Here is a 51,683-nt window from a genome sequence, read left to right as displayed (position 1 = left end):
CGCCACCACCGAGCCTCAGACCGCCGCCCTCCTGTTCCATGAAGTCGGTCTGCTCTGGGAGGAGCCACTCAAGAACCCTCGCAACGCCGCTGTCGCATTCCAGAACGCGTACAAGCTGGCGCCGCGCTTCCTCGCCAACATCCGCGCCGCTCGCCGCCTCTTCGCCGACGTCGGCAACTGGCAGATGGTCGTGCAGCTCATCGACGCGGAGCTCTCCGCCTCCGAGGATCCTCGCCAGCAGGCGTCGCTCCTCTTCGAGAAGGGGCAGATCCTCGAGGAGCGCCTGTCCCGTGACAACGACGCCGCGGATGCCCTTCGCCAGGCCCTGGACCGCAAGCCCACCGACGTCACCCTCCTCACCCAGCTGGAGTCCGTCTACGCGGCTCGCAACGACGCGGGCGCGCTGGTGGAGATCTACCGGCTGCTCGCCACCGCCGTCGTCCCGCCGTCCCTTCGCGCCCACTATCTCACGTCCGCGGGCATGATCCTGGAGGAGCGCCTCAAGCAGAAGGAGGCCGCCGCCGCGGCCTTCCGTGAGGCGTTCGCGCTCGACCGCTCCGACCCGCTGCTCCAGGCCGCCGTCAAGCGCGTCGCCGAGCGCGAGGGCCGCACCGACGAACTCCTCTCCGCCCTCCTCTCCGAGGCCGAAGGCCAGGGCTCCCAGGGCGCTCCCGCGTACCTGCACATCGCCAAGGTCCATGACCGCCTGGGCCGCAAGGACGACGCACTCTCCGCGCTGCTTGCTGCTCGCCGCGTGAGCCCTCATGAGCCGCTGGTCCTCAGCGCGCTCGCCGGCATCTACGAGACGCAGGGGCGCTTCGAGGAGCTGGCCGACGTGCTGCTCGCGTGGGTGGGCTCCATCAACGACGAGAGCGAGCTCGTCGCCATCAACCTGCGCCTCGCCGCGCTGTACGAGGACGACCTCAAGCGCGACCAGGAGGCCGCTGCCCGCTACCAGGCCATCCTCGCCCGCATCCCCAGCCATGCCGCCGCGCTCGCGGGCCTGGGCAAGCTGTCGTACCGGATGCAGAACTGGGAAGGCCTCGTCGCCGTCTTCGACGCGGAGGTCACCGCCGCCGAGGACGCCAAGGGCAAGGCCGCTCGCATGTACAAGGCGGCCGAGATCCTGGAGGAGCGCCTGGGCCGCCAGGAGGACGCCATCTCGCGCTACAACGCGTGCCTCCAGCTGCAGCCGGGCTACCTCCCCGCGCAGAAGGCCCTCACCCGCCTCTACGAGCGCCAGGGCCGCTTCGCGGAGCTCGTCGGGATGTTCGAGCAGGACCTGCTCCAGACGTCCGACCGCGACCAGGTCATCACCACGCTCAACAAGATGGCGGTCATCTACGAGGACCGCCTGGGCGACCTGGACCACGCCATCGAGTGCATGAAGCGCATCCTCGACCTGGCGTCGGATCACCTGCCCACGCTGCGCAACCTGGCCCGCCTCTACGAGCGCGCCGGGCGCTTCCGTGAGCTGCTGGAGACCAACGACCTGGAGGCGTCCTTCGCCGGCGACACCAAGCAGGTGCTGTCGCTGCTCCACCGCAACGCGGAGATCCTCGACGAGAACCTGAAGGACCGCGTGGGCGCCATCACCGCGTATGAGCGCGTGCTCGCGCTGTCGCCGTCGTACCTGCCCGCGCTCAAGGCCCTGGGCCGGCTGTACGCGCAGGACGGCCGGTGGGAGAAGCTCATCGACATGTACCGCGCGGAGTCCGAGATCTCGGCCTCCACCGACGCGGCCGCCGCGCTCATCTACAAGATTGGCGAGCTGTACGAGCACCGCCTCAAGCAGGAGAACGAGGCGCTGGCGTCGTACCAGGAGGCGCTGATGCTGGCGCCCAGCTACTTCCCGGCGCTGCGCGCGCTGGCTCGCATCCACCGGGCCCACGGTGCTTGGGAAAGCCTGGTCGAAGTCCTTCGCGCGGACGCCGCCAACCGCACGGATCCGCTCGAGCGTGCCAACGCGCTCTACCAGGCCGCCGCCATCTGGGAGGACCAGCTGGGCCGCCCGGAGCTGGCCATCGACGGCTACCAGGAAGTGCTGCGCCTTACGCCGGGCCACGCCGCCACGCTGCGCGCGCTGGAGCGCCTGTACGTCGCGCAGGACAACGTGAAGGAGCTGGTCTCCATCCTCGACCGCGAGACGCAGGTGGGCCAGACGCCCGCGGCCAAGGTGACCGCGTACCTCAAGCTCGCGCGGCTGTACCTGGACCGCTTCCAGGAGCCGTCCCGCGCCGCGCAGTGCTGCGAGTCCGTGCTGGGCCTGGAGCCCGGCAACCTCACCGCCCTCATGCTGCTGGAGCGCATCCGCGTGTCGGACCGCGTCCGCCGCGCGGAGCTGCGCGCCCGCATCGCCGAGCGCGTCACCGACACGCGCCTGTCCAGCGCGCTGCGCCTGCTGGCCGCCGCGGATCAGGAGAAGGGCCCGCCCTCCGAGCGCACCCTGGAGGTCTACCAGCGCGCCTTCGACGCCGACCCCTCCGACGCGCGCCTCGCCTTCGGCCTGGAGCGCGTGCTGCGCCAGACCGGTGACACCGCCGCCCTGTCGCGCATGTACGGCATGCGGCTGGCCGTCACCACCGACGCCACGGAGGCGCTGGAGCTGCTCTTGCGCGCCGCCGAGCTGGCCGAGAAGAACCCCGACCTGGAGCAGGCCGCCGCGCTGTACCGGCAGGCGCTGGAGCTCCAGTCGCAGTGCCTCCCCGCGCTCCAGGGCGCCCGCCGCGTGGCCCTGCGCCGGGGCGACTTCGCCACCGCTCGCGCCATGATGGAGACCGAGGCCCGCGCGAGCCGCGACACCAAGAGCGCCATCGAGGGCTTCGTCGCCGCCGCGAAGCTCGCGGCCCAGAAGCTCAACGACCCCGACGGCGCCGCGGCCCTCTACCGCCTGGCGCTGGAGCGCGACCCGCTGCACCCGGGCGCGGCCACCGGCCTGGAGGAGCTGCTCGCGCAGCGCGGTGGCTCCTCCGACCTCGCGGCCCTGCACGAGCGGCGCGCGGAGGCCCGGCTCGCGCAGCGTGACGTGGAAGCGGCGGCTGCTGCGTACGTCACCGCGGCCCGCCTCCACAACGTGGCCCTGGGTGACCGGGCCCGTGCGCTCGCGGTGCTGGAGAAGGCCCTGGCCGCCCGGCCCGGCTTCCCCGATGCGCTGGAGACGCGCGGCCTGCTCCTCCTGGAGGCGCAGCAGTACGCGGAGGCCGCGCAGATGCTGGGGCAGCGCGTGCAGCAGGGCGGCGATCCTCGCGTGCTCGCGCAGCATCACCTGACGCTGGGCGCGCTCTACCAGCAGCACCTGAACGACCCGGGCCGCGCGGCCGCGCACCTCCAGACGGCGCTGGCCACCCTGCCCCGCCACCCGGAGGCGCTGGAGCGTCTGGCCACGGTGTACGCGCAGGGCCGCAACTTCGGCGGCGCGGTGGACTGCCTGCGTCGGCTGTTGGATCAGGACCTGCCCAACGACGCCCGCGCTCGCTTCACCGTGGAGCTGGCGCGCATCCACGACGAGGGCCTGGGCGACGTCGCCTCCGCCACGGCGCTCTACAAGAAGGCGCTGGAGCTGACGCCGGGCGAGCCCGCGCTGGTGGACCGGCTGGTGGTCCTCTATGAGCGCCAGCGCAACCTGCCGGAGCTGGCGCAGATGCTGGAGGCCCAGGCGGCCGCCACCGCGTCCACGGACGTCAAGCGCGCGGCGTCCCTGCGCATGCGCGTGGCGAGCTTCTACGCGGGCCCGCTGGCGGAGCCGGCTCGCGCCACGGTCATCTACCGGCAGCTGGTGGAGCAGGATCCGCAGAACCTCCAGGCGCGCGCCGCGCTGGCGGACCTGTATGGCCGCGACATGGCCAGCTACCCGCTCGCCATCGAGGAGCACCGGCAGATTCTTCGCCTGGACCCCGCTCGCGTGGACAGCCTGCATGCGTTGTTCAAGCTGTGGGAGTCCCAGAAGCAGCAGGACAAGGCGTTCGCTGTCTCCGCGGTGCTGACGTTCATGCGCGCCACCAACGAGGTGGAGCAGGCCTTCTACTCGGAGGCCCGCGCCCGCCAGCCGCAGGAGCCTCGGGAAGCGCTGCCCGCCACGGACGTGGACACCGTGCTCATGCACCCGTCCGCGCGCGGCCCGCTGACGGAGCTGTTGCGCGCCATGGGCGAGCACCTGGGCAAGGTGTACCCGCCGCAGTTCGAGATGCTCGGCGTCAACCCGAAGCAGGACAAGCTCAAGCCGGACTCGGCCGTGTTCAAGGCCGTGCGCGCGGTGGCGCAGACGTTCGGCGTGGAGGAGTTCGAGGTCTACCTCGCCCGGCGCGGCATGCTGCAGCTGGAGACGACGGAGCCCCTGTCCCTGTGCGTGGGCCAGGACGTGGTGCGCCGCTTCAACGCCCGCGAGCAGAAGTTCCTCATCGGCAAGGCGGTGCTGGGCCTGCTCAACAAGACGGCCGTCCTCTCCAAGACGTCCCAAGGGGAGACGGTGGACCTGTTCGGCAACGCCATCCGCGTCCACGTGCCGCAGTTCAACGGCCTGGGCCGGCGCAACGACGAGACGACGAAGCTGCTCAAGAAGGCCTTCAACCGCAAGGCGATGAAGGCCTCGGAGGGCCCCGCGCAGACGCTGTCCACGCAGCCGAAGATCGACGTGGCGGCGGTGGTGGACGCGCTCGGCTTCTCCGCGGACCGCGCGGGCCTGCTCGTCTGCGGTGACCCGTCCGTGGGCCTCACCATGGTGCTGCGCGAGGATCCGAACATCGTGGCCAACCGCCAGGACGGCAGCACCGACGCCATCCTCCAGGCGGTGCGCGAGCGCGCCGACCTCAAGGCCCTGCTGTCGTGGCTGCTGACGGACGACTTCTTCCGCCTGCGCCAGCGCATCGGCCTGGCGCTGTAGGCGTCCTTTCGAGCCTCGGGCTACTCCCGGCGGACCAGCGCGTCCGCCGGGACTCCCCCGAGCAGACGGCCCACGGCGTCGTCCACGTAGGCCCGCTCCGGGGCCTCCACCGTCACCTTCACGCGGTAGTCCATGGCCGCGTCGAAGACGGGATACGAGCCGATGGCCACGTGGGGCATGTCCAGCGCCACGCGATCCAACACGGACGCCAGGGCGCTCTCGCCCAGGTTGAAGTACAGGTTGACCAGGTGCACCGGCGTGCCGCTCAGCCGTGCGAGCACCGTCTCCAGCTGCAGCCGGAAGAGCTGCGGCACCCCCGGCAACAGGAACATGTCGCCCACCGTCAGCACGGGGAACCACATGCCCGGCTGGGCCAGGAGCACCGCGCCTTCGGGGGCGTCCGCCAGCCGCAGGGACTCCGGCGTCACCGGGGACGTGCCCGCGCGGGCCTGGATGGCCGACACCATCTCCGGCAGGCGCACCACGGGCCGGCCCAGCGCGAGCGCCACCGCGCGCACCGTGACGTCGTCGTGGGTGGGGCCGATGCCTCCGCTGGTGAAGACGTAGCGGGCCTTGCGCCGGGCGCGGGACACCGCGTCCACGATGGCGTCCACGTCGTCCAGGATGGTCTCCACCGAGACGAGCGGAATGCCCAGCTCCCGCAGCCGCTGGATGAGGTGGGGGCCGTTCTCGTCCTTCACCTTCGCGGTGAGGACTTCATTGCCAATGATGATCGCCGCCGCGCCGTTGCGCTCCATGGGGCCGCCGACTCTACCCCAACGGACCCCGGGGGTGGACCCGCGCGGTGCCGGGGCGCGGACCCGCCCTGTCCTGGAGTCAGCATGAGGGGACGGACATCCTTCGCGCATGGACTCCCATGAGACCCGGGACGCGATCCGCGCGTCCGTGCGTGCCCTGTGCGGGCGCTTCCCCCCGAAGTACTGGCGGACCCTCGACGCGGAGCGTGAATACCCTCACGACTTCGTCCAGGCCCTCACGGAAGCCGGCCTGCTGGCGGCCCTGATTCCCACCGAGTACGGCGGCGCCGGGCTGGGCCTGCGCGAGGCGGCCGTGGTGCTGGGGGAGATCAACCACTTCGGCGGGAACGCGTCCGCGTGTCATGCGCAGATGTATGTGATGAACGTGCTGCTGCGGCATGGCTCCGCGGAGCAGAAGCAGCGCTACCTCCCGGAGATTGCAGCCGGCCGGCTGCGGCTCCAGGCGTTCGCGGTGACGGAGCCGAACTCGGGCTCGGACACGACGGCCATCGAGACGACGGCGGTCCGGCAGGGCGACCGCTACGTCGTGAACGGGCAGAAGATCTTCATCTCGCGCGTGCTCCAGTCGGACCTGATGCTGCTGTTGGCCCGGACGACGCCTCGCGCGGAGGGGCGCAAGAAGACGGATGGGATGAGCGTGTTCCTGCTGGACCTGCGCAAGACACAGGGGCTGGAGGCGCGGCCCATCCGGACCATGCTCAACCACGCGACGAACGCGCTGTTCTTCGAGAACGTCGAAGTGCCCGTCGAGGGGCTGATTGGCGAAGAGGGCAAGGGCTTCTCGTACATCCTGGACGGCATGAACGCGGAGCGGGTGCTGGTGGCCTCGGAGGCGATTGGCGATGGCCGCTGGTTCATCGAGAAGGCCGTCACGTACGCGCAGGAGCGCGTCGTGTTCGGCAAGCCCATCGGGAGCAATCAGGGCGTGCAGTTCCCCATCGCGAAGGCGCACACGGCGCTGACGGCCGCGTCCCTGCTGACGGAGCAGGCCGCGACGCTCTTCGACAGCCACCAGCCCTGCGGAGCCGAGGCGAACATGGCGAAGTACCTGGCCGCCGAAGCCGCCTGGGAGGCCGCCAACGCCTGCATGGACACGTACGGCGGCTACGGCTTCGCGGAGGAGTACGACGTGGAGCGCAAGTTCCGCGAGGTGCGCCTGTTCATCAACGCGCCCGTGAGCCGGAACATGGCCCTGTCGTACATCAGCCAGCACGTGCTGGGACTGCCCCGGTCGTTCACGTAGCGCCTGACACGACTGGTGGTGGCAGTCCCAGGATAAATTCTCCCTCTGGCAGGCCTTCACGCCGTTCGTATCCTGAGCGCCATGAGAAGGCTGACCGGCCCTTCCGGCAGCCTGCGTTCAGGAGCATTTCGCATGCGCTATCGGCTGTTCGGCCGCACGGGCCTTTACGTCTCGGAACTCTGTTTCGGAGCGATGACCTTCGGCGGGAAGGGCTTCTACGAGCCCATTGGCAGGACGGCCCAGGCCGAGGCTGACGAGCTCGTGTCAATCTCGCTCGAGAACGGCATCAATTTCTTCGACACCGCGGACGTCTACTCCGAGGGCGAGTCCGAGAAGATCCTCGGCAAGGCCCTCGGCGCGCGCCGCAAGGACGTCGTGCTCGCCACGAAGGTGCGCGGCAAGGCCGGCCCGGGTCCGAACCAGCAGGGCCTCTCTCGCGCTCACATCATGAGCTCCATCGAGGGCAGCCTGAAGCGCCTCGGGACCGACTGGGTCGACCTCTACCAGATTCACGGCTTCGACCCGGTGACCCCCTTCGACGAGACCCTGCGCGCCCTCGACGACGTGGTCCGTTCCGGCAAGGTGCGTTACGTCGGCTGCTCGAATCTCGCGGCATGGCAGCTCGCCAAGGCCAACGGCATCGCGGCGCACCGGGGTTGGGCTCGCTTCGAGTCATTGCAAGCCCACTACACGATCGCCACCCGCGATCTCGAACGCGAACTCGTGCCGCTCCTGAACGACTCGCAAATGGGGCTCATGGTCTGGAGCCCTCTCTCCGGGGGCCTCTTGTCCGGAAAGCAGGGGCGTGACGGCAAAGGCCCTGACGGCTCGCGCCGGGCCAGCTTCGACTTCCCTCCCGTCAACAAGGACCGCGCCTTCGACTGCATCGACGCGATGCGGAAGATTGGCGATGCCAGGGGCGCGAGCGTCGCATGCGTCGCGCTTGCGTGGCTGCTCGCAAAGCCCCACGTCTCCGCGATCATCGTCGGCGCGAAGAACGAGGCGCAGCTCAGGGACAACCTGAAGGCCAGCGACTTCGTGCTCGACCCCGCCGAGATCGCCGAGCTCGACAAGGTGAGCGCACTGCCCGCCGAATACCCGGGCTGGATGATCGAGTTCCTGGGCAACCTGGGCAGAGCGCCGAAGAACGCTCGCTAGCGAGGATGACAATGCAAAAGCGCAAGCTTGGACAGGGACTGGAAGTCTCGGCGCTCGGCCTCGGCTGTATGGGCATGAGCTTCTTCTACGGTCCGCCCAAGGACACCGCGGAGATGACGAAGCTGCTGCGCGCGTCGGTTGACCGCGGCGTCACGTTCTTCGACACCGCGGAAGTCTACGGGCCTTTTCTCAACGAGGAGTTGCTCGGTGCGGCACTCGCGCCCGTGCGCGACCAGGTGGTGATCGCCACCAAGTTCGGCATCAAGCACGGCGAGAACGGGCCGAGTCCGCTGTCAGGGGTCGACAGCCGGCCCGAGCAGATACGTCGAGTGACGGAGGCATCCCTGAAGCGCCTGCGGACCGACCGCATCGACCTGCTCTACCAGCACCGTGTCGACCCGGAGGTGCCCATCGAGGATGTCGCCGGCGCCGTGAAGGACCTCATCGCCGAAGGGAAGGTCAAGCACTTTGGCCTGTCGGAGGCTGGCGCGGCGACCATCCGCCGCGCGCACGCCGTGCAGCCCGTGACGGCGTTGCAGAGCGAATACTCGCTCTGGATGCGAGAGCATGAGACCGAGATCATTCCGACGCTCGAAGAACTGGGCATCGGACTGGTGCCCTTCAGCCCCCTTGGGAAGGGCTTCCTGACCGGCAAGATGGACGCCAGCACGCCATTGGCCGACGACGACCTGCGCCGGCTCCTGCCGCGCTTCTCCCAGGACGCCATGGAGGCGAACCAGGCGCTGGTCCGCCTGCTCCAGCAAATCGCCGGCGACAAGCGAGCCACGCCCGCCCAGATTGCGCTTGCCTGGGTGCTGGCCCAGAAGCCTTGGTTCATTCCAATCCCTGGCACGACGAAGTTGCACCGGTTGGAAGAGAACCTGGGCGCGCTCGACGTCGAGCTGACGCAGGGCGACCTGCGGCGCATCGAGGAGGCCTCCGCCAAGATTCATATCCAGGGCGCGCGCGTGCCTGAACGGCTCCAGGCCCGGTTTGGACGATGACTCCCTATATTGCGGGCCATGACCGCCGCGTCCCTGTCGTCTCCGCGCTCCGAGCTGGCGCACTTTCTCCGGACCCGCCGGGCGCGGCTGCGGCCGTCCGAGGTGGGGCTGCCCGAGGGTGGGCGGCGGCGCACGCCGGGGCTGCGGCGCGAGGAGGTCGCGCAGCTCGCTGTCGTGGGGGCGAGCTGGTACACGTGGCTCGAGCAGGGACGCGACATCCAGGTTTCGGAGGCGGTGCTCGAGCGGCTTTCGAGCGCGCTGCGCCTCGATGCCGCGGAACGTTCGTACCTGTTCGAGCTTGCCCAGGGTCGCTCGCCCCGTCCGATTGCCGCAACGCCGCCGATCGTGAGCCCCCTGCTCGCGCTCACGATCGAGGCGCATCGTCATCCGGCGATTGTCTCGACCCTGCGCTGGGACGTCGTCGCAATGAACGGACCCGCGCTGAAGCTCTGGGGTGATCTGCGTGGCACGAATGCCCTGCGCAACCTCTTCCTTGGAAAGGGACCGCCGCTCGTCACGGTGGAGCGCGAGGCACACGCACGAAACCTCGTCGCGCGCTTTCGCTCGGAAGCAGCACGCGCGAGTGCCCACGAGCAGTTCCAGGAGCTCGCGGACGAGCTGAAGGCGAGGAGCCCCGAGTTCCGCCGGCTCTGGACGCAGCATGACCTGGCTGCCGAGCCCGAGGGCACGAAGGTCGTCGACATCCCCGGAACCGGACACATCGAGCTCGCGCACGTGACGCTGATGCACATCGAGCCGGACGCACGCACGCTCCGAGTCCTCTTCTATTCTCCCGTCGGCCCCGAGAGCGCGCAGCGAATGGCGCGTGCTCTCGCGGAACGTTGAAAGCACGAGGACCGTCAGGCGCTCTCGCGGACGTGGACCACCACCTTGCCGATGGCTCGCCGCTCCGCGAGCGTGCGCAGTCCATCGGCGGTCGCCTCCAGCGGGAGCCGGAGCGTGATGCGCGGCGAGATGTGGCCCTGCGCGTACCAGGCGAAGAGCTGGTCCATGGTTTCGCGCAGCGCGGCCGGGTCGTGGTGGCGGAAGTAGCGCAGCGACGAGCCCAGCACCGCGCGATGCTTCACGAGCAGCCGGTGGGCGGGAATGCTGGGAACCTGTCCCGCGGCGAAGCCCACGAGCACGTAGCGGCCTCCCCAGCCCAGCGTGGAGAGCGCTGGGTCGAAGAGCGGGCCGCCGACCGGATCGAAGCAGACGTTCACGCCTCCTGAGCCCGTGGCAGCGAGGACCTGCTCCTTCCAGTCTCCATGACCCAAGACATGGTCAGCGCCCGCTTCACGCGCGATGGCAAGTTTCTCCGGAGTGCTCGCCACCGCGATGACCTTGGCGCCCAAGGCCTTGCCCAGCTGTACCGCCGCAAGCCCCACGCCTCCGCTCGCTCCAAGAACAAGGAGCACCTCTGAAGCCTTCAGATTGGCGACGCGGACCAGCGCCAGCGCGGTGCTCACGTAGGCGCTGGTCAACGCGGCGGCGACGTCGAACGAGACTCCCGGCGGCAGCAGGAACGTCTCCTGGACGGAGGCCACGGCCTGCTCGGCGTAGCCTCCGTGCCAGAGGATGGCCACGACGCGGTCCCCGGGTTTGAAGCCCGAGCCCTCCGGAGCGCTGACGATGGATCCCGCGGCCTCCAGGCCCGGGACGAAGGGCAGCTCGGGCCGGGTCTGGTAGGTCCCGGCGATCATGAGGAGGTCGGCGAAGTTCACGCTGCAGGCGTGCACGTCGATGCGCACCTCGCCGGGTTTCGGAACAGGCTCGGGGACGTTCGTGAGGGTGAGCTGCTCGGGCCCACCCCATTTCCCGCAGACCATCGCTCGCACGTCATTGCTCCTGGGTGGAAGTGAGGCTTCGCCAGAGGTCTTCGTTCGTGGGCAGGTTCAACGCCTCGGTGACCAACTGCTCGAGCTGCTCCGGGCTGCGGGCGCCGACGAGGATGGAGGTCACGAAGGGGCAGTGCACCAGCCACCAGGTGGCCAGGCCGGATGGAGACAGTGCATGCGCGGCGGCCATCGACTTGAGCTGTTCGACGCGGGCTGCGTTCTCCGGGGTCCAGGCCTTCGCGTAGAGGTCCCGGCGCTGGCCGATGCGCGTGCCCTCCGGAATCCCACCTGTGATGGCGTACCGGCCGCTCAGCAGGCCGCCGGCCAGCGGTGAATAGGGCGTGTACTGGAGCCCCAGCTTCGCGCAGGCCTCCAGCACACCGTTGTGCACGTCATCCTGTTCCAGGAGGTTGAAGCGGTTCTGGACCCAGCCGAACCCCACCGGGCCTCCGGAGCGCGGCGCGGCGCAGCGCCAGAGGTCGCTCGCGGCCACGTTCGACAGACCGAAGCGGCGGACCTTCCCTGCCCTCACGAGCGCCTGGAACGTGTCCAGGACCTCCTCCCACGGAGCGGCAGGGTCCGGCACATGCGCCAGATAGAAGTCGAGCGTGTCGATGCCAAGCCGCGCGAGCGAGCGGTCTACCTCCGCGAACACATGCTGCCGACCGAGCCCGCCGCGCAGGCCCACCTTGGACGAGATGAGCACCCGGTCCCGCATCGCGGCGCCACGCGAGGCGAGCCATGTGCCGATGATGGCCTCGCTGGCTCCGTCCGCGTAGGTGCCCGCCGTGTCGATGAGGTTGATGCCCAGCGCCACCGCGCGGTCCAGGAGCGCATGGGCTTCGGCTTCGGTCTCGCCCTGCCCCAGCAGCTTCCGGGAGCTTCCGATGCCCCCGAAGTTGGCCGCGCCCAGAGCGAAGACCGACACGTCGATGCCGCCCAGCTTGCGGTAGATCACGTCCGCCACGCCTCCGGAAAGGGGAGCGCCAGGTCCCCCTCCCCCGCCCCGGCCAGCAACGTGAAGTGCGCCGTGTAGGTCGCGGCGGGCTCGCCCTCGTCAATGAAGACCTGCGACGTCGCCGTGAGCCGTACCTTGCCTCCCTGACGAAGGGTGTCGGCTTCCAGCTCGGGCAACGTGTTACAGCGGGCCCGGTAGTCGCAGGTGATGGGCCGGTGGATGGCGAACTCACAGCGGCGCAGCAGGATCTGCACGGCAAGCCGCTCCGCCCAAGCTGCCCGCACGAGCAACAGCCACGGGGCAAGCCCGGCCGCGGTGAACACTCCAGGACCGAAGGCCGTGCCCCGGTGGTTGAGCGAAGGCCCCAACGGCGCCCCGAGCACGATGCGCCCGGGCTCGAACTCCACGAAGTGGATCCCCAGGAACTTCGTCATCGGGATCCGCTCATGAAGGTCTGTCGCCAGAAGAGCGAAGACGTCGTCGCGCACCTCAACTGGAAGGCTCATGCGTCAGACACCTGGAGGTCGGGACCTGCTTCGAGGACGACGTGGTAGTGGGTGCCGCCGCTTCCCGCCGCGTTGACTCCCGCGAAGCGCGCTTCCTTCAATGCCTGTGGCTCCGTGACGACTCGGAGATTGTCGGTCTCAGTGCTCGCCCCCAGGGTCGCCGGAATCCGCTTCGCGGCCAGTGTGAACAACGCCTTGAGCAGGCTCGCGGCGCCTGCGGCTGCTCCGGCGTGGCCAATGTTCGGTGTGATTGCTCCCACGGGCAGCGGTCTGGCTCGCGCGGTCCCGAGTGTCCGTCCCAGCGCGGCCAGCTCCGCGCGATCGCTCGCGGGATGCCCGCTGCCGAAGCACTCCACGAAGGCGAGCGCGTCCGCTGACACGTCACACCGTGACCAGGCACGCCGGATGGCGAGGCTCATCGCGGGTTCGGAGACGAGCCCGTGGTCGTCGGGCGTTCCGAACGCGCTCCCCACCGCGCGGATGATCCCGAGCACGGGCTCACCCCGCTCCCGAGCATCCGACAACCGTCGCAGCACGCACACCGTGGCGCCTTCGCCGGGCAGATATCCATCGGAGGCCGCGTCGAACACGGTCGGTGCGTCCCGGTGGGACAGGAGTCCCTGCGCGCCTTCATCCACCAGCCGCGTGCCACCGAGGCGCATGTCCGCGGTGGCCCAGAAGACCGCGTCCGCTTCACGTGACGTCAACCGGCCGCAGGCGACCTCCAGGCCTCCCAGGGACGCCGCCGCGCCTCCGGCCTCGATGGCGCAGGTCGGTCCGGTCAGGTCGAACGCTCGGGCGATCCTCGCCGCCATGAAGCTGGGCGACAGGTTGAACAGGCTGCCGGCCCACAGCTCCGGCAGATCGTTCGACAGTCGCTTCATCGCCGCTCGCACGGTGCGGGCCACGCCCTTGAGGTCCTTGCCCGTCTCGCGCAGCACGCGCTGAAGGTGTTCTTCAATCTCCGGCAGACGTGCCGCCGCGACCTGGCGCAGGCCGTACTCGCTGCAGTGCTCCGCGGAGACGACCACCGGGACGTTGCTTCCCCGTTCAATGGAGACCTTCGCCGCCGCGCTCCGCGCCAGGTCCACCAGCAGGTAGTGGAGCGGATCATGCCGGAGGATGTCGGCAGGACGTTCGTCGTACTGGCTGGCGCTTCCAGTGAATCGTGACGCATCCAGGTCCAGCGGCGCCCCGAGCCCGAACGGCAACCTCCGGAACGCCCGACGGCCGTGAAGCAGGTTCGTCCACAGCGTGGCGAGGTCGGGGGCATCCGCGAACGCGCCGGCCATCCCAACGATGGCGATGGGCTCGTCACTCCTCGCCGGACTCCTCCGCACCCCTCTCAGCAGCGCCTGGGCCCGCGCGGGTGAAGGCTGGTCCTCCACCACCGCGTGGTAGTTCTGGCCTCCGCTCGCGATGGCGCTGACGCCTCCGATGCGTGGCTGCTCGCCAGCCGGCCAGGACCGGGCCGTCTTCTCCACCTCGATGAGCCCTCCCGGTTCGAGCAGGCTCCTCGGCTTGTCCCCGTGCACCGGTCCCGGAATGCCACCGGACTCGAACAGCGCGAGCAGCGCGAGCAGGTTCGCCAGGCCTGACGCCTCCTTCGCGTGCCCCAGGTTCCCCTTGATGGACATGACAGGCACCGGTGACCTGGGCTGGGCCTCCTCACCGTGCGCCTTCAGGGCCCGGTCGAAGACCTTCGCCTCCACGGCGTCACCTGCCCGGGTCCCCGTGCCATGCGCGAGGATCACCCCCAGCTCCCGAGGCTCCACGCCCGCCTGGTCGAGCGCACGCCGCACCGCCAGCCCGTGACCTCGCGGGTTCGGGACCAGCATGTACGCCTCGGCCGCGCCGTCGTTCGCCCCACCGACGCCCCGGATCACTCCGTGGATGGGCAGCCGCTCCTGGACGGCCCGCTCCAGGCTCGTGAGCACCAGCAGCACCACTCCGTCGGAGATGACCGTGCCGTTGCCCTTCTGGGCGAACGGGAAGCAGCCCTCGGAGGAGAGGAGGCGGGAGTTCGAATAGAGGACCTGGTTGACCGTGTCGACGAAGGACAGCGCGCCCGCGATGGCCCACGGCGCCCCCTTCGTGAGCTCCCGCGCGGCCAGTTCAATCGCGGCCAGACCGCCGGTGCAGTTCCCGTCCACGAGCAGGGCCTTCTCCGTCGTGCCCAGCGCCTCCGCGATGCTGCTCGCGAGCCGGTGCGTGGCGCGCTCCCTCGGGTCCTCCACGAACTCCGGCCCGAACGACTCCCGGAGTGACTGGCGCACCTTGCGGGTGAGGTCCGTCAGCTCCTGATGGGAGAACTCATTCGGGTGCGCCCCATGCACGAGGTACGGCTGGAGCTGCTCCGCCACCGCCAGCACCGCGGCGTCGTAGAGCCCATGGCCACCGCCTCGTGAGTGCGCGAGGAACACCGGGACGGGCTGCCCACTCAGCGCGCCAGGAGTCAGCCCGGCGGAAGCCAGGGCCTGGCGCGCCATCTCCGGCAGGTCACAAGCCCCGACGACACCTCCCAGCAGCGTGGAGGTCCGCGCCGCGCCCACCGCCGCCGTGGGGTCCAGATACAGGGCCCGGGGAATGCGCTCCTCCGGCCACTGGCCATACGTCGTCCTTCCCCCGTGAAGCACTTCCGCCAGCTCATCGAGGGTGCGAGCGCCCGGAAGGGCAAACGCAAAGCCAGAGATCGCCACCGGCGCGATCCCATCCAGATGTCCTTTCCGCATTGCCAGTCAATGTAAAGACATGATCCGGACGCGTCCACGACCAGCCAAATCACATACATCCAGGCCGACACGCGGGGGCACCCCGATCCTACCTGACGTATTCAAGGGGTTCCGTCGAGAGGACACGGTCGCCCTCCTGGGAGCGTCGTTCCAGAGCCCAAGCACGGCTGATACAGTTTCAAGCTGCGCGCCCCATCCACAAACACTTCCAACAGCAAAATCCAGGGTGGCTTGACGCCGGATTTCCAGATCCGTATATCAAGACAGACATCGCGGCCATTGCCAGCCATTGGCGGCCGCCTCATTCCCCCTCATCCCCTGGACAGCCATGAAAAGACTCGATCCGAGCCGTCTCAAGGATTCGTTCATCAATGTCTCCACCTTCCCGGCGGACCTGGCGGAAGGCCGCCCGGGGGCTCCGGCCGGTGCCTTGCTCGACGCCGTGGTGGAGGCCGTGGAGCAGAAGAACGGGTTCGCGGTGGTGTTCGGCGTGAACAAGCTGCTCGCGGACCGCGGGCTGGACATCCACACGGAGTCCGGCGCCGCGCTGGCCCGTGACTACCTGGAGGGCGTCTTCCGGGCGATCGCTCCGCGCTTCGACCTGGCCCGCTACAGCCCCACGCCCATCGCCTATGACCGCGTGGCCAAGATGGACGTGGACGGGTTCAACAAGAACCGGAACTTCACGCCCAACAGCGACCACACGGAGAGCCGCGAGTTCGTCACCACGAAGTGCGTCCACTTCGACTCGGCGACGCCGTTCATCGCGAACCTCTACGGCCCCAACCAGAACATCAGCGGCGGCATGCCGATGATCTGCGACACGCGCCGGTTCTGCCAGGACAAGGGCCTGGACCCCCGGGCGCTCATCGAGAACATCCCCAACAACTACAACGTCGCCGTGAAGGCGGAGTTCTCCGAGGAGATCCTGCGCGACTACTCGTTCGCGCTGAAGCTCGACCTGGAGAACGACATCGTGATGATCGTCCTCCACAACGAGGTGGTGGGAGGGCTCGCCCACGCGGCCACCCAGCCGTCCCTCACCGACGCGACCAAGGTCGCGAAGCGCCCCATCCGCCACGTCGAGTACCAGGTCGCGGGCACCGACGACCTCAAGCGCTGGTACGACTATTACGGCCTGTCCCTGGATAAGGCGACGAACCACAAGGACGACGCCAACATCACCCGCTTCGTCCGCGGCGAGCTCGCCCCGTACCCGAACATCATCGAGGTGCGGGCATGACCACGCGACAGCACGCGGAGCGCAACGCGGCGGAGATGAAGGACCTGCTCGCGTACCTCGACGCCCGGCCCTGGCCGGACGGCTACGAGGCCGCCCGGGTCCACTACGATTCGCTCGGGCTGCCCATCGCGGCGGACATCCGGGTGGAGCCTGTCAACGTGAACGGCGTTCGGGCCCAGTGGCTCACGCCGCCGGAGTGCGATCAGGACCGCGCCCTCCTCTTCCTGCACGGGGGCGGGTTCGTCTTCGGGTCGCTCGTGAGCCACGGACACATGGCCGCGGAGATGGGCCGGCAGGCGCGCTGCCGGGTGCTCCAGCTGGACTACCGCCGGGCTCCCGAGCATCCCTACCCGGCCGCGCTGGAGGACGCGACCACCGCGTACCGATGGCTGCTGGAGCAGGGCTTCAAGCCCGGCCACCTCTCCATCGCCGGTGACTCGGCGGGCGGTGGCCTGGTGGTGTCCATGCAGGTCCACGCGCGGGCCAAGGGGCTTCCGCTCGCGGGCGCGCTGGTGTGCATCTCGTCGTGGTTCAACCTGGGCATCCAGGGCGAAAGCTACGAGACGCGCGAGAAGGCGGACGCGCTCGTCCAGCGCAAGGTGGTGGAGGAGGTCGCCCGGCACTACCTCAACGGGCAGGACGCCCGGCAGCCGACGATTTCGCCCATCCACGCGGACCTCACCGGCTTCCCTCCGCTGCTCATCCAGGTGGGCGAGCGGGAGCTGCTCTTCAGCGACTCGCAGGCGATGGCGAAGAAGGCCCAGGCCCAGGGCGTGGACGTCACGTTCGAGGAGTGGCCCGACATGGTCCACGTCTGGCACCTGCACTTCAACCGCCTCAGCAGCGGCCGGGAAGCGCTTCAGCGCATCGGCCAGTTCGTGATCGACAAGACAGGAGCGCGGAAGTGACGACGCCCAGCGACGCGGTGATGGGTCCCCATGTCCACCGCAACAACCAGAAAATGATCCCCGCCAGCGAGAGCGCCTGGGCCGTGGCCCGGGAAGCGAACATGCTCAACATCCGCGTGGAGGCCGTGGGCGGGCAGAACCACTTCCGCGAGGTGGACACCGGGCACGAGTTCGCCAACCTGTGCTCCTGCTCCTACCTGGGGCTCAACAGCCACCCGGAGGTCCTCCAGGGCGGCATCGACGCGCTCAAGCGCGCGGGCATCACCGGCCTGTCGATGGCGGAGTTCCGCATCCGGCTGGGCCTGCTGGAGGAGCTGGAGCACCAGCTCGCGGACCTCCTCGGTGGACCGGTGCTGCCCGCCGTCACCTCCAGCGCGCTCACGGCGGCCATCCTGCCGGTGCTCGGGTCCGGCCACCTGACGGACAGCGAGCCGCTGGTGATGGTGTTCGACAAGTTCGCGCACTTCTCCATGGCGTTCGTGAAGCCCATCGTCGCGGACGAAACGAAGGTGCTGAACGCCCCGCACAACGACATGAACTTCCTGGAGGACGTCTGCCGGAAGTACCCGCGCGTGGCGTACGTGTGCGACGGCGTCTACTCCACCGGCGGCGTGACGGACCTCCAGGCGCTGCTCACGCTCCAGGAGAAGTACGGCCTCTTCCTCTACATCGACGACTCGCACTCGCTCTCCACGCAGGGGAAGAACGGCGAGGGCTACATCCGCTCGCGGCTGCGCGAGATGAACGACCGGACGCTGATCATCGCCTCCATCGCCAAGGCGTTCGGCAGCACGGGCGGCATCGCGATGCTCGGCTCGCGCAAGCACTACGACTTTCTCTACAGGACGGGCCCCATGGGCTGGTCCCAGAGCCTGCGGACGGCGGCCATCGGCACGACCATGGGAAGCATCAAGGTCCACCGCAGCCCGGAGCTGGCGAAGCGGCAGGAGCAGCTTCGCCGCAACATCGCCCTCTTCGACGAGCACATCCAGACCGAGCAGCGCGGCGACGGGCTGCACATCAAGGTCGTGGAGGTGGGTGAGCAGGAGAAGGCCGTGAAGCTGTCGCGCGAGCTCTACAAGCGAGGCTTCTATTGCTCCGCGGTCTTCTTCCCCATCGTGCCCGTGGGCAAGGCGGGCATCCGGCTCATGCTGCGAGGCGACCTGCCCACGGAGAGGGTCCAGTCGTTCATCGGCCACCTGAAGGAAGTCCTCGCGACGCTGTAGGCCAGGGGACGCGCGATGGCTGCCTTCCTTTCCCACGACGTCGTCTCCGCGCACGGGAACCTGCCCCGGCTCGTGCGCGAGCTGGAGGCGGCGCTCACGGAGGGCCTGCATGAGCGCGTGCAGGTCCCGCTGCGCGTCGCGGTCCCCTCCTCTTCCCGGCAGGCCGCGTTCGTCTCCATGCCGGTCGTGTCGGAGCAGCTGGGCCTCTACATCAACAAGGTGGCGACCCTGTTCGAGCGGGCCGCCACCGACCCGCTGCCCACGATGAACGGCGTGGTCGCGGCGTTCTCCACGCGCACGGGGGAGCTGCTCGCGCTGCTCGATGGCGCGGCGGTGACGGAGCTCAAGTGCGCCGCCGTGTCCGCGCTCGTCACGGACTTCTGCGCGCGCACGGATGCGCGGACGCTGGCGGTGGCCGGGACGGGCGCGCAGGCCCGGCAGCAGGTGCTGTCCGTCCTCGCGGTCCGCCCCATCCGGGAGGTGCGGCTGTGGGCCCGGAACCCGGCCCGGCGCGGTGCGTTCGCCGCGGAGCTGCGCTCCTCCCTGGGAGACGCGGTGCACGTCGTGGCCTGCGCGTCGCTCGACGAGGCCATCCGGGGCGCGGACGTGATTGGCACCGCGACGTCGTCGAAGACGCCGCTGGGGAGCTTTGAAGGCCTCTCCCCCAGCGTGCACATCAACTGCATGGGCGGGCACACGGTGGAGGCCCGGGAGGTGCCGCTCGAACTGCTGCGCACGTCGACGGTCATCGTCGAGGACCTGGCCACGGCGCTCGCGGAGGCCGGGCCCGTGCACGCCCACGCCATCACCCTGGCGCAGCTCGTGCGGAGGGACAGCGGTTCCCTGCGAACGAGCCGCACCGTCTTCAGCTCGACGGGGCACGCCTTCCTGGACGTCCTCACCGTCGCGCACGTGCTGCGTGAACGAGAGCTGATCCACCGAACCTGGAGGAGCACATGTTGAAGGAGTTGCCCCGAATCGACCTGTCGTCCGCGACGCCAGGGTCCGAAGCCGAGCGCCGGGCGGCGTTCGAAGTCGACCGGGCCTGCAAGCAGGTGGGCTTCTTCACCTTGAGCGGGCACGGCATCGCGCCAGCTGTCTTCGAGGACGCCTATGCCCTCTCACGGGCGTTCTTCCGCCAGCCGCTCGAAGTGAAGAACCGGTGCCGGTTGAAGTCCGGCTTCACCATGGCCGCGGACGACTACACGCCCTACGGATACAGCGGCATGCTGGAGGAGAACGCCTTCGCGTACATGGGCCGCAAGGGGCTGCCCAGCGACTACGTGGAGAAGTTCAGCGTGGGCCGGCTCATCGAGGACGACAGCGCGAGCCTGCCGTTCAGCGACGACGCGGAGGGCCAGCGGCTGCGCGCGGCGCTCAAGGCGTACTTCCGCGAGTGCGAGGCGCTGACGGCCCGGCTCACGGAGCTCTTCAGCATCGCGTTGGAGCTGCCCCGCGACTTCTTCGCGAAGAAGACCTCCGCGTCCACCGACTCGCTGCGCTCCCTGCTCTACCCGCAGCTCAGCCCGGAGCTGGTCAACGACCAGGGCATGGGCGAGCACACGGACGGGACGCTGCTCACGGTCCTGGCGCAGACGGGCCCGGGCATCCAGGTGAAGGAGCGCGGCGGTTCGTGGATCACCCCCACGCTGGAGCGGCGGGATCACCTCATCGTCAACATCGGAGACCTGATGGCCCGCTGGTCCAACGACGAATACGTCTCCACCCCGCACCGGGTCGTCCTGTCCGGCGGTGAGCGCCAGTCGCTGGCGTTCTTCAAGCTCGCCAACGACGACGCGCTCATCGAGTGCTTCCCCAAGTTCTGCAAGGACACGCCCGCGAAGTACGAGCCCGTCGTCTACAAGGCCTTCTCCCTCCAGAAGATGAACGCGCTCTTTGGGGTCAACCCATGATCGGTGAATTCAACGAGCCGTTCCTCGCCGCCGTGGAGGAAGGATGGACGGTGGCGCGCGATGCCACCGCGCACGCGAGCACCATGGCCGCCATCCACGACCTGGACTCTCCCATGTACGAGAAGAGCCAGTTCGCGCACCCGCTCCTCTTCAGTGAGGCGGAGTTCCTGGAGCTGAGCCAGGCGTGCCGCGCCCTGCTCTCCGCGCAGCTGAGGCTCATTGGCCACCTCATCGACACGCGCTCGCGCGAGGGCCTGTTGGACCTGCTGCGGATGCCCCGGCGGCTCGCGGGCTTCATCCACTGGGACAACCTGCGCCACGGTGACGCGACGATTGGGCGGATGGATGTCGTGCCGACGCGGCAGGGCTACTTCTTCTGCGAGTTCAACATCTTCCCCGGTGTGGGCGGAGGCGAGGCCTACGAGGGCTCCCGCGCGGCCACCGAGGCGCTGGGGTTCCCCCGCGCCGGGTTGATGGACAGTCCGCTCCGCGACCTCGCCGTGCTGTACTCGGCCGAGTGCCGCAAGCGGGACCTGCGCCGCGTGGTGATCCTCGACTCCACCATGCATTCAGGCCTGGGGTATCCGCGTCAGGAATACCTGAAGCGATACCTCGAAGAGCTGAACCCGGGCGTTCCGGTCCACATCCTCGATGAGGTCCGCTACCCGGAAGCCTGGCTCAAGCGGGAGGAGGCCGAGCGCACGCTCATCCACCGCATGTTCACCTACGAGGAGGTCACCGACGGCTTCGTGTTCCTGGAGAAGCTGTGGGCCAGCGGCGCGGTGCTCACCAACGGCTTCGAACCGGAGCTGCGGATGAGCAAGCGGTTCCTCGCGCTGCTGTGCGAGCCGGGTCACCAGGCGCTGTTCAACGACGAGGAGCGGGCCGCCATCCAGAAGTACCTGCCCCCTGCCTTCTCCCTCACGGAGGCGAACCTGGCGGCGGCGCTGCGCGACAAAGCCAGGCTGGTCTTCAAGATCGACGACAGCAGCTCCTATGGCGGCAGCGGCGTGCTGATGGGGACGGACTGGCCCGCGGACGAGCTGGAGCAGAAGCTGCGCGAACCGGGCGTCGAGCGGTGGATCTGCCAGCGCGTCGTGGAAGCGGAGACCGTGAAGCTGCGCGCGGCCGGTGATTCCGTCCCGCATGAGTACCGGCTGGTGCTGGGCTTCTACTCCTACGGAGGGAAGGCCAACGGCTTCCTCGTGCGCGGCAGCCGCACTTCCAAGGTGGTGAACATCACCAGTGGAGGCAAGCTGGGGTGGGCGTTCGTCGTTTCCGAAGAGGGACGCCAGGCCTTCATCCGTCACGCGCGGAGCCGCGCGGAGGACGTCACTGCAAGGAGTGCATGAACCATGGCGGCGAACCTCATCCTTCTGGGCGCAAGGCAGTTCATCACGGAGCGGGCGTGGCAGCTGGGCCTGCGGCCGTTGATCATCCAGCAACCGGGCCAGTCCGATGACTACGTGAACCGGCAGTCCGACCGGGTCATCCTGATGGGCTACGACGACCCGGCGCTCATCCCCATGCTGAAGGCCGCGCACGCCGTCACGCCCTTCGTGAGCGCCGTCACCGTCGCGGAGGAGGCGCTGATTCCGTGCGCGCGCATCAACCAGGAGCTGGGCCTGCCAGGGACGCCGCTGGAGCTGGTGGAGAAGACACGCGACAAGCCGGCCATGCGGCGGGTGCTCGACTCCGGCGGGTTCTCCCCGGTGCAGTGGGCGCCGGTGAAGACGCGGGAGGACGCCGTCGCGTTCGGTGAGCGCCAGGGCTACCCGTTCATCCTCAAGCCCGTGGATGGCGTGGGCAGCATCGACGTGCGGTTGGTCCGCTCCGCCTCGGATCTGGAGGGCGTGCTGAACGGCCGCGCGTCGTGGATCGCCGAGGAGTACCTGGACGGCCCCGAGTACTCCGTGGAGTGTTTCTCCTTCGCGGGCCGCCACGTCATCCTGGGCATCAACGAGGAGACGAAGAGCACGGACCCCAACGGCAGCGCGTTCCTGGAGGTCGCCCACCAGGTCCCCGCGCCCATGCCTCCCGGACGGGACCGCGAGGTGCGCGACTTCATCCGGAGCTTCCTGGACGTGCTCGGCCTCAAGGACGGGCCTTCGCACACGGAGCTGAAGTACACGTCGCGCGGGCCTCGCATCGTGGAGACGCACACGCGGCTGGGCGGCGACCGGCTGTGGGACCTGGTCCGGCTGACCACGGGGCATGACCTGCTGGACATGACGCTCCAGTGGGCCATGGGGACGCTGAAACCCCTGGAAGCGGATCCGGTGCCCCGGGGCGGCGCGGCCATCCAGTACTTCACCCCGCCTCCCGGCAAGCTCAAGCGGATCAACGGCGCGCTGGCACTGAAGCGGCTTCCGGGCGTCGTGGACATCTCGCTCGCCGTGGAGCTGGGCGCCACCATCCGGCAGGCCCTGAAGTCAGAGGACCGCGCGGGCTACGTGCTCGCCTACGCGGACTCCGTGCAGCAGGCGCAGGCCGTGTGCCGGGAGGTCACCCAGCGGCTCGTGCTGGAGACTACGTAGGGGTCGGCCGGTCGACGCCAAGTGCCTTCAGGCAGGCCGCGGCCCGGGGATGCCCAGCGTCCGCGGCCATCCTGTAATACCGGGCCGCGCGGGCTTTGGACCTGGGCACTCCGTCACCCTTCGCGTGAATCCGCCCCAGGCCGAAACACGCGTTGGCATGGCCTTGCTTCGCTGCTTCCTGGTACCAACGGATCGCGCCGAGGACGTCTCGAGGGCCCCCAATGCCCTTGCGATACATCCATCCCAGGGTCGCCTGCGCATCGGCATTCCCCCCTGCGGCGGCCTGCTTGTACAACTGGATGGCCTTCCCCAGATTCTTCCTGACGCCTCGCCCCCGCTCGTAGGCCTCGGCCACTGTGCAGAGCGCACCCATGTCGCCCTGTCGTGCAAGTGCTCGACAGAGCACGACGGCCTCCTTCCACTTCTCCCGATTCCGGCCGAAGTAGAGCAAGGCCGCGAGATTCCCCTTGGCCTGTGGAAAGCCAAGGACTACGGCGCGCCGGTACCAGCGTTCGGCAATCCGCCTGTCCTTCCGGACGTCCTGCCCCTTCGCGTAGAACAACCCGAGGTTGAAGGCAGCAACATCATCCCCCAGTCGGGCGGCCTTTCTCGTCCATCGGAGCGCCTGCTTCACATCCTTGCGGACTCCATCCCCATACATGAGGTGGAGGCCCGCATTCGTCATCGCCTCCATCCTCCCAGCCCGTGCCGCCATCAAATAGGCATGGAACACAGCTTCTCGGGAGGCCTTGGCATCCGACTCGAGGTTCCAGGCCTGTTCCATGGCCGCGATCTCGAGTGGTTCAATGGGGTCCTTGGTGTTGATTCCGCCAGTCGCGCTCATTCAGGCATGATCCTCTGGACCCGCTGGCTTCCCCGTTGAAAGCGGAACGAGGCTCCCCCGTCCGCCCACACCGCGCCCGGCCCGTAGCAAACATCCGACATGATGAAGTGCACGTTGATGTTCTCGTCCAGGATCTCCACGGCGGATGTGTAGCTCTCCAGGCGAGCCAGACACCGCGCCACGGCATCATGTGGATCATCGTGCGTCAGGGCTTCCAAACGCTCTCGCTTGAACTCCTGACTCGCAAGCTCAAAGGCCTTCCCATACTCCCCACCGACATTGCTGCAGTCCGGCAGGCTGGCGGTACGAACCGAGGTACACACCAGCAGCGGTCTCCCCTTCAGATCAGATGGCCCCGTCAAATGCATACAGGAGAGGCCCATCAGAGCAAGGCCGCAAACAACTCCCAGACCCGACTTGCGCATGACAGCTCACTTGACCGAAAGGTGTGCTTGGACATCGCTGACGAGCGATAGAACCGCATCTACCTACTGCGCTGTCAATGCGGGTGGAAGCGGGTCACGAAGGGCACGGCTTCACTCTGTCCGTCCGGGACCCGCGTCCCGACGACGCGCAGGAAGCCCTGTGCGTCCAACCTCGCGGCCGTGGGCTGCTCCTTCCCGGGGAGGTCCGTCCGGTGCGCGCGAAGGACCTTCAAGCCACTCTTGTCCACGTGGACAACCCCCAGTCCGGAGGCGCCCTTCGCATCCTGACTCCAGGTGGCGGCGACCACGGTGCCATCCGCCAGCAGGTCCATGCCCACAAGCGCCTCCTGCACGCTCGGGAGCCCTGACTTGAAGAAGGCGTAGCCTCCGTCGCCGAAGAACGGGTCCTGAGCCGCGCTCGCGCTCAGCCCCACCACCACGCCCTGGCTGGTCCCATCGGAGAACACCGCCTTGCCCCCCACCAACCGCTTCCCGTTCGACAGCCGGATGAGCGTCCTCGGCGTGAGGTCTGGCGAGCTGAAGTCCGAGAGGGAATGGAAGGTGTTGTCCAGGGTGCCACTGAGGTTGAAGCGGCGCACGACCAGGTTATCGAGGCTGCCCGTGGAGGTACCCGCCACGACGATCTTGCCGTCATGCCCGGCAACGACGCACAAGCCTTCATCCTGGTGCCCCTCGTCCGCCGTCGCCACGCCGTCCCCGCTGAAGGTCGTATCCAGGGCCCCCAGCGGCGTCAGGCGGATCACCACCAGATCCAGGCCACTGTTGTCGACCGTGCCCGCGCCGATGATCCGTTCGCTCGCGTCGAGGGTGAGCGCGTGAAGGGTGGAGATGCCCGTGGAGAGCTGGAAGGTGCGCACGCCCGTGCCACCGAACGTGGTTTCCAGGACGCCTGCCGGCGTGACCTGCCGGGATGGAGGAGCCGGCCCGGCCGGTGCGAAACTCCCAGCAGAGTCGTGCCCCTACCTCGCTACCGCTCGGAGCGACTTGGATTCGATACCCCGCCCGGTTGGCCAACTCACTGGAGGTTGCGCAGTAATCTCACGAACTCGCTGTCTCACTCACGTTGACAGGTTCCGCTGTGCGGAAGCGGCTGACCAGTAGTTCAGCCACCCGAGAAAGTGCGGAATCTCAGGCGAAGACCTGTCCCATGGGAGCTTGAGCGACGGCAGCCCATAGGGCGGAACGTGCAGCTCATCGCCGGGATGGCGGAAGTGTTGCGCCACGATCCCTCCGTAACCGCTCGGCGTCACATGCCCCCATACCGCGCGAGCGCTCTCCGCGATACCTGCAAGCACATCGACAGCCCCCGCGATGCCGACTGCGTCTAGTGGCAGGTCCGCATGGATCTCAAAATGCGGTGGGCCTCCTGCGGCAAGACCGCTTGGGTTTTCCAATCCGGCAACCGTCACTGGCCGGTCATCATCATCGTTGCAGAGGAACGGAAACCCTCCGTTTTCCATGTTGGCCGCGACCCACTCGTCGCGTTGAGGCAATGCAATGAGGTCTTCTGGCTCAAGGGTCCGGTAGCACGTCTCCACCAGCACGGGCCAAGGCTGGGAAGCCTCGCGGACGACGCACCGTCCCCCGTCAGTCCACGGCAGCTTTGCTGCTCGCTGGAGGTTGGCGACCCTCGGGTTCCGCACCGTTGGCTCGTTTCGGCGCGGCGCTGACGTCGCGCAGGCCGAGAGAAAGAGCAGAAGCGCGATGCTGGGGGCAAGATGTCAGACCCATGGGTCATAGTCCGCGATTATCTGACATTCCTCGTTTAGGGACTTGTTCATGGATGCTGCGGAGAACGGCGAAGAGCTCTTCCATTCGACCCTCCACCTCGCGGACCTGCTCTATCCACGAGCGGAGCGGTTGGGAGATGCGCGGCCATCCGAGGAGTGGAGCTTCTCGAACCTGGACACCCGGGCGCGGGCCCTGGGGACGTGGCTGCGGACGCTGAACGCGGCCGGCGAACGAGTGCTGCTGCTGTATCCGCCAGGCCTCGAATACGTCGTGGGGTTCATGGGCTGCCTGTACGTGGGCGCCATCGCGGTGCCGTGCCACCCGCCGGATCCTTCCCGGTTGGACAGCGCCCTGCCCCAGCTTCTTGCCATCGCTCGGGATTGCGGCGCGCGCTTCGTGCTGACGACGAGCAGCATCCTGGAGATGTCCCCGCTCCTCACGTCAGAGGCGCCGGAGCTGGGTGAACTCCACTGGGTGGCCACGGACATGGTGCCGATGTCGCTCGCGGAGGACTGGAAGCGGCCAGCGCGGGCACAGGTGGCCGTGCCCACCGCATCCGCGGACGTGCCTCTGCTCGACACGGACGAACGGTACATGCCGCTTCGCGAGTTGAACGACCTGCCGCCGCCGTCCCCGCCGGACGATACGCGCTGCATCCCCGCGCAGTTCCGCGCGCAGGTGACGCGCACTCCGGACGCGGTGGCGGCGGTAGCGGAAGATGAAACGCTCACCTATGCGCAGCTGGATGCGGCCAGCGACGCGCTGGCGTGGCACCTGCGCGAGCACGGTGTCTCGCGGGGCGTGCGCGTGGGCCTGTGCGTGGAGCGATCCACCCGCATGGTGGTGGCGATGCTCGGCATCCTCAAGGCAGGCGGTGCGTTCGTTCCACTGGATCCGGACTGCCCGCGGGAACACCTGGCCGCGATGATGGAAGACTCACGGGCGCGGGTGCTCGTCACGGAGTCCCACCGGGTCCAGCACCTGCCGGTGGACGGCGTGTGCACCGTCCTGCTGGATTCCCAGGACGCGTTCGAACTGGAGCTGCTGGGGCCCCCGCGCGCGGGCACGACGCTGGAGGACCCTGCCTGCGTCCTCTACCCGGCCGGCGCCTCCGGCAAGCCCACTGGCGTGATGGTTCCGCACCGGAGCGTGGCGGACTTCTTCAGCGCCATGGACGCACGCGTGGGCGCGGCACCCGTGGGCACGTGGCTCGCCGTCACCCGCATCTCCTGCGACAGCTCCATGCTGGAGCTGTTGTGGTCGCTCGTCCGCGGCTTCCGCGTCGCGGGAGCACCTTCAGGGCTCAGCGCTTGCGCGCGAGCACCCGCCGAACCTGCTTGAGGCACTCTTCCGTCACGGCCTCCACGGACAGCTCACCGTCGATGTTCACGATGCGCTCGCGCTTCTGCCGCAGCGCGATGGCCTTGAGGTACTGCTTCGCGATCCGCCGCTGGGCCTCGTCGGCTTCGAACAACTCCGCGGGGCCTCCGCGCACGGCCCGGCGTGTCGCCGCGACGTTCGGATCCACGCCCACGAACAGCGTCAGGTCCGGCGACACCGCGTGCGCGTTCACCGTGTCCACCCACGTCATGGGCAGGCTCGCGCCCTGGTACGCCAGCGAGGACAGCACGTAGCGGTCGCACAGCACCACCTTGCCCTCCTCCAGCGCCGGCAGCACCCGCGCGTGCAGGTGGTCCGTCCGGTCCGCCGCGAACAGGAGCGCCAGCGTCTCCTGCGCCAGCGGCCCCCGACCGTGCGGCAGCCCCAGGCGGCCCGTGAGCGCCTGGCGCAGCATCGTGCCGATGGGACCGTCGGAGGGCTCGCGCGTCGTCACCACCGCGTGCCCGTCCGCCCTCAGCGCGGCCGCCAGCCGCTCCGTCTGCGTCGTGGTGCCGGCGCCGTCCAGGCCCTCCAGCACGATGAAGCGTCCCGGGAGCGCGACCTTCCTCGCGGCGCTCACCGGGGAAGGAGCGCGGCGGGGTTGTCCAGGTGCAGCTCGCGGCGCAGCGCGAGCAACGCCTCGTACCGCTGCAGCTCCTCCACCAGCACCGCGCGGCCCTTGCGGTAGCTGCGGAAGCCATACACCAGCAGCCCCAGCGCCAGGAGCGTGGCGCCCCAGGCCAACAGCGGCGTGCGGAGCGAGTCGTAGAACAGCTTCCCCGCCGCCCCGCCAATCAGCATGAAGGCGATGACGGACACCCCCGCGTGGGTGAAGTGGGTGGTGCTCTGCCGGGTCGCCAGGCTCTCCTGCAACTGGTCGAACCGGGCCCGCTTGTCCTGGATGTCTGCGCTCACGGAGCCGAGCAGCCTACATCACACGCCCCAGCCCGTCGAGTCGGCGGCCGGGCAGCGCCTACCTACACGGACGCTCAGTCACAGGCTGCGCTCATCCCAGCCATTGAACGGACGCACGCTCGCTGCCCGGGCATGGCTTGCCACCCCACCCCCCTCGCGTTACATGCCGCGCACCATGCCTCTTCACGTCGTCAGCAGGATGAGTTCCCCCGACATGAGCCGAGACTCCGAGTTGAACACCATCGAGGAGGCCATCCGCGACATCCAGGCCGGCAAGTGCGTCATCGTCGCCGACGACGAGGACCGCGAGAACGAAGGCGACCTCATCATGGCCGCCGAGCTGGCCACGCCCGAGATGCTGGCCTTCATGGTCCGCCACACCAGCGGCATCATCTGCCAGCCCATGCTCGCCGAGCGGCTGGACGCGCTGCGCCTGCCCCAGATGGTGGCGGAGAACACCGAGTCCCACCGCACCGCCTTCACCGTCTCCGTGGACTTCCGCCACGGCACCACCACCGGCGTCTCCGCCAGCGACCGCATGAAGACGATCCGCGCGCTCGCCGACCCGAACAGCACCGCGGACGACTTCCTGCGCCCCGGCCACATCTTCCCGCTGCGCTACCGCGAAGGCGGCGTGCTGCGCCGCGCGGGCCACACCGAGGCGGCCGTGGACCTGGCGCGGCTGGCCGGCCTGCAGCCCTCCGGCATCCTCTGCGAGCTGGTGAAGGACGACGGCACCATGCAGCGCATGCCGGACCTGAAGCAGTTCGCGCGCGAGCACGGCCTCAAGCTCATCACCATCGCGGACCTCATCGAGTACCGCAGCCGCAAGGACCGCCTGGTGCGCCGCGAGCCCGGCCAGGGCGTCGTGCGCACCCGCCACGGCGAGTTCACCGCCTACACGTACACGTGGACGCCCGATGGCGCGAAGTCGCTGGTGCTGGTGAAGGGCGACCCGTCCAAGGCCCAGCCCGCCCCGCTGGTGCGCCTGCACGGCGCCTGCGCCATGGGTGACGTGTTCGGGTCACCGGATTGCAAGTGCAACCTGCTGCTGGACCGCGCGCTGGAGAACGTGGCGCGCGAGGGCACGGGCGTCATCGTCTACCTGCCCGGCATGCACGGCAACGACTTCGGCATCCACCACAAGCGCGCGGGCGACGGCAGCAACGCGTCCGTCAGCCGCGCGGCCAACGAGTCCCGCGACGTGGGCATGGGCTGCCAGATCCTGACCGACCTGGGCGTGAGCGCCATGCGCGTCATGTCCAACACGGACATGACCTACCGGGGCCTTTCTGGCTTCGGGCTCACCATCGAGTCGCGCTTGCCGCTCGTGGTGGACTAGCAAGACCCGCGAGGTTCGCGGGACGCCCTGTGTCAGACCGGGATGGGAGGGTTCCCCCCCATCCAGCGAGACCAGGGCATGCGAACCGAACCGGGCCACGGCATCGACGACGACCCCGGGCGGCCGCCCTTCTCCCGGTTCGTGCTGCTGTGGTCGGGCCAGACGGTGTCGGGCATGGGCTCGCACCTCCATGGCTTCGGGCTGGGCGTGTGGATGTACGAGCACACGCAGTCCACGTCGCTCTACGCGCTCATCGCCCTGGCCAGCTTCGCGCCGGGCGTGCTGGTGGCGCCGCTGCTGGGCGGCGTGGTGGACCGGCAGGACCTGCGAAGGGTGATGATCCTGGGCCACGCGGGCGGCGCCGTCTGCACGTTGCTCATCGCGCTGCTGATCGCCCTGGACCGCTTGAGCCTGGGCGCCATCCTCCTGCTCGTCGCGGCAGGCGCGGCGTTCAACAGCATCCAGCTGCCCGCGTTCCCCAAGGCCACGACGTTGATGGTGGCTCCGGAGCAGCTCCCGCGCGCCAACGGCCTCATGCAGCTGGGCGTGGCGCTGGCCCGCATCGCCGCGCCCCTGCTGTCCGGCGTCCTGTTGCCCGTCATCGGCGTCATGGGCCTGCTGGCCATCGACCTCGTCACGGCGGGCTTCTCCCTGGCGGTGCTCCAGGCGGTGCGCATGCCCGCGCCCGCGCGGGACGTGGCCCCCGCGCGGGTGTCACTTGGGGTGTCCCTGGCGGGCCGCGCGCTCCAGGACGCCGCGGTGGGCTGGCGCTACATCCGCGAGCGGCCCGGCCTGCTCGGCCTCCAGGTCCTCCTCACGTGGATGAGCTTCAACCTGGGCATCCTCCAGGTGCTCGTCACCCCGCTGATCCTGTCGTTCGCGGACGTGCGCACGCTGGGCGCGGTGATGACCGCGGGCGGCGTGGGCATGCTCGCCGGCAGCCTGCTGCTGCTCGCCTGGGGCGGTTCACGTCAGCGCGTCTGGAGCGTGTTTGGCTTCGTGTTGCTCCAGGGGGTGTTCATGGGCCTGGGCGCGACCCACGCGTCCCCGTGGGTGGTGGGCGCGGGCGCGTTTGGCGTCCTCTTCACCGTCCCCGTCATCATGAGCTGCAACCAGACCCTCTGGCAGCGCAAGGTCCCCACGGCGCTGCAGGGCCGCGTCTTCGCCGTGCACGCCGCGCTGTCCGGTGGCTCCATCCCCATCGCCTATCTGCTCTCCGGGCCGCTGGCGGAGCTCGTCTTCGAGCCGCTGATGGCCCCGGGCGGACCGCTAGCCTCCGCGCTGGGCCCGTGGGTGGGCGGCGCGGGTCCCGGCCGGGGCATCGCGTTGCTCTTCCTGCTGCTGGGCGCCGCCACCGTGTTGCTGGTGGCGGCCTGCATGCTCATCCCGGGCGTCCGCCGCGTCGAGCAGGCCCTGCCCGACGCGCCGCTGGAGCCTGCTCCACGGCTCACGGGGTGACGCTCAGCCCAGGTCCTTCAGGGCCTCGCGCACGGCGGACAGGTCCGCTGGCAACTCCAGCGGCGGGTTCGCGTGCGCGGCCGTCACGTCCTTCAACGTCCGCCGGTGGTAGCCGACCTTGAAGTCCGCGAACTTCAGCCCGTGCGCGGTGGCCACCACCGCGACGCTGGAGCCCTTCGCCATCACGCCCGACGCGGCCAGCTTCTCCACCGCCGCCAGCGCGACGCCCGTCTGCGGACAGGCGAAGGTGCCCTCGCGGTCCGCGCGGGCCGCCGCGTTCGCCAGCTCCGACTCCGACGCCTCCTCCACCACGCCGTCGAACGCGCGCAGCATCCGCACCGCGCGGCGGAAGGACACCGGGTTTCCAATCTGGATGGCGGACGCGAGCGTCGCCCCCGCCTGCATGGGCACCAGCTCCTGGAAGCCGCCCCGGAAGGAGCGCGCCAGGGGGTTCGCCCGCTGCGCCTGCGCCACCGCGATGCGCGGCCGCCGGTGGATGAGCCCCAGGTTGAAGAGCAGATCCAATCCACGGCCCAGGGCGCTCGCGTTGCCCAGGTTGCCGCCCGGGATGACGATCCAATCCGGCGGCTCCCAGCCCAGGTCCTGGCACAGCTCGATGGCGATCATCTTCTGGCCCTCGATGCGCAGCGAGTTCATCGAGTTCGCCAGGTACAGACCCGTGTCCGCCGTCACCGCCTGCACCAGCTTCATGCAGCCGTCGAAGTCCGTGTCCAGCGACAGCACGCGCGCCCCGTTGGCGATGGGCTGCACGAGCTGCGCGAGCGACACCTTGTTCTTCGGCAGGAACACCACCGCCGGGATGCCCGCCGCCGCGGCGTACGCGGACAGCGCCGCGGACGTGTCCCCCGTGGACGCGCACGCCACCGCGCGGATGGGCGTGCCGCGCGAGCGCAGGTGCTTCACCGCGGACACCAGGACCGTCATCCCCCAGTCCTTGAAGCTGCCCGTCGGAGAGACGCCGCACTCCTTCAACATCAGCGAGCCCAGCCCCAGCTCCGCCGCCATGCGCGGCAGCGGCTTGAGCGGCACGCGCCCCTCGCCCAGCGAGACGATGTCCTCCGTGGGCAGCTCCGGCAGCGCCCACTCGCGCTTGCCCCAGACGCCGGAGCCGTCCGGCAGCCGGGACGTCGCGAAGCGGGACTCGAAGCGGCGCTTCCACTCCACCGCGGGGATGGCGCGCAGGGCGGCCTCGTCGTGCACCACCTCCAGCAGGCCTTCACAGCGCGGGCAGCGGTAGACGACGTCCCACAGCGAGGCGGTGAAGCCGCAGCCCTCGCTGCACGCATAGCCCGCCGTCAGCGCCGCGGACGTCATGCCTCCACCTCCACCTTCGTTCCGCACGCCACGCACGCGCGGCCCGGCCAGGCCGGCACGTGGCAGGAGGGACAGGGCACGCGCTCGCCCTCTTCCGCGCCCCGGCGCTTCGCCGTCGTGGGCGCCGCCACGCGGACGCGAGGCAACCGCATGCCGCAGCCATCACACAGCAGGCCCTCCGCCTGGACGTGGCGGCAGTAGCGGCACGTCACCGCGCCCACGGGTGCGGCGGTGCGCACGCCGTCGTCCTGCGCGCGGCCCGTGTCCAGGTCCGTCATCAGCGCGACGGGCACCTCGCCCGTGATCCCCGAGCGGGTCAGCTCCAGGTCAGGCACGGACTGGGCCGGCAGGTCCGGCCCCGAGCGCAGCCGCGTCAGGTCCAGCTCCGGCAGCGCGGGCGCGTCCACCGGCACGCGGCCCCCCGCGTGGTGCGTCAGCTCCAGCTCCGGCAGCGGGGCCACGGCAGGCGCGGGGGTGTTCATGAGGCCGGGGAAACGCTTGCCGCAGCCTTCGCATTCTTCGCCTTCCGACTGCACGTGGTCGCAGACCGGGCAGATGATCATGGGCGGGACGTTACCGGTCCCCTCTCCCGTCGGCAACGCGACCCGGGGCGCCGCGAGTGGGCGTCCAGGCGCGCGTCCTGCCGCACCTCTTCAGCCTGGCGCCGCTCCCAGGCCCGTCATGGGGACGAAGCGCACCGGCAGCAGCCGCTCCACCTGGGGCAGCATCCCCGGCTGCCTCCGGCGGATGCGCAGCAACTCCTGCGTCTCGTGCACACCGCCCACGGGGATGACCATCCGGCCCCCGGGCCTCAGCTGACGCAAGAGCTCCCGGGGAATGTCCTCCGGCGCGGCGGTGGCGATGATGGCGTCGAAGGGCGCGGCGTCCGGCCAGCCCAGGGAGCCGTCACCCTCCTTGTAGAACACGTTGTTGAAGCCCAGCCGATGGAGCAGCCGCCGGGCGGGCCGGGCCAGCTCGCGGACGATCTCCACCGTGAAGACCTCGCGGGCCAGCAGCGCCAGCACCGCCGTCTGGTATCCGGAGCCGGTGCCCACCTCAAGCACGCGCTCACAGCCGCGCAGGCGCAGGGCCTCGGTCATCAGGGCGACGACATAGGGCTGGCTGATGGTCTGGCCGTGGCCGATGGGCAGCGGGACGTCCTGATGGGCCGCGTCCCGCGCACCCGCCGGCACGAAGTCCGCGCGGCTCAGGTTGGCGATCGCCGCGAGCACCCGCCGGTCCCGGATGCCCTGCCGTGCCAGGTACTCTGATCGGCCCCAGTCTCCCATGGCTGACGTCCCCCGTGGTCCCCCGGGCAAGAACGTAAGCACCCCGACAGTGCGAGCCATACCGGAGGGCGGGTGCCTGCCTGCTCGCTCCTACCCGCCTACCCGACACGGGCCAGCGCGAGCCGGCCCTCCCAGCGCTCCTCCAGCGCCTTCACGAGCCCCTGGTGATCCGGATCCTGGAGCTTCGGGTCGGTGTCCATGATGCGCCGCGCCTCCGCCTGCGCGAGCGACAGCAGGTCCCCGTCGCGCACGAGGTTCGCCACGGCCAGCTCCGGCAGGCCGCTCTGGCGCGTGCCCAGGAACTCGCCGGGGCCGCGGATCTCCAGGTCCTTCTCCGCGATGACGAAGCCGTCGCTGCTGCGCTCCATGACGCCCAGCCGCTCGGTGGACTCCCAGGAGCGCGCGGCGCCCGCGACGAGGTAGCAGTAGCTGGCCGCGGCGCCACGGCCCACGCGCCCGCGCAGCTGGTGCAATTGCGACAGGCCGAAGCGCTCCGCGGACTCCACCACCATGACGGACGCGTTGGGCACGTCCACGCCCACCTCCACCACCGTGGTGCAGACGAGCAGCTGGATGCGCTTGTCGCGGAAGGCGTCCATCACGGCGTCCTTCTCCTCCGGCTTCATGCGCCCGTGCAGCAGGCCCACGGTGGCGTTGGGGAACACCGCCTGCAGCTTCGTCGCGCCCTGGGTGGCGTCCTCCAGGTCCAGCTTCTCCGACTCCTCCACCAGCGGATAGACGACGTAGGCCTGGTGGCCCTTGGCCAGCTCCGCGCCCACCGCTTCGTAGACGCGCGCGCGCTGCTCGTTGTTGAAGACGCGCGTGGTGATGGGCGTGCGGCCCGGCGGCAGCTGGTCGATGATGGACACGTCCAGGTCGCCGTAGAGCGTCATCGCGAGCGTGCGCGGGATGGGCGTGGCGGTCATCACCAGCACGTCCGGCGTGAGCCCCTTGCTCATGAGCGTGTGGCGCTGGAGCACGCCGAAGCGGTGCTGCTCGTCGATGACCACGAGCCCCAGCTTCTGGAAGGACACGCCGCCCTCCAGCAGCGCGTGCGTGCCCACCGCGAGGTGGATTTCGCCCTTGCCCACCGCCTCGCGCACCTCGCGCTTGTGCTTCGCGGTGCCCGCCGCGCTGATGAGCCCCACGCGGTAGCCCAGCGGCTCCAGGATGCGGCGGAAGGTGCGCTCGTGCTGTTCGGCCAGGATTTCGGTGGGGGCCATCACCGCCACCTGGTAGCCGTCCTGGAGCGCCACCAGGCCCGCCACGAGCGCCACGGCCGTCTTGCCGCTGCCCACGTCGCCCTGCACCAGCCGGTTCATGGGCTCCGCGCGCGCCATGTCCCGGGCAATGTCGCCCACCACGCGCGCCTGCGCGCCGGTCAGCTGGAAGGGCAGCGCGGCGCGGGCCTTCTCCAGCCGCTCCGGCGTGACGGCGAAGGAGATGCCCTCCTCCGCCTTGATGCCCTGGCGCTTGAGGGCCATGCCCAGCTGGAGGAAGAACAGCTCGTCGAACGCGAGCCTGCGGTGCGCGGGGCTCTGGTGCGCGTCCAGCGCCTCCAGGTCCGCGTCGTCGGGCGGGAAGTGGATGAAGCGCAGCGCGTCCGGCAGGCCCATCAGGTGATAGCGGCGGCGCAGGTCCGCGGGCAGCGGTTCTTCCAGGTGGTGCGCGTGCTGTTCGCTGATGCGCGAGGCCAGCTCGCGGAAGGAGCGCTGCTCGCCGCGCTCGAAGCCCGGGTAGACGGGGACGATGCGGTGGAAGTGGACGGAGGTCGAGTTCTCCAGGTCCTCGGCGGGCTCCAGCTCCGGGTGCGCCATCTCGCGGCCGTTCATGGACGCGCGCACCTCACCGGAGAGCACCAGCTGCTTGCCCACGGAGAAGCGGCTCTTGAGCCACGGCCCGGCGTTGAAATAGGTGGCCGCGATGCTGCCGGAGCGGTCCCCCACGACGGCGCGGAACATGCGCTTGCCGCCGCGCCCCGGCACGAAGTCCGCCGTCTTGACGGTGCCCACCGTCACGCCGCGCTCGCCGGGGATGAGCTCCGCGATGGTGCGCAGCTTGCGGCGGTCCTCGTAACAGCGTGGCAACAGGAACAGGATGTCGCCCGTGCGGCGCAGGCCCTTCTTGTCGAGCACGGCGACGAGGCGCGGCCCCAGGCGCTTGCCCAGGGACTTGAGCGGCGCGGACAGCGGCCCGGTGCGCGGCGCGATGGACAGGAGCTTCGCCTCGGAGCGGGACGCCTCCGCGCCCACGGCCTTGGCCTTCTTCTTCCGGGCCTTCTCCGTGGGAGCGCGGTCCGCCGGCGGCGCGCCCTTGCTGGGCCTGGTGCCTGGAGGCACGGTGGCGGCGTTCTTGGACGCAGCCATGCGCGCGCCGTAGGGCTGGGCCTCCACCTGCGCGGGGCCCGTGCGTGATGCCGCTCCCCGTGTGCCGGAGGGCATCGGCTCGCCCATCGAGGCATTCCGGGCCGCGGCCATGCGCGCGCCGTAGGGCACGGGTTCGCCCTTCGCCGGGCCTGTGTTGCCATCCGGGGGACGGGCGGCCGGAGCACCACCCTTCACCGGCGGCACGGGGTCCTGCGAACGCCATGGAGGCACGGTGTTGCCCCGTGCCTCCAGCGTCCCTGGTGGCGGCGTCACCCGGCGGCGCGGCGGCGCGGGGATGAGCTCCCCTTCGAGCACGTGCGCGCGCTCCGGTGCCCGGGGAAACCCCGCCGCCGCGGCGTTGATCTCCCCGGTGACGACGACGCGCTCCAGCTCCTCCGGCAGCGCCACGCCGCTGAGCTTCAGCGCGCCCAGCACCTGGCGCAGCGCGGCCTTGCGGTGCTCCGGCGGCGCGGGCGGATCCACGTGCGGCAGCGCCGCCCTCAAGTCCTCCAGCGCCCGCGCGTCCACGCCGTTGGCGGCCGCCAGGGTGCGCTCCATCAACGTGCGCAAATCACGCACGATCCCGAGCTGGGCGAAGTCACGCTGACACGCGTACTTGAGAGGTCCAACGAGGCTGGCGAGCGGGTGGTTCACGCGGGATTTCCAGCCTCCATCCTACGAAGCGCCCCTGACGCCGCAGGGAAAACGAAACCGGGGGAGCGAGCCCAGGCCCGCCCCCCCGAAAGACACCCGGCCAGCCGGGCTTCAACGCTAGCTGGCCGGCTCTTCCTTCGGATCCTCGAAGCTGATGGACACGACCTCCAGCTCGCGCACGCCGCCAGGGCTCTGCACCGTGGCGATGTCGCCCACCTTCTTGCCGATGAGCGCGCGCGCCACCGGCGAGGTGACGGCGATCCAGCGCTTCTTCAGGTCGGCCTCCGTCTCACCCACGAGCCGGTAGCTGATGGTCTTGTCGTTCTCCGTGTCCACCAGCTCCACGGTGGCGCCGAAGACGACCTTGTCCCCGCCCAGCTTCGCCGGGTCGATGACCTCCGCGCGGGCAATCCAGTCGCCGAGGGTCAGGATGCGCCCCTCGATGTGCGACTGCTTCTCCTTGGCCGCGTGGTACTCCGCGTTCTCACGCAGGTCGCCGTGCGCACGCGCGACCTCGATTTCACGCGAGATCTTGCCCCGCTCCACGGACTGGAGGTGCTTCAGCTCGTCCTTGAGCTTCTGCAGACCGTGGGGGGTCATCGGGATGTTGTCGCTCCCGCTCATCGAACCACCGCTCCTTCCGTCACCTGGCTGCTTGCATCGGAGGTCCGGCGTTCCCTCCTGGAACCCGGCCCGCGACTCGAAAGGGTCAATGTAGGGAACGAGTGACTGGCCGGTCAACGAAAGCCTTACAACCATCGTCCGGTAGTGGCTGGGCGCCCGACGGCCGACCCGTTAGGCTGCTGCACGTGCTGTCCGTCCAGGAATTGCGCGCGCTCGCCTCCGCCCTCCCCGTGGGCACCTTCCAACATCAGCTGGGCCCCTTCGCGCTGGTGCAGCGTCCGCCGTCGGAGCTGTCCGCCGCGGCGCTCGCGCCCACCCGCATGGCCAGTCCCGGCGACGTGGAGCAGGGCATGCTCGCCCTGCTCTTCGAGTTCGACGACCTGCTCGTCGCCACCCTGCCCACGCTCCGGGACTCGGAGGTGCTGCGCATTGGCCGGAGGCTGGACTGCGAGCTGGTGCTGGACGACGCGTCCGTGTCCAAGCAGCACGCGGAGCTCAAGTGGAGCCGCGCGGAGGGCCGCTGCACCGTGCGCGACCTGGGCTCCACCAACGGCACGTTCGTCAACGCGAGCACCATCGGGCAGCGCGAGGTGCCGCTGAGGGGCGGCGACATCCTCAGCTTCGGCAACGTCCAGTTCTGGTACCTGCTCACCGCCGCGCTGCATGAACGGCTGCGCGCGGGCGCGGCCTCCGGCCTGGGCTCCCACTCCGGCTGAAGGGCCGCCCCACCCTCACCTCACGGGCACGCGCCGCAGTCCGCCGCGCACGCGTCGTACGTGTTGGACGCACCGCAGGACTCCGTCACCTGGCAGATGCCGTCACCGCACGCCGCCAGGTCCGCGTCGCGCACGCGCGTGGTGAGCGGCTGGAAGGTCACCCCACCCACCGTGCAGCTCGTGAAGGCGAGGGAGGTCCCCTCCCGCGTGCACACGGCCGAGCAGCTGCCCACGTAGGCGAGCGGCGCGCACGTCATCCGGGGGTGGCCGCTGCCATCCACCACCGCGCACGCGCGCGTGGTGCTCTGGGCCGCGGTCAGGGGCGGGTTCTGGCTGCCCGCGTAGAGCCCCTGCCCCTGGAAGACGTTGCCGAAGAAGCAAGACTCCGGCCGCGTGAACGTGGCCAGCTCCTCCGCCGTCGTGGGGATGGGCGCCCCCTGCCCGTTCCGGCCCAGCACGGAGATGGGCACGCTCACGCTGAAGGGATTGGCGTGCGCGGCGAGGCACGCGGAGACCATCTGCTGCTCGGCCAGCGTCGGGGGCGCTCCGTTGGCCCAGCCCGGCGCCAGGCCCAGCAGCCCCGGCCAGGTATGCACCGTGTTCGTCTGGGCATCCGTGTACGAGCGCGTCTGTCCTTGCGGAACCGCGCAGCGCACGACGTAGCGCATGACCTGCTCCGCGAGCGCGGGATCCGCGCTGAACCACTGCGCGAAGCTCGCCGTGGACAGGCCGTTGAAAGACAGCCCATTGAAGGACAGGCCGTTGAAAGACAAGCCATTGAACGACAGCCCGTTGAAGGACAGGGCGTTGTAGCTGAGGGCCGCGTGCCTTTGCGTGGCCAGGTCCTCCCCTGGCGCGGGCGCCCCCGAGCCAGGGTCACAGCCCGCTCCCAGCACCGCCAGCATCAACGCCCAGGCCCCCAACGTTCCCGCGCCACGACGACGCCCGCATTCCACGTTCACCATGTGTGTGCACCCTCGCTGCTGCCGCGAGCGCTCCAGCCGGGCTCACGGTCGTTCGGACGAGAAGGGCGTCAAAGACAAACAGGTGAGCCGCGCCCCCTCACGCACGAAAAGTGTGAGCACGTTGTACGTGGGGCAAGGCATGAGAGCTGAGGGAAACGCGGGAGCGCAGTCAGAGCCGACACTCGCGCCGTCTGGGGTTGAACGCGTGGGCCTGCGTTCATCCAGGAACATGAAGGCCGTGGCCCCGAAGGGTGAGGCGACGTCTCCCCACTCCGGCGCCACGGCCGTCCGTTGCTTCACTTCATGAGGCTTTCGATTACCGCTGGGCCTGGGGCGAAATCTTCACCTGGGCCTTGTTCAGCTTCATGGCCGTCAGCTCGCGGTTGATGTTGGCCAGGTCCGTCTGGGTGAGGCCGAGGCCCGGATCATGTCCGCCCGGGGGACCGCCGCCCTTGGGGCGCGGGCCTTCGGGGGCGACGGCGCCGCCCCGGTCCGGGTCCACCAGGGACGTGCCGCCACCGGCCTCCACGGCCGACAGCGCCTTGAAGTTGGCGGTGGTGCTGGCCGCGTCCTTCTGGGTGAGCTGCTTCACCAGCGTGAGCTTTCCGCTGCCCCGGTCATACCGGTACATGCGGGTGCCCTTGGCGCCCTCGTCCACGGCCACGTCCACGGAGCCGGTGGCCTTCGCCGCCGCGGGGCTCGCGATGGGCTTCGCCGGGGCGAGCTTCACCGGGGTGTTCTGGGTCTTCGCCTGCTGGGCTCCGGCCTGTGCCGCCGACAGCGTGGCGATGCCCACGGCCATCCTTCCCACTGCGGACTTCCAACGCGTGATCATGATTCCTCCCGGCTCCCATACGCGCGGCGGCGCGTTTATTCGCCGGGACTCTACCTATTCGAACGCGACCAGGTCCTGGACCCAGCGGGCGCTGCCCTGCTCCAGCCACCGGGCGCGGGTGTCCCGGAGCGCCTGGGCGGGCGGCGTGCCGCGCCGCAGCGATTCCTGGAGCGCCTGGAAGAAGGCGCCGGCCTCCACGTCCGGCACCTCCGTGGAGGGCGCCACCACGGCCCGGGCCCCCGCCTGGATGAGGGCGGACGGCAGGCTGGACACCGCGTGGTAGCGCCACGCGCCCACGTTCGCGTCACAGGCGGCCAGCATCACCACCGGGGAGCCCCGGAGCGTGTGCCGCTCCAGGTCCTCCGCGGTGAGCGCGTAGCGTCCGGACGCGTCCGGGGACAGCGCCAGGAAGGCCGCGTCGGACATGGTGCCGGCCAGGCCATGCGTGTGCAGCTCCACCTCCGTGGCGTCCTCCATCTCCGCGAGCACCGCCTCGGGCGTCGCCGCGCGGCCCCGCAGGTGGACGTCCCCGGCTCCAGTCACGCCCTTCCACGGCATCAGGCGCGGCAGCCCCAGCGTGGCGGGCGGCTCCACGTCCGACACCACCAGCCGCTTCGGCGCGGGCGCCACGGCGGGGGCCTCCACGCGGTGGCCACCGGGGGCCAGGTAGCTCCACGCGCGGTCCCCGGGGAGGAGCCCCGGGCGCCCCTGGAGGATGGGCTCCGCGAGCACCTTCACCGCCTCACAGCCGGCGAGCACCTGGAGGATGGCGTCCGGCACCGCGGGCACCTGTTCGCGCAGGGGCCGCTTGAGGGCGTTGAGGTACAGCCCGCTGCTGGAGCCCGTGGGGCCCCGGGCCACGAAGAGCATCCGTTCGTCCTGGCCCGCCAGCGCCAGCAGGCACGACGTGGGCGCGGTGCGGTCCACCTCTTCCGCGAGCAGGTCCACGGCGGGGCCCCACTCCTTCGCGCGGCCCGCGTCCATCACCAGCACGTGGTGGCTGTGGGCCCAGGCCTTGCGCGCCTCGATGTCGGTGGAGCGGTGGAGCGCGGAGCCGGTGATGACCCCGCGCAGGACCTTCTGGCCCGCCGCGCGGTCGCGCTCGATGAGGATGCGCCCCTCGATGTGGTCCACGAGCAGCCGCTCGCCGATGGTGAGCGACGGGTCCTCGCGCAGCACGCGGATGCGCTCGCGCACGCGGTCCAGCTCGCGGCCCGGCACCGCACTGCCCTCCAGCCGCAGCAGGTCTCCCGCGACGGCGACCTCCAGCAGCGTGGGCGCGGTGGGACAGGTGAGCGCGTCCTGCACCTCGCGACGGGCGCCCTTGGCGTCCAGGTCCTCCACGAAGAGCAGCGCGCGAGCGTGGTGGTACTCCGAGCGGCGCGCGCAGTCCTGGGGCGCGTGCTGGACGTACTCGTCCAGGTAGGCGCGGGCCAGCGCGGGGGCGTGGCTCAGCCGGGCGCTCGTCACCAGGTCGGCCAGGAGCAGCTCCTCCTGGAACCAGCTGTCCGTGCGGAATGCCTCCTCCAGCGCGGAGCGGGCCAGCGACCCGGCCTCCTGGCGGCGATCCATCCGGTTGTAGAGGGCCGCCAGGCTCCGCTGGAGGTCCACGCAGCGGTACTGGAAGCCCGCGCTCCGGCACGACGCCAGGCCGTTCTTCAGGGACGTCTCCGCCGTCTGCATGTCCCCCCGGTCCTGCGCCGCCTGGGCCCGGCCGCGGGCGAGCGGAGCGTCGTACCAGGCGGGCTCTCCGGACTGACGGACCAGCGTCGTCAGCTCGTCGACGAAGCGGTCCTCCTGGTGGAGCAGCAGGATGCCGCCCATGAGCAGGTCGCGCTCACCGGAGCGCCGCAGCCGCGCGAGGAACGCATCCGCCTCCGGGCCCTCCAGCGAACGCGTGCCGGAGAGGATCTCGCGGTAGGTGTTGGCCAGCGGGCCGCGCTTGCTGAAGTCCGCCGAGGCGACGCGCGCCACGTAGGCGCTCGCCGTGTTCGTGCGGGTGGCGTCGTCCAGCAGCTCGGCCAGCGGGGCCAGGGCCTTCACGCGCTCCACGGACGGGGCCGCCCTGAGCGCGTGGTAGAGGTACAGCCGCGCGAGGTCCGGGTTGCGGCGCGCCATCGACGCCGGGTACGGCGTGCCGTCCAGCGCCAGCGCCATGCCGGCCGCGTTCATGGCCTGCCACGAGTCCCGCCGCGCCAGCGCGCCCTTGCGCAGGCCGTCGGCGCGCTCGGCGGCCTCGGTGCTCCAGCCGGGCTCCTTCGCCTGGGCCACGCGGGAGAACTCCGCCGCGGCGGCCAGCTCCAGCGAGAGCGCCTGGAGCGCGAGGCCCCGGTTCCAGTGCAGCCTCACGTCGTCCGGAGCGGACTCCAGGCCCACCTCCAGCACCGTCAGCGCGCGCTCCGGCTGGGCCCGGCCCAGGGCCGCCAGCGCCAGGTCTCCCATGACGGCGGGCGTCGCGGGCAGGCGCCCCAGGATGCGCTCCGCGCGCTCGAAGTCCCCGGCCGCGAGCCAGGCGGTCGCGACGCCGTGCAGGTCCCCGTTCGCCTCCAGCTGTGACAGGGCCTGGAGGTCCAGCTCCGGCTTTCCGTCCGCGCCGCCGCGAAGGGTGCCCGGGGCACGGTAGGCCGCGAGGCCCGGGTGGCTCAGGCGGCCCTCCATCGGGCGAGCCTCGGCGACCGCGAAGGGCAGCGTGCGCTCGGGTTCGGAGGTGCGCCACGGACGTCCCACCGCCAGCACCGCGAGCACCACCGCGGCGGCCGCGGCCGCGAAGCCCGCCACGCGGCGGCGATCCCACCTTGCGCGGGTGCGAGCATGCGCAGGCGTCGTGCCCGCGCTGGACGTGCTTCCCCCACCCGGCACCGCGCGCAGCGCTGGCCCCTGCGTGGCAGGGCCGCCATCAGCGCCGGAAGGCACCACGGGCCCGGCCTCCGTGCTCACGGGCGCCTGTGCTCCGGACGCCGAGCGTGCTTCGGCGGCGGCCTCCACCAGGAGGCTCGCCTGGACCTGGTCCTCCAGGCCGGCCTGGCACTCGGCGCAGGTGGCGAGGTGGGCCTGGAAGGCCTCGGCCTCCTCCAACGGAAGCTCTCCGTCCACGAAGGCGGCGAGCTGTTCACACGACACGCTCACGCCGGGCCCCCCGCGGTGCCTTCCCGGGCCAGGAGCAGCTCCTTGAGCTTCTTGCGCGCACGAAACAGCCGGGTGCCCACCGTCATGGACGGGATGCCGAGCCGCCGGCCGATCTCCGCGTAGCTCTGTCGCTCCATGTCCTTCATGCGGACCACCTCGCGCAGCTCCGGGGGAAGCTGTTCCACCGCCTGCCACACGTCTTCCAACGTGTAGCGCGCCCATGTCTCCGGGGCGGCTTCGGCCTCCGCCAGGGTGTCCCCCATCGCGTCGGTGAATTCCTCCTGGGGGTGGCGCCGGTCGTGCCGGCACCAGTCGAGGAAGCGTCGAACGAGGATGGACGCCAGCCACGCCATGGGGGGCGCGGACCGGTCATACGTATGAAACGCGCGGAAGGCCCGCTCGTAGGTCTCCTGCAACAGGTCCTTCGCGTCCGACGGGTTGCGGCCCCGGCACAGGATGCGGGCCCGCTCCTCCAGCGCTGGAGCACACCGCGCGATGAGCGCCTGGAACTCCGCGGCATCCTCACGGGAGGCCGAGGGCACCTCCGGCTCGGATGCGGAGGACTCCCCGGGCGGGACGGCGCGGGGCGATCGCGGGCGGAAGACCACGAGGCCGTTCCTAGCAGGAGCCGCCCCGCCCGCGAAGTCCGTCGACACCCTCCCCTGCGCTTCCCACCTGGCGGGTGGGAGGCCCGGCACGGTGGCCCGGAGGGCTAGCAGGGGCCGTTGCCCAGCCGCACGCCCGTGCGGACCCGGCCCTTGAAGACGCCCAGCGCCGCCCCGAGCCCCGTCACCCGCACCTTGCTGTAGCTCGACCCGCCCGTGCCGATGTTGACGCGCAGCGAGCAGTGGGCCGGCCAGAAGGGGCTCGCCGGGTACCAGGTGCCGGTCGTGCTCACGGAGCCCATGGCGTACCAGAAGCCGCTCTTGAAGCCGAACGCCGCGCCGGAGATCGCGATGCCCTTGCAGGCGCTCTCGGTGACGTTGCTCGTGGCGGGGATGACCTCCACGAACGGCTGGACGTAGGCGCCGCCCAGGCCGGTGACCTCCGTCACGAAGCGGTGCGGGCAGGACGGCTGATCATACGTGCCGTCGTTGGAGGCCGCCGACGCGTCCGCGTACGAGCAGTGGGGGAACACGGCGGTGACGACCGCGCCGTCCGGCTGCGCCAGCACCACGTCCGAGCCCACGCAGGACTCGTCGATGCCCTGCTCCTGGCTGACGACGGACTCGTCCACGACCTCGGCGCCAGGGGTCTCCTCCTCGAGGGGGCCTCCACAGGCGGTGGCGAGCGAGGCGGCGAACAGGAACGCGGCGGCAGGGATGAAGCGCATGGGTGACTCCGGAAGGTTGAGCCCACCCGCGGGCTCCTCCCTGTTACGTCCGGTGCCTCGCTTATTCCCCCGCGCCATTTCCACGCCGTTTTTCCGCCGTGCTAAGGCACCGCGCGTGGACATCGACAAGCCCTACCTGCTCTTCCTCGGGGACGTGAAGGATCAGCTCGCGGCCAAGACGGCCCACGGCATCGTGGACTGGCGGCCCGACTGGTGCGTGGGTCAGCTGCGCCTCCCGGGCTGCGTGGCGGACTGTGGGCTGCCGGACATGGACCTCGCCCGGGCGAAGGCGGCGGGCGCGCGCACGCTGGTGGTGGGCGTGGTGAATCCGGGCGGTGTGCTGGCGGACGCGTGGGTGGACACGCTGGTGCGGGCGCTGGAGGCGGGGCTGGACGTGGCCACCGGGCTGCACAGGCGGCTGGCCTCGTTCCCCGCCGTGGCCGCCGCGGCGGCGAAGCACGGGCGCAGGCTGCACGACGTGCGCTTCCCGGACAGGGACTTCGCCACGGGCCAGGGCACGAAGCGGCCCGGCCTGCGCGTGCTCACCGTGGGCACCGACTGCGCGGTGGGCAAGAAGTACACGGCGCTGGCGCTGGAGAAGGAGCTGCGCCAGCGCGGGTGGAAGGCGGACTTCCGGGCCACCGGTCAGACGGGCATCCTCATCTCCGGGCGCGGCGTGGCGCTGGATGCCGTCGTGTCCGACTTCGTCTCCGGCGCGGCGGAGTGGCTGACGCCCGCGAACGACGCGGACCACTGGGACGTCGTGGAGGGCCAGGGCTCGCTGTTCCACCCCTCCTTCGCGGGCGTCACGCTGGGCCTGCTGCACGGCGCGCAGCCGGACGCCTTCATCGTCTGTCACGAGCCCACGCGCACGCGCATGCGCGGCGTCCAGCACCCGCTGCCCTCCATCCAGGACGTCATCGACCGCACGGTGCTGGAGGGACGGCTGACGAACCCGGCCATCCAGTGCACGGGCATCGCCATCAACACCGAACACCTGGGCGAGGACGAAGCGCTGAAGCTGCTGGAGGCCACCGGCCGGGCCCATGGCCTGCCCTGCGTGGACCCCCTGCGCACGGGCGCGGGCCCCCTGGCCGACGCGCTGGCGAGCCGCTACCCGCGCGGGTGACACACCCTTCGTTGAAACCCTCTCCACCGGAGCGGGTCACGGTATATTGAGGAAACCATGGGACGCATTTTCGAGACACGCAAGGCGACGATGTTCGCCCGCTGGAACAAGATGGCGAAGGTCTTCACGCGCATCACGAAGGACATCGTGATCGCGGTGAAGGCGGGCGGGCCGAACATCGAATCGAACCCCGCGCTGCGCCGGGCCGTGCAGAACGCCCGCGCGGCGAACATGCCCAAGACCAACGTGGACGCCGCCATCAAGCGCGCCAGTGGTCAGGACCAGGCCGACTACCAGATCCTCCTCTACGAGGGTTACGCCCCGCACGGCGTGGGCATCCTGGTGGAGGCCGCCACGGACAACGTCACGCGCACGGTGGCCAACGTCCGCTTCCCCTTCACCAAGCTGGGCGGGAGCATGGGCACGGCGGGCAGCGTGTCCCGCCTCTTCGAGCACATGGGCGCCATCCGCCTGGACGCCGAGGGCGTGAACCAGGAGGAGCTGGAGCTGGAGCTCATCGACCACGGCCTGGAGGAGATGGGCGAGACGACCGGCGAGAAGGGCGAGAAGCAGCTGCTCCTGCGCTGCAAGTTCGCCGACTTCGGCAAGCTCATGTCGGCGATTGAAGCCAAGGGCATCGCGCCCGTGTCCACCCAGTCCGAGTACATCCCCCTGCCCGGCACGCTGAAGGAGCTGCCCGAGGAGCAGGCCACGGAGGTGCTCAAGCTGGTGGACATGCTGGAGCAGGACGACGACGTGCAGCACGTCTTCCACAACCTCGCCTGAAGCCACGCCGTCCGGCCCCCGTGCGCACCCTCCGGAGGCCGGCGCCCAGCCGGTGCCGTGATGGAAGCGCGCTGAGGTACGAGGGGAGTCCATGTCGGACGAGGGTGACGGGCAGGACCTGCGGGACACGGTGAAGCGGTTGGAGGCGACGGTCGCGGCCCTGGAGTCGAGGCTCGCGACCCTGGAGGCCCGGGAGGCGCCGCGCCCCGTGGCCTTGCCGGGAGCCGCCGCCATCGCGGCCCCGGTGACCGTGCCCGAGCCGCGACGGGACCTGGAGGCGCACGTCGGTACCTACTGGTTGAGCCGCCTGGGCATCGTGGCGCTCATCATCGGCATCGCGTACCTCATCACGTACCACTTCGGAGAGCTGGGAGTGCTGGCTCGCGTGGGCGCGGGCTACCTGCTCAGCGCGGGGCTGGGCGCGTTCGGGTTGTGGCTGGCGCGGAAGCACCAGCTCTTCGGCCGCATCGTCTTCGGCGGTGGCCTGGCGCTGGCGTACTTCGTCACCTACGCGCTGCACTTCATCCCGGCGGTGCGGGTCATCGACAGCGAGGTGCTGGCGCTGGTGCTGCTGGCGGGGTTCGTGGTGGCCATCGTCACCATCGCGCACCGGATGCAGTCGGAGACCGTCGCGGGCATCGCGCTGTTCCTGGGACTGCACACGGGGATGCTCAGCGACATCACCGCGTTCACGCTGCTGTCCACCACGCTGCTGGCGGCGGGCGCGCTGTTCTTCCTGGTGCGCAACCGCTGGGTCATCGTGCCCCTGTCCAGCCTGGTGGCGGTCTACAGCACGCACGTCGTCTGGGCGGTGCGCACGGGTCACATGGCGCCGGGGGCGCCCGAGCACGACCGGCTCGTGTTGAGCATGGGCTTCCTGTCGCTCTACTTCCTGCTGTTCTCCGTGGCGCTGCTGGTGCGCCCGCGCGATCTGCCCGTGCGCGCGAGCCTCGCGTTCACCCTGCTCAACTGGGTGGGCCTGACGTCGCTGGGCGCGTACGAGGTCTCCCAGGAGCAGGACTCGGGCCTCTTCGGGTTCCTCCTCGTCGTCGCGCTGGCGCACGGCGCGGGAGCGGTGGTGGCGCGGCTCCAGCGCGCGCCCGTGGCGCTGACCCATACGTACCTGGCGCTGACGGCGGTGACGCTCGCGCTGGCCATGCCTGCCCGCTACGACGACGTCGCGCTGGTGGCGGCGTGGACGGTGACGGGGCTCGTCGCGGGCCTGGCCGCGCGCGGGGTGGAGTCGCCGGTGCTGCGAGGCGTGGGCGTGCTCATCCTCTACGTGGCCCTGGGCGCGTGCGAATGGGAGGCGCCCGGACGCGTGACGCTGCTCACCGGACTGGTGGTGGCCTTCGTGCTGGTGGAGCGCGGCGGGACGGTGCGCGTCGCGGGCCTGCCGGAGCCGGAGGCCCGGACGCCCTTCACCGCCATCTGCGCGGTGGGCACGGGGCTGTCGCTGGTGGCGCTGGTGGGCGCGCGGATGCCCGAGGGACTCGTCACGCTGGGTTGGGTCATCGCCGCCTTCCTCCTCTTCGGCGTGGGCTTCGCGGTGCGCGAGCGCTGGTACCGGCTGGCCGCGCTCGCGGTGCTGGGGCTCGCCCTGGGGCGGCTGGTGCTGGTGGACGTGGCGAAGCTGCCGCCGGATCAGCGCGTGCTGACCTTCATCCTGCTGGGCGTCATGCTGCTGCTCGTCTCATACACATACACGCGCCTGCGCGACCGGCGCGGGTGAAGTCAGACAGCGGGCGTCAGTTCTGCTGCCGGTCGATGACCCGGTACTCCTGCCGGTACGACTTGCCTCCACGCTCGAAGAGTTCCACCACGGTGACGCCGTCCTCGGAGAGGAAGAGGCGGTAGTTCGTGTCCCCCGTGGGCGAGCTCAGCCCGTAATTGCCAGAGGGCAGCTTGAAGACCACGCGCGGGGGGCGATCCGGGCAGCAGGCCGTCAGCAGCGAGGAGGCCAGGGCACTCGTCAGCATGCCCGCGAGCACGATGCCGAGCTTCCTCATGGCTGCCTCTGGAGGCTGATGTTCCGGTAGAACTCGCCCGTGCCTTCCGTCGGCGCGGCCTCGAAGAGCGTGGCCTTCGCGAAGTCGCCGGTCGCGCCCGCCTCCGGCCGCACCGCCGTCACGTAGTAGGCGGAGCCAATGGGCCCCGGCCCCTGCGCGGGGATGATGGAGACGCCATCCGCGGTGGCTGACACGAGCTGCATCCGGACGCTCTCGAATTCATCGGCGAGCGGATCACACACATTCCCCTGGAGCTTCGCGCCCGCGAACAGGGGCCAGCCCAGCGCGAGCCCCGCGCAGAAGAGCGCCGTGGAGACGATGTCGCGACGATACGAGGAGGGATTTGGCATGGGAGGAGAGCCTGGCCCAACTCCCATGCGACGCACCATCGGCCCCGGGAACAATTACGGAGGACACGGCCGGTCGAAGTACAGCGTCAGTTTGGGCCGGTAGACGTCCTGGCCGTGGTAGGGCGAGTAGAACTCGACGCCGTCCGACGAGTCGCTGCGCAATCCCAGCTCCAGCCTGAACCCCGTGCCATTCGTGCCCAGCGTTCCGCTGCGACCTCGCACCAGGTCCGTCACGTCCATCAACATGCGGGTGGAGGGAGGCACTTCGCCAAGCTCCGCGACGGGAGTCGGTTCCAGTTGGGGCCGCGTGTTCCAGGTGCGGCTCTGGGGAGTCCAGGTCCCCGGCACCACGTTGTACAGTTTGGGTCCGTGTTTGGTGCCGTCATCGCGTGAGCGCAGGCCCAGCACCGCGCGTTTGATGTCGCGTCCACGCGGGTCGATGATGAAGCTGAGGAAGGTTTCACGCCCCACGTCCGCGTCCACCCACATCGAGGTCTGGCGGGACAGGCGCGAGTCGGGCGAGGACTCGGACACGTAGAACGCCCGGTCCGGGAGGTTGACCTCGTGGCTCTCCACGAGCGTGCCGGGGGTGCAGTTCGAGGGTTCCAGGTTGATGTAGAGGGTGGGCCACAGCGACTCCAGGGTGCTGTTGCGCGACACGAAGCTCGCGCCGTCCGAAGACCCCATTCCAATGCCGAAGCTGTACAAGCCGTCCCCCTGCACCACCTCCGTGGCGTCCAGCTCCACCCAGGACTCGTCCTCGATGGGGAGGGGCGTATGGAGCACCGGGCCGCCGGAATACAGGGGACGGTTGGCCCAGGTGATGGTGGATTCGGTCCAGTCGTTGGACACGGGCCACGCGGCCAGCGTGCCCTTGGAGCCGGTGGTCGCATACACGCGCAGCTTCGCGTTGTTCACCGGGGCGCCCAGTACCCAGGTGTCGAAGAGCAGGAAGGACTCGGCCGCGGGCGAGGCGTCCGCGCGAAGCCGCGTGGTGTCGCCGTAGTTCGTATCCGCCGAGCTCGCGTCCGTCCGAGCATCAGCGCTCGCCCTCGTGTAGGCCGTCCCGCCCGGCGTCGCCGGATGGACCTCCTGCTCCTGGGACATTGGCGCCACCTCCTCGTCCGCGAGCTCCAGCTCGTCCGCCTCTTCCTCCTCCGGCCCACAACCCGTTCCCGCCACCAGCAGGAGCCCCAGCCCCGCCGCGCTTCCCACCGCCTTCAGCGACATACGCACCCCCAGGATGTACCCGCGCGAAGTGCATCCCGTATGCCCATGAAACAACGTCTCGGACGTATCAGCGGGCGACAGTCGCGCGTTTTCCTGGGGAACTCCGGGTGTGTCCCAGGGCAGCCGTCCTCCCAGACAGGGGAAGGCGCCGGACGTGCCGCTGGCCTATGCTCCCGCCATCCTCCCCGCCGCGCCTCGAATCTCCCCATGAGCCAAGACGCCACGCCCCCTGTCTCAGACAAACACGGTCCGCTCGGACCGCTCGCGCTGTGCCTGTCCGGTGGAGGTTACCGCGCCGCGGCGTTCCACCTGGGGACGCTGCGGTTCCTGGACACCGTTGGACTTCTGTCCGATGTCGTGGGGCTGTCCACGGTCTCAGGCGGCACGCTCACCGGCCTGGCCTGGGTGGTGAGCCAGGTGGATGGCAAGCCGTTCAAGGACTTCCACGAGTCGTTCTCCGCGTATCTCTTGCGGACGAATGTGATTGCCGAGGCGCTGACGGGGCTGACCACCAACCGCGACCACGGCAGCCACGCGTGGGCCAGCCTCATCCGGTCCGCCGCGGACGTCTACGCCCGGCCCGACTTCCTGGGCGACCGGCGCTTCGGAGAGGTCCTGGACGCGAAGCAGGTCCAGTTCCAGGAGGCCATCTTCAACACCACCGAGTTCCACACCGGCCTGGACTTCCGCTTCCGGCGCAGCACGAACCCGGGCACCGTCCTGGGCAACAATGGCAACCGGATGCCGCGCCCGGTGGCCAGCCACGCCCGGCTGGCGGACATCGCCGCCGCGTCGTCGTGCTTCCCGGGCGGCTTCGAACCGCTGGTGTTCCCGCAGCAGTTCCACTGGCCCCAGGGCTATCCGCTCGACACCGCGCTGGCGGCCCTGGGCCCGGGCTTCCAGAACGGGCTGCCGCTGATGGACGGCGGCATCTATGACAACCAGGGCATCGACAGCCTGTTGCTGGCGTTCAACCGGACGGATCCGCCGCCCACGCTGGTCATCTGCGACGTCAGCGTCCAGGCCCCGGAGATGTACAACGTCCCGGAGAACCCGACGAAGCGCGGCTGGGTGACGCTGAACGGCGTGTCCTGGATGGCCTACGGCCTCTTCTTCCTCACCCTGCTAACCGCCGCCATCCTCGCGTGGCGAGGGTTCGAGACCGCCGTCGAGGGCGCCTGGGAGCCCCGGGACTACTTCCTCTATCTGATTCCCGGCGTGCTGGCCGCGGCGGTGGCGACGGCGCTGGTCTGGGTCCGCGCCCGCCTGGAGGACGTCATGGGCCTGCTCAAGCGGCAGATGGACCTGGACGTCTGGCCTTCGTTCAAGAAGCTCACGGTGCTGGAGTTCGCGCAGATGCTGGTGCTGCGCGCGACGTCGATGCTGGCGCTGACGTCCCAGGTGTTCATGAAGCGGGTGCGAGGACTCGTGTTCGGCAAGGTGTATGGGGATTCGCGGTTCAAGGACCGGCGCATCTCCAACCTCATCGCCGCGCTCACGGTGGACCGGCCCAACCTCTTCGCGAAGCACCCGTGGCTCAAGCCCGGCGCGCACCTGACGGCCCTTGGCGCCCAGGCGTGTCAGATGCCCACCACGCTCTGGTTCACGAGCAAGACCCAGTTCGTCATCGTGGAGGCCGCGGGCCAGGCCACCATCTGCTACGTGCTGCTGCGCCACCTCATCGAACACCATGCGGGGCAGTACGAGGCGCCGGGCCAGCCGCTCCATGAACTGTACGAGCGCCTGCGCAAGGAGTGGACGGTGTTCAACCAGCCCGGCTTCCCTCCCATGAGCGACCAGTCCCAGGCGGCCTAGGAACGAATGCCTCGGGTTCTGCGTGCATTGGTGGATGCCATGAGTAGGATTCGGGCAGCCCCCGCCCGGAGCCCCCATGAC

The 51,683-nt window shown here is 70.0% G+C and carries 43 protein-coding genes and 1 pseudogene; 20 read left to right on the top strand and 24 right to left on the bottom strand.

The features are described 5' to 3' along the window. Window positions 1-4,879: tetratricopeptide repeat protein (locus tag D7X55_RS02130; protein WP_121722065.1), on the top strand; the 4,879-nt coding region annotated here is incomplete at its 5' end. A gap of 20 nt (window positions 4,880-4,899) precedes the next feature. Here the strand turns inward: D7X55_RS02130 and D7X55_RS02125 are convergent. Beyond that, a complete protein-coding gene (locus D7X55_RS02125; protein ID WP_121722064.1) occupies window positions 4,900-5,637 on the bottom strand; it encodes a molybdopterin-binding protein in 738 nt (245 codons plus the stop codon). A 109-nt stretch (window positions 5,638-5,746) separates the two neighbouring features. Between D7X55_RS02125 and D7X55_RS02120 the strand changes: the two genes are divergently transcribed. From D7X55_RS02120 to D7X55_RS02105, 4 genes are all read left to right on the top strand, one after another. Next, the gene (locus D7X55_RS02120; protein ID WP_121722063.1) at window positions 5,747-6,901 is read left to right on the top strand and encodes an acyl-CoA dehydrogenase family protein; all 1,155 of its coding nucleotides are present in this window, start codon (window positions 5,747-5,749) and stop codon (window positions 6,899-6,901) included. 132 nt (window positions 6,902-7,033) lie between these two features. Next, complete coding sequence (locus tag D7X55_RS02115; protein WP_120548678.1) at window positions 7,034-8,059, top strand: aldo/keto reductase; 1,026 nt, start codon at window positions 7,034-7,036, stop codon at window positions 8,057-8,059. A gap of 11 nt (window positions 8,060-8,070) precedes the next feature. Next, window positions 8,071-9,063 (top strand): aldo/keto reductase, encoded by a 993-nt coding sequence (locus D7X55_RS02110; protein WP_120548677.1) that lies wholly within the window; start codon window positions 8,071-8,073, stop codon window positions 9,061-9,063. Between the two features lie 18 nt (window positions 9,064-9,081). Then, window positions 9,082-9,909: a helix-turn-helix transcriptional regulator gene (locus tag D7X55_RS02105; protein WP_120548685.1), complete on the top strand. Its 828-nt coding sequence runs from the start codon at window positions 9,082-9,084 to the stop codon at window positions 9,907-9,909. A 14-nt stretch (window positions 9,910-9,923) separates the two neighbouring features. Here the strand turns inward: D7X55_RS02105 and D7X55_RS02100 are convergent, their stop codons facing one another. Genes D7X55_RS02100 through D7X55_RS02085 form a run of 4 tightly spaced genes read right to left on the bottom strand, consistent with a single transcriptional unit; the run spans window position 9,924 to window position 15,001 of the window. Then, on the bottom strand, window positions 9,924-10,892 hold the full coding sequence (locus D7X55_RS02100) for an NADPH:quinone oxidoreductase family protein (RefSeq protein WP_120548676.1): 969 nt from the start codon (window positions 10,890-10,892) through the stop codon (window positions 9,924-9,926). Between the two features lie 10 nt (window positions 10,893-10,902). Beyond that, a complete protein-coding gene (locus tag D7X55_RS02095; RefSeq protein WP_121722062.1) occupies window positions 10,903-11,868 on the bottom strand; it encodes an aldo/keto reductase in 966 nt (321 codons plus the stop codon). Next, the gene (locus D7X55_RS02090; protein ID WP_121722061.1) at window positions 11,856-12,365 is read right to left on the bottom strand and encodes a YiiD C-terminal domain-containing protein; all 510 of its coding nucleotides are present in this window, start codon (window positions 12,363-12,365) and stop codon (window positions 11,856-11,858) included. Before D7X55_RS02090 ends, D7X55_RS02095 begins: the two co-directional genes overlap by 13 nt. Further along, the gene (locus tag D7X55_RS02085) at window positions 12,362-15,001 is read right to left on the bottom strand and encodes a polyketide synthase (protein WP_158626300.1); all 2,640 of its coding nucleotides are present in this window, start codon (window positions 14,999-15,001) and stop codon (window positions 12,362-12,364) included. Before D7X55_RS02085 ends, D7X55_RS02090 begins: the two co-directional genes overlap by 4 nt. 424 nt (window positions 15,002-15,425) lie before the next feature. Here D7X55_RS02085 and D7X55_RS02080 point away from each other — a divergent pair, with 424 nt between their 5' ends. Genes D7X55_RS02080 through D7X55_RS02050 form a run of 7 tightly spaced genes read left to right on the top strand, consistent with a single transcriptional unit; the run spans window position 15,426 to window position 22,924 of the window. Then, window positions 15,426-16,340, top strand: coding sequence for a hypothetical protein (locus D7X55_RS02080; protein ID WP_121722059.1), 915 nt, complete (start codon window positions 15,426-15,428; stop codon window positions 16,338-16,340). Continuing rightward, complete coding sequence (locus D7X55_RS02075) at window positions 16,337-17,248, top strand: alpha/beta hydrolase (protein ID WP_120548671.1); 912 nt, start codon at window positions 16,337-16,339, stop codon at window positions 17,246-17,248. Before D7X55_RS02080 ends, D7X55_RS02075 begins: the two co-directional genes overlap by 4 nt. Beyond that, the gene (locus D7X55_RS02070) at window positions 17,245-18,474 is read left to right on the top strand and encodes an aminotransferase class I/II-fold pyridoxal phosphate-dependent enzyme (protein ID WP_199746834.1); all 1,230 of its coding nucleotides are present in this window, start codon (window positions 17,245-17,247) and stop codon (window positions 18,472-18,474) included. The genes D7X55_RS02075 and D7X55_RS02070 overlap by 4 nt, the downstream gene beginning before the upstream one ends. A gap of 15 nt (window positions 18,475-18,489) precedes the next feature. Then, on the top strand, window positions 18,490-19,437 hold the full coding sequence (locus tag D7X55_RS02065) for an ornithine cyclodeaminase family protein (RefSeq protein WP_121722058.1): 948 nt from the start codon (window positions 18,490-18,492) through the stop codon (window positions 19,435-19,437). After that, a complete protein-coding gene (locus tag D7X55_RS02060) occupies window positions 19,431-20,387 on the top strand; it encodes an isopenicillin N synthase family oxygenase (RefSeq protein ID WP_121722057.1) in 957 nt (318 codons plus the stop codon). The genes D7X55_RS02065 and D7X55_RS02060 overlap by 7 nt, the downstream gene beginning before the upstream one ends. After that, window positions 20,384-21,739, top strand: a complete 1,356-nt coding sequence (locus D7X55_RS02055) for a hypothetical protein (protein WP_121722056.1) — start codon at window positions 20,384-20,386, stop codon at window positions 21,737-21,739. The genes D7X55_RS02060 and D7X55_RS02055 overlap by 4 nt, the downstream gene beginning before the upstream one ends. Before the next feature lie 3 nt (window positions 21,740-21,742). Then, a complete protein-coding gene (locus D7X55_RS02050; RefSeq protein WP_121722055.1) occupies window positions 21,743-22,924 on the top strand; it encodes an ATP-grasp domain-containing protein in 1,182 nt (393 codons plus the stop codon). Here the strand turns inward: D7X55_RS02050 and D7X55_RS02045 are convergent. The 4 genes and pseudogenes from D7X55_RS02045 to D7X55_RS02030 all read right to left on the bottom strand — a co-directional run. Continuing rightward, a complete protein-coding gene (locus D7X55_RS02045) occupies window positions 22,917-23,768 on the bottom strand; it encodes a tetratricopeptide repeat protein (RefSeq protein ID WP_233609484.1) in 852 nt (283 codons plus the stop codon). The two genes, D7X55_RS02050 and D7X55_RS02045, sit on opposite strands and share 8 nt — an antisense overlap. Continuing rightward, window positions 23,765-24,193, bottom strand: coding sequence for a hypothetical protein (locus tag D7X55_RS02040; protein ID WP_147442747.1), 429 nt, complete (start codon window positions 24,191-24,193; stop codon window positions 23,765-23,767). The genes D7X55_RS02045 and D7X55_RS02040 overlap by 4 nt, the downstream gene beginning before the upstream one ends. 74 nt (window positions 24,194-24,267) lie before the next feature. After that, window positions 24,268-25,071: a hypothetical protein gene (locus tag D7X55_RS02035; protein WP_120548665.1), complete on the bottom strand. Its 804-nt coding sequence runs from the start codon at window positions 25,069-25,071 to the stop codon at window positions 24,268-24,270. A gap of 219 nt (window positions 25,072-25,290) precedes the next feature. Further along, window positions 25,291-25,920: pseudogene (locus D7X55_RS02030) on the bottom strand (DUF5953 family protein); the annotation flags it as partial. 73 nt (window positions 25,921-25,993) lie between these two features. On the opposite strand from D7X55_RS02030, the gene D7X55_RS02020 reads away from it, so the two are divergent. Beyond that, window positions 25,994-27,286 (top strand): AMP-binding protein, encoded by a 1,293-nt coding sequence (locus D7X55_RS02020; protein WP_233609482.1) that lies wholly within the window; start codon window positions 25,994-25,996, stop codon window positions 27,284-27,286. Here D7X55_RS02020 and tmk read toward each other — a convergent pair. Together tmk and D7X55_RS02010 are read right to left on the bottom strand one after the other, a co-directional pair. Then, on the bottom strand, window positions 27,249-27,905 hold the full coding sequence (gene tmk / locus D7X55_RS02015; RefSeq protein WP_121722053.1) for a dTMP kinase: 657 nt from the start codon (window positions 27,903-27,905) through the stop codon (window positions 27,249-27,251). The two genes, D7X55_RS02020 and tmk, sit on opposite strands and share 38 nt — an antisense overlap. Continuing rightward, window positions 27,902-28,240: a hypothetical protein gene (locus tag D7X55_RS02010; protein ID WP_233609481.1), complete on the bottom strand. Its 339-nt coding sequence runs from the start codon at window positions 28,238-28,240 to the stop codon at window positions 27,902-27,904. Before D7X55_RS02010 ends, tmk begins: the two co-directional genes overlap by 4 nt. Before the next feature lie 214 nt (window positions 28,241-28,454). Here D7X55_RS02010 and ribB point away from each other — a divergent pair, with 214 nt between their 5' ends. Next, a complete protein-coding gene (gene ribB, locus D7X55_RS02005) occupies window positions 28,455-29,582 on the top strand; it encodes a 3,4-dihydroxy-2-butanone-4-phosphate synthase (RefSeq protein ID WP_121722052.1) in 1,128 nt (375 codons plus the stop codon). A gap of 78 nt (window positions 29,583-29,660) precedes the next feature. Next, complete coding sequence (locus D7X55_RS02000; RefSeq protein WP_158626299.1) at window positions 29,661-31,040, top strand: MFS transporter; 1,380 nt, start codon at window positions 29,661-29,663, stop codon at window positions 31,038-31,040. A gap of 3 nt (window positions 31,041-31,043) precedes the next feature. Here the strand turns inward: D7X55_RS02000 and thrC are convergent, their stop codons facing one another. From thrC to greA, 5 genes are all read right to left on the bottom strand, one after another. Next, window positions 31,044-32,375 carry a threonine synthase gene (gene thrC / locus D7X55_RS01995; protein ID WP_120548660.1) on the bottom strand — a complete coding sequence of 444 codons (1,332 nt, stop codon included), beginning with the start codon at window positions 32,373-32,375 and terminating at the stop codon, window positions 31,044-31,046. Next, window positions 32,372-32,857, bottom strand: a complete 486-nt coding sequence (locus D7X55_RS01990) for a hypothetical protein (RefSeq protein WP_306437697.1) — start codon at window positions 32,855-32,857, stop codon at window positions 32,372-32,374. The genes thrC and D7X55_RS01990 overlap by 4 nt, the downstream gene beginning before the upstream one ends. 171 nt (window positions 32,858-33,028) lie before the next feature. After that, window positions 33,029-33,664, bottom strand: coding sequence for a protein-L-isoaspartate(D-aspartate) O-methyltransferase (locus D7X55_RS01985; RefSeq protein WP_120548658.1), 636 nt, complete (start codon window positions 33,662-33,664; stop codon window positions 33,029-33,031). A gap of 98 nt (window positions 33,665-33,762) precedes the next feature. Continuing rightward, entirely contained in the window at window positions 33,763-36,684 is a 2,922-nt protein-coding gene (gene recG / locus D7X55_RS01980) for an ATP-dependent DNA helicase RecG (RefSeq protein ID WP_121722049.1), read from the bottom strand. A 117-nt stretch (window positions 36,685-36,801) separates the two neighbouring features. Then, window positions 36,802-37,308: a transcription elongation factor GreA gene (greA, locus tag D7X55_RS01975; protein ID WP_120548656.1), complete on the bottom strand. Its 507-nt coding sequence runs from the start codon at window positions 37,306-37,308 to the stop codon at window positions 36,802-36,804. A gap of 185 nt (window positions 37,309-37,493) precedes the next feature. Between greA and D7X55_RS01970 the strand changes: the two genes are divergently transcribed. Then, window positions 37,494-38,024, top strand: a complete 531-nt coding sequence (locus D7X55_RS01970) for an FHA domain-containing protein (RefSeq protein ID WP_120548655.1) — start codon at window positions 37,494-37,496, stop codon at window positions 38,022-38,024. 20 nt (window positions 38,025-38,044) lie between these two features. Here the strand turns inward: D7X55_RS01970 and D7X55_RS01965 are convergent, their stop codons facing one another. From D7X55_RS01965 to D7X55_RS01945, 5 genes are all read right to left on the bottom strand, one after another. After that, window positions 38,045-38,989: a hypothetical protein gene (locus D7X55_RS01965; protein ID WP_121722048.1), complete on the bottom strand. Its 945-nt coding sequence runs from the start codon at window positions 38,987-38,989 to the stop codon at window positions 38,045-38,047. Window positions 38,990-39,305: 316 nt separating this feature from the next. Further along, window positions 39,306-39,824 (bottom strand): hypothetical protein, encoded by a 519-nt coding sequence (locus D7X55_RS01960; RefSeq protein WP_147442746.1) that lies wholly within the window; start codon window positions 39,822-39,824, stop codon window positions 39,306-39,308. A 54-nt stretch (window positions 39,825-39,878) separates the two neighbouring features. Further along, a complete protein-coding gene (locus D7X55_RS01955) occupies window positions 39,879-42,950 on the bottom strand; it encodes a CHAT domain-containing protein (RefSeq protein WP_121722047.1) in 3,072 nt (1,023 codons plus the stop codon). Then, window positions 42,947-43,492: an RNA polymerase sigma factor gene (locus D7X55_RS01950; RefSeq protein ID WP_233609480.1), complete on the bottom strand. Its 546-nt coding sequence runs from the start codon at window positions 43,490-43,492 to the stop codon at window positions 42,947-42,949. The genes D7X55_RS01955 and D7X55_RS01950 overlap by 4 nt, the downstream gene beginning before the upstream one ends. A gap of 170 nt (window positions 43,493-43,662) precedes the next feature. Beyond that, window positions 43,663-44,283 carry a hypothetical protein gene (locus tag D7X55_RS01945; RefSeq protein WP_120548650.1) on the bottom strand — a complete coding sequence of 207 codons (621 nt, stop codon included), beginning with the start codon at window positions 44,281-44,283 and terminating at the stop codon, window positions 43,663-43,665. Window positions 44,284-44,398: 115 nt separating this feature from the next. Here D7X55_RS01945 and dgcN point away from each other — a divergent pair, with 115 nt between their 5' ends. The 3 genes from dgcN to D7X55_RS01930 all read left to right on the top strand — a co-directional run bounded on the left by dgcN (window position 44,399) and on the right by D7X55_RS01930 (window position 47,930). After that, entirely contained in the window at window positions 44,399-45,412 is a 1,014-nt protein-coding gene (gene dgcN / locus D7X55_RS01940; protein WP_120548649.1) for an N-acetyltransferase DgcN, read from the top strand. Window positions 45,413-45,469: 57 nt separating this feature from the next. Further along, window positions 45,470-46,198, top strand: coding sequence for a YebC/PmpR family DNA-binding transcriptional regulator (locus D7X55_RS01935; RefSeq protein WP_120548648.1), 729 nt, complete (start codon window positions 45,470-45,472; stop codon window positions 46,196-46,198). A 91-nt stretch (window positions 46,199-46,289) separates the two neighbouring features. Beyond that, window positions 46,290-47,930: a DUF2339 domain-containing protein gene (locus D7X55_RS01930; protein ID WP_121722046.1), complete on the top strand. Its 1,641-nt coding sequence runs from the start codon at window positions 46,290-46,292 to the stop codon at window positions 47,928-47,930. Between the two features lie 16 nt (window positions 47,931-47,946). Here the strand turns inward: D7X55_RS01930 and D7X55_RS01925 are convergent, their stop codons facing one another. Genes D7X55_RS01925 through D7X55_RS01915 form a run of 3 tightly spaced genes read right to left on the bottom strand, consistent with a single transcriptional unit; the run spans window position 47,947 to window position 49,787 of the window. Next, the gene (locus D7X55_RS01925; protein ID WP_121722045.1) at window positions 47,947-48,207 is read right to left on the bottom strand and encodes a hypothetical protein; all 261 of its coding nucleotides are present in this window, start codon (window positions 48,205-48,207) and stop codon (window positions 47,947-47,949) included. Next, window positions 48,204-48,557, bottom strand: coding sequence for a hypothetical protein (locus tag D7X55_RS01920; RefSeq protein ID WP_120548645.1), 354 nt, complete (start codon window positions 48,555-48,557; stop codon window positions 48,204-48,206). The genes D7X55_RS01925 and D7X55_RS01920 overlap by 4 nt, the downstream gene beginning before the upstream one ends. Window positions 48,558-48,611: 54 nt before the next feature. Continuing rightward, entirely contained in the window at window positions 48,612-49,787 is a 1,176-nt protein-coding gene (locus D7X55_RS01915; protein ID WP_158626298.1) for a DNRLRE domain-containing protein, read from the bottom strand. A 207-nt stretch (window positions 49,788-49,994) separates the two neighbouring features. Between D7X55_RS01915 and D7X55_RS01905 the strand changes: the two genes are divergently transcribed. After that, a complete protein-coding gene (locus D7X55_RS01905; RefSeq protein WP_233609479.1) occupies window positions 49,995-51,602 on the top strand; it encodes a patatin-like phospholipase family protein in 1,608 nt (535 codons plus the stop codon). Window positions 51,603-51,683 lie beyond the last annotated feature (81 nt).

The sequence above is a fragment of the Corallococcus sp. AB049A genome, from assembly GCF_003668885.1.
Classification (GTDB): Bacteria; Myxococcota; Myxococcia; order Myxococcales; family Myxococcaceae; genus Corallococcus; species Corallococcus interemptor.
Note: the sequence above shows the minus strand (reverse complement) of the source record. Positions and strands in the feature narration are given on the sequence as shown.

What these genes read in the sequence shown, in the direction of transcription:
- D7X55_RS02125 (WP_121722064.1), bottom strand. Translation starts at nt 5,637, where the DNA reads ATGGAGCGCAACGGCGCGGCGGCGATCATCATTGGCAATGAAGTCCTC.
- D7X55_RS02120 (WP_121722063.1), top strand. Translation starts at nt 5,747, where the DNA reads ATGGACTCCCATGAGACCCGGGACGCGATCCGCGCGTCCGTGCGTGCC.
- D7X55_RS02115 (WP_120548678.1), top strand. Translation starts at nt 7,034, where the DNA reads ATGCGCTATCGGCTGTTCGGCCGCACGGGCCTTTACGTCTCGGAACTC.
- D7X55_RS02110 (WP_120548677.1), top strand. Translation starts at nt 8,071, where the DNA reads ATGCAAAAGCGCAAGCTTGGACAGGGACTGGAAGTCTCGGCGCTCGGC.
- D7X55_RS02105 (WP_120548685.1), top strand. Translation starts at nt 9,082, where the DNA reads ATGACCGCCGCGTCCCTGTCGTCTCCGCGCTCCGAGCTGGCGCACTTT.
- D7X55_RS02100 (WP_120548676.1), bottom strand. Translation starts at nt 10,892, where the DNA reads ATGGTCTGCGGGAAATGGGGTGGGCCCGAGCAGCTCACCCTCACGAAC.
- D7X55_RS02090 (WP_121722061.1), bottom strand. Translation starts at nt 12,365, where the DNA reads ATGAGCCTTCCAGTTGAGGTGCGCGACGACGTCTTCGCTCTTCTGGCG.
- D7X55_RS02080 (WP_121722059.1), top strand. Translation starts at nt 15,426, where the DNA reads ATGAAAAGACTCGATCCGAGCCGTCTCAAGGATTCGTTCATCAATGTC.
- D7X55_RS02075 (WP_120548671.1), top strand. Translation starts at nt 16,337, where the DNA reads ATGACCACGCGACAGCACGCGGAGCGCAACGCGGCGGAGATGAAGGAC.
- D7X55_RS02065 (WP_121722058.1), top strand. Translation starts at nt 18,490, where the DNA reads ATGGCTGCCTTCCTTTCCCACGACGTCGTCTCCGCGCACGGGAACCTG.
- D7X55_RS02060 (WP_121722057.1), top strand. Translation starts at nt 19,431, where the DNA reads ATGTTGAAGGAGTTGCCCCGAATCGACCTGTCGTCCGCGACGCCAGGG.
- D7X55_RS02055 (WP_121722056.1), top strand. Translation starts at nt 20,384, where the DNA reads ATGATCGGTGAATTCAACGAGCCGTTCCTCGCCGCCGTGGAGGAAGGA.
- D7X55_RS02050 (WP_121722055.1), top strand. Translation starts at nt 21,743, where the DNA reads ATGGCGGCGAACCTCATCCTTCTGGGCGCAAGGCAGTTCATCACGGAG.
- D7X55_RS02045 (WP_233609484.1), bottom strand. Translation starts at nt 23,768, where the DNA reads ATGAGCGCGACTGGCGGAATCAACACCAAGGACCCCATTGAACCACTC.
- D7X55_RS02040 (WP_147442747.1), bottom strand. Translation starts at nt 24,193, where the DNA reads ATGCGCAAGTCGGGTCTGGGAGTTGTTTGCGGCCTTGCTCTGATGGGC.
- D7X55_RS02020 (WP_233609482.1), top strand. Translation starts at nt 25,994, where the DNA reads ATGGATGCTGCGGAGAACGGCGAAGAGCTCTTCCATTCGACCCTCCAC.
- ribB (WP_121722052.1), top strand. Translation starts at nt 28,455, where the DNA reads ATGAGCCGAGACTCCGAGTTGAACACCATCGAGGAGGCCATCCGCGAC.
- D7X55_RS02000 (WP_158626299.1), top strand. Translation starts at nt 29,661, where the DNA reads ATGCGAACCGAACCGGGCCACGGCATCGACGACGACCCCGGGCGGCCG.
- thrC (WP_120548660.1), bottom strand. Translation starts at nt 32,375, where the DNA reads ATGACGTCCGCGGCGCTGACGGCGGGCTATGCGTGCAGCGAGGGCTGC.
- D7X55_RS01990 (WP_306437697.1), bottom strand. Translation starts at nt 32,857, where the DNA reads ATGAACACCCCCGCGCCTGCCGTGGCCCCGCTGCCGGAGCTGGAGCTG.
- D7X55_RS01985 (WP_120548658.1), bottom strand. Translation starts at nt 33,664, where the DNA reads ATGGGAGACTGGGGCCGATCAGAGTACCTGGCACGGCAGGGCATCCGG.
- greA (WP_120548656.1), bottom strand. Translation starts at nt 37,308, where the DNA reads ATGAGCGGGAGCGACAACATCCCGATGACCCCCCACGGTCTGCAGAAG.
- D7X55_RS01965 (WP_121722048.1), bottom strand. Translation starts at nt 38,989, where the DNA reads ATGGTGAACGTGGAATGCGGGCGTCGTCGTGGCGCGGGAACGTTGGGG.
- D7X55_RS01960 (WP_147442746.1), bottom strand. Translation starts at nt 39,824, where the DNA reads ATGATCACGCGTTGGAAGTCCGCAGTGGGAAGGATGGCCGTGGGCATC.
- D7X55_RS01945 (WP_120548650.1), bottom strand. Translation starts at nt 44,283, where the DNA reads ATGCGCTTCATCCCTGCCGCCGCGTTCCTGTTCGCCGCCTCGCTCGCC.
- D7X55_RS01935 (WP_120548648.1), top strand. Translation starts at nt 45,470, where the DNA reads ATGGGACGCATTTTCGAGACACGCAAGGCGACGATGTTCGCCCGCTGG.
- D7X55_RS01930 (WP_121722046.1), top strand. Translation starts at nt 46,290, where the DNA reads ATGTCGGACGAGGGTGACGGGCAGGACCTGCGGGACACGGTGAAGCGG.
- D7X55_RS01925 (WP_121722045.1), bottom strand. Translation starts at nt 48,207, where the DNA reads ATGAGGAAGCTCGGCATCGTGCTCGCGGGCATGCTGACGAGTGCCCTG.
- D7X55_RS01920 (WP_120548645.1), bottom strand. Translation starts at nt 48,557, where the DNA reads ATGCCAAATCCCTCCTCGTATCGTCGCGACATCGTCTCCACGGCGCTC.
- D7X55_RS01915 (WP_158626298.1), bottom strand. Translation starts at nt 49,787, where the DNA reads ATGTCGCTGAAGGCGGTGGGAAGCGCGGCGGGGCTGGGGCTCCTGCTG.
- D7X55_RS01905 (WP_233609479.1), top strand. Translation starts at nt 49,995, where the DNA reads ATGAGCCAAGACGCCACGCCCCCTGTCTCAGACAAACACGGTCCGCTC.